The organism is Halalkalibacter oceani (genome assembly GCF_040544555.1).
Classification (GTDB): Bacteria; Bacillota; Bacilli; order Bacillales; family Bacillaceae_D; genus Halalkalibacter; species Halalkalibacter oceani.
The window spans coordinates 229,279-285,295 of sequence record NZ_JBEPKD010000002.1 but is presented as its reverse complement, the minus strand read 5'-3'; the positions used below and the strand labels follow the sequence as shown (position 1 = coordinate 285,295).

Below are 56,017 nucleotides of genomic sequence, written 5' to 3'. Positions count from 1 at the left end.
GAAAGATGAACTTTCTTTGCTTGCAAACAGCTTAAATAAAATGAAGGAAAGTCTGCATTCCTTAGTGCTGCAAACTAATAAGGCGAGCCAGCAAGTTGCCTCCGCTTCCGAGGAGTTGACGGCAGGGACGCACCAAAGCACGTTATCGATTCAGCAAATGGCTCAAGTATCGCAGGCAACAGCGGAAGGGGCTGAGAATCAGCTGTGGAAAATGAATGAAATTACTGAGTCGATCCGGCAAACGTCCGAAAGTGTGAAGCAGATTGCCTTTCACAGTGATGAGATGTCGGCCTTGTCTGATTACTCACTTGAGAGAACGGAACAAGGGCGGGACACCGTTGAGATGGTTAGTGAACAGATGCGCGCGATCTCGACTGCAACAGATTATACAGCGACATCGATTAAGCAATTATCGGCGAAATCATTGGCGATTGAAGAGATTATGAGTATGATTTCAGCGATTGCCGAGCAGACCAATTTATTAGCGTTGAATGCGGCGATTGAAGCGGCGCGGGCCGGGGAGCATGGCAAAGGATTTGCCGTTGTCGCCGATGAAGTCCGCAAGCTTGCTGAGCAGTCTCAGCAATCAAGCCAGCAAACCGTTACTCTCGTTAAGGAAATTCAGGCGGAAATTGAACAGGCGGTTCTCTCGATGGAAGAGGGGACGCAAACGGTGACGCTCGGCTTGCAAACGGCTGATGAGCTCAATCAATCGTTTGCAGAAATTGCGTTCTCGATTGAAGCGGTCCGTGACAAGGTCAACGAAGTGACCGAATCGATTCAGCAAATCACTGAACAAAGCAATCAAATCGCCCACGCGACAGAGGAAGTGAGCCAGATTACAGAAACAACGACGACGGCTATTCAGGAAACATCGGCGGCGACTGAAGAGCAGTACGCGACGCTGGAGGAGATTTCCGCTGCCTCAGAAACGCTGGCCAGGCTAGCCGAGGATTTACAAGCATCGATCGATACATTTAAAATAAAACAAACAGAGGCGGCCCGTGTCTAAAGGGTTGTTATAACAGGTGTTTTTGCCAGCTTCTATTGGAATATTGCAAGTGAGGCTGGCAAAGCTCCTTTTCATTTGACAAAGAGATGCTCTTCTACTATACTTACCAAATGTAAGTGAATTGTTAAGTAACCATTTTGCGGGGGATGCCTTTGAAATTAACATTCAAGGACTATATCAGCATTAAAATTCATAAAACGGATTTAAATTTGACAAGTTATATTAAAGCGAGACTTGATAAGTTTAATCTGGCTCCAGAGCAAAATTTGATTATGATGCTGCTTTGGGAAAGGGATGGCTTGACTCAAAATCAGCTTGCGACGTTCCTTCATAAGGATAAAACGAACATCGCGCGCATGGTTTCAAGCTTGGAACAAAAAGGATTTATCCGGAGAACGCATTGCCCGGATGATCGTCGTTCCTTCGAGCTCTACTTAACACCTTGCGGAAAAAAGCTTGGTGAAAAGGTGATGCCGATTGCGGAGGAGTTTGACAAAACCGTTTGCGAGGGACTGTCGAACGAAGAGCTGGCTGAGTTGGACCGATTGCTTTCCATTATTAACAAGAATGTTACGACTTCAAAAGAGTAGCTGTCTTCGCTTTTTAGTTGCTATGACAACATCACTAAAACAGGAGGTTGCTATAGCGACCGTTAATTACATTGAAATGATGGGGGTTTTATTCAGATGGCAAAGGTATTATTTATTAAGGCAAATTCAAGACCAATCGAGCAAGCAGTAAGCGTAAAGCTTTATCACACGTTTTTAGAAAACTATCAAGCTGCTCACCCAGAGGATGACATTACAGAACTGGATCTTTTTAAGGAAAATTTGCCTTACTATGATGCCGTTAAGATTAATGGAATGTTCAAGCTTGCAAACGGTTTGGAATTAACGAAAGAGGAAGAGGAAGCAACTGCTCTTGTGACAAAGTATCTTGATCAGTTCCTTGCGGCAGATAAAGTTGTTTTTGCTTTTCCATTGTGGAACTTCACCGTACCGGCTGTGCTGCACACCTATTTAGATTACTTGGCGCAAGCAGGAAAAACGTTCCGTTACACGGCTGAAGGTCCGGTAGGTCTTCTTCCTGACAAGAAAGTCGTGCTTCTTAATGCAAGAGGCGGCGTATACTCTGAAGGTCCTGCTCAGGCTGCGGAAATGGCTGTAACTTTCGTTCAGACGATGCTTGGCTTCTGGGGTGTCAAAGATATTAACACAGTGATCATCGAAGGACACAACCAATTCCCGGATGAAGCTGAGAACATTATTCAGGCTGGTCTTGATCAAGCAGCAGCTGTCGCGAAGGAATTTTAAAAAGCTGACTTGAGCGAGCGCAAAAAGGTTTTACCCCTTTTGCGGCATCCGAAGCAGCATCTGCGCAAAGGTTTCAAGCCGGAGGAAACGCTTTTTTCCCTCCTCCGGCCGAAGCGCAGTAGGACTTAGGATTGACGGATATTCTGCTCTTCTTTTCGCTGTGCTAGTTGCTGCTGCGGTGGAAAATAGGGGTAAGGACAATAAACAGCAACGTTTTCCGGCTTGGCGATCCAGCCGTTTTTCAATTGCATTTCTCCGAAAGCGCTTTCAATTTTCTGGCCGTCATAATGCATGATAATCCCCCTTTCATATAAGTAATGGAAATGCGTTGATGCTTTCTATTTACCCTATGCGTCAAATTATGAAACGAGACATTGAAAAAAGGAGTTATCCGTGGCCTCATGCCAGATAACTCCTTTTTTCGCTTAATTCATTTTCTGGACAGCGCGTTTAACGGCCTCCCCAAGGGCTACATGGTAAGACGGGGATTGTAGCAAAGCGAGATCCTCTTCATTTGACAGATAACCAGCTTCTATGAGAAATGCAGGGACGGTCGTGTTGCGGAGAACATAAAAGTCCGAATGATAGAGGCCGCGCAGACCGCTCCCGTTTACAGCTTGCAGTTCTTGATTCAAGATCGTCGCCAGCTCCTGTGAGCCATAATAATGGGTTTCCAGTCCTTTAATCGTCCGGTTGTAATGACTGTTTGCATGGACGCTAATAAACAGGTCGGCATTTGCCCGGCTCGCGCTCAACACCCGCTCTTCCAGACTGACAAAAGAATCCGTCGTCCTCGTCATATCGACTGTAAATCCGCCTTCCTCCAGCGCTTTCTGAATTTGTAAGGCGATTTCTAAATTAAGATCCTTTTCATAGGTTGTTCCGAGAATCGCACCCGGATCACTTCCACCATGTCCCGGATCAATCATCACTTTTTGAATCGGACCGGACGAGCGGTCTGACTCAGTTGAAGCGATCTGCAGCGCAGGAGCGTGCTGGCTGGCGAGGTAAATCTCACTGACGTACCCAATCTGTCCATTGTAGCTGATTTGCGCCCAATCGTAAGGAAGAGGCGTATAATCGACTGCTTGTCCAGCGTGCAACTGACCAATGATCGCGGCTGATCTGCCTGGCTCCGAGCGGACGAGCAAAGTGTCGGCTGTTACGGTTCCTGCCTGATTTGCCGCTGACTCCGATGAAGCGGCTTGTTCACCGTTTGAGCGTGGCTGCTCTGTACCCTCACTAATATAGTCAAGGCTGACAAATCCCATCCTGCCTTTGTATGTAATCTGCGCCCAGCCATTGGTGTGTGAGATGTACTCAATTTTTTCACCAGGATTTAATTTGCCGATAATATTTCCTTGCTGACCAGGCTGCTCTCTTACTAATAACGAAGAATCGGATGTCACGGTACCCCATTTCGCTCCTTCAGCGCCCGCAAAAGAAGGTGATAGAGCGAACATGAAAAAAAGAATCAGAATAAAAGCTGTCCTTCTATGAAACTGTGTCACATGGCTTCAATCCTTCCTAGTTTAATAGCTTTGCCGTCTGGTCGTGCCTAGTTAACATTTTACAATTGAAGCAACGTCTGGTTCAACGAAAAATATGGGTTTTATCCGAAGACAATACGAAGGTATGAGTTTGCCTTTAAACTGTAAAAATAGTAGGTAGAATCGGTTCAGCCGAAAGATTCAGCAGGCTGGAAAGTCGAAGCTACGGACTCATTCTGCTGTCATCGAGATTTTTTTGATACCAAGATGGATACAGGAGAATGATAACTCTCTCCTCATCCAGCCATTTACGCCGGTTATTTCCTGAAAAGAACCGTCATCCCAATAAACAAGGCGTAGCATCAGGCTCTGGCACAATCCGTCCACCACCGTAAATTCAGCATCATCCGCGAGCTTTCTCATATAGCGATTTTCCTGGCGTATTCTTGTATTACTTCAGCGGTGTCCTCCTTGCAAGTGTCGTCATCTTACTCCGATTATGCGCGAACGTGCATTCGTACAAAAGTCTTGAAATCGGAATGTATGTTCGTATATAATGAAAACAAACTTACTTGAGGAGAGAGCCAACATGCGTCTTAAACGGATATTGGAGCAGAGCATCGAAAAGAACGAACGCATTCAAATCATATATATGGCGGCAAATGGAGAGTTATCGCAAAGGGATGTGACTGTAAAAGCGTTTAATGAAACGCATGTCATTGGATACTGCCATTACCGCAGGCAAACACGGATGTTTAAACGGGACAATATTTTAGCAGCAGCGGGGAAGAAGGAGACGGGATAGGGGGAGGGGCCCATCGCTGGAGGCCCTGAAATCGTAACTCGAAAAGCGGCCGGTTCGCTCTGCCAAGCAAGCAGAAAAACAACACCTGCATGCTTTGGCAGACTTCTCAGGCTCAGAACAAAACAAGCTCTTATGTTTCATACATCACTTGGCCGGTAAGCGTAAGATCATAATCGCCGATCGACTGAATTTCTCTTTGAAATGTCTCTGACTGCAAAATAGCGAGAGTCTGAGCGATCAATGGCTGGTTTTCCGGCTTCTTAAGAAGAACGAGGTCATATCGTTCCTGGATAAGCGGAATGAAGCCTGTACCGACGATCTTTGCGGCTTTTTCAATCCCAACGCCGACATCGGCTCTGTTGCTGCGTACGGCCCCGGCAACGCCGAGATGGCTTGTCTCCTCCTGATCATAGCCGGTAAGATCCCTTCCCTTCACCCCGAGTAAACGCAGCTGCTCATCAAGCAGAACGCGGGCGCCGGCCCCTTTTTCCCGATTAATCAGCCGCAGACCGGGCTTTTTTAAATCATCCCACGATTGAATATTTTTCGGGTTGCCGCCCGGCACGTATAATCCGGCCTGACGTCTGATCAGATTGACGACAAGATAGTCATGGCCCGTTAAAACGCGTTTAACGTACGGAATATTATATTCTCCACTTTCTCCATCATACAAATGCACGCTGACGATATCGCATTCTTCTTTAAAAAGCGAGAACAAGCTGTTCAAGCTGCCGACATAGGAGCGCAAAGGGCGAAATTTTTCCTCGCGTCCTTCAAGGTATTTCGCCAAAATATCAAGACTCATATCCTGGCCGCTAATAATAATCGAGTTATCGGCGGTAGAAGATAGTGGAGCGCTTTGACTTTCGCCTGGCGGAGGTGGTGTCGCCTCGCGCGTTTCGCCTCTTTTCGTCCGGGATTTGAAAAGCTCTAAATCCCTGGCGTCGATTCTCATTTGCTTGCCGACGCGAAAAGCCGGCAGTTTTTCTTTTTTTATCAGATCATAAACGGTTAGCTTCGAGACTTTCAGCAAGCGAGCAACCTCTTCTGTTGTGTATGAATGATCGTCCATTTATTCCCCTCCTGCATTTGATCTCAAACAGTGGTTTTTAATCATTGTAATAGAAAAAAAGGAAAAATAAAAATTAAATTAGATATATCTATTTATAACTAATTATATCTTATGATAAGATAAATCTATCATTTTAATTAATGTAGTATAAATAAACATAGCTGGGAGTGAATGTAGTGGATTTCTTGAAGAGCAAAAAAGTTTTTACATATGGCATGATTCTTCTTATCACCATCCTGTTTGCTGGCTGCTCGTCGCCATCAAATGAAGCTGGTGAGGAAGTAGAATTGCATATCATGACAGCTGCAAGTATGACAGATGCCATGAATGAACTCAAGCAGATGTATGAAGGTGAGCATGAGCATGTCACTTTGGTGCCGAACTATGGTTCATCCGGGACTTTAAAGTCGCAAATTGCCCAAGGAGCGCCTGCAGATGTGTTCTTATCGGCTGCCGTCAGATGGATTGATGAATTGGAGGAGGAAGGGGAGATTGCGCAACGGGCTGATTTGCTGCGCAATGAACTCGTTCTTGTTACGGCGGAAGACTCAGATCTTGCAGTGACACAGTTTGAAGATCTTCTGCAGGAGGAAGTTCACCAGGTCGCGATCGGTGAGCCGGAAACGGTTCCAGCCGGGGAGTACGCCAGACAGGTGTTGGAAGAGCTCGGGATCTATGAAGAGCTTTCGGACAAACTAATACACGGAAGTGACGTCCGGCAAGTATTAACCTATGTCGAGACAGGGAATGTCGATGCAGGAATGGTTTACCAAACGGATGCTATTTTGTCTGATCAGGTGAAAATTGTCGCTGAGGCGGAAACAGCGGAACCAATTATGTATCCGGTCGGCTTGCTCGAAGGCGCAGATCACCCTGAAGAAGCAGAGCGTTTCTACCAATGGTTGCAAACTGAGGAAGCGCTAGCCATCTTTGAAAAATACGGGTTCACAGGTATCTGATATGGGAGCTGGCTTTTGGTCTCCGGTTATTGTTTCCTTGCAGGTCGTCAGTGTGGCGAGCGTCATTGCCTTTCTTCTCGCCATGTTGGCTTCCTGGTTTATGACGAGAAAATCGTTTAAAGGAAAAGTGGTTGTTGAAACGATTTTGATGCTGCCGCTCGTTCTGCCTCCTACGGTGATTGGCTTTGGCCTTCTCGTTTTACTCGGACGGCAAAGCTGGATCGGCCGCGCATTTGAATGGCTATTTTCTCAACCACTTGTCTTCTCTTATTGGGCTGCCGTCACTGCCGCGGTTGTGGTAGCCTTTCCGCTTGTCTATCAAATGCTGCAAAATGGTTTTGAAGGGGTCGACCGTGAATTAGAACAGGCTGCGCGACAAATGGGGGCGAAGGAATATCAGCTGTTCTGGTATGTGACATTACCGTTGGCATGGCGCGCGGTCGTAACCGGATTTATGCTCGGTTTTGCCCGCGGGTTGGGAGAATTCGGAGCGACATTAATGTTTGCTGGTAATATTCCTGGACGCACGCAAACGATGTCAACGGCTATATTCGTGGCCGTTGAGTCCGGTCACATGATGCTTGCTTATTATTGGGTAGGATCGATTATGGTCTTTTCCTTCTTCTTGCTACTATGTGTTCAGCGACTTAAGTAGGGAGAGAGCGAATGCTAAAAGTGCCATGACGCGACTGTTGTGGCGCTTTATCGCCATGCCCAAAAAATGAGAGCGCTTGCAATTTTGCAGAATGTAAGTAAAATAGATAGTATAGACCTTGGTTAGGGGATGGTAATCATTGAATAGTAACGTGCTCAAGGGATTTTTTTCTATGAAACTGGAAAGAAATTTGACGATTGACGAAATGAAACTGATTGAATGGATATCTAAACGCGAGGGCGAGATGAAGAAAGGGCTGAAAAAGACGTGTTAAATAGATCTCTTCTGATCAGTTCTTTTTTTAGTAATAAGAGAAAGTCTTCATTGACATTTAATTCAATCGCCCGAAAATAAGCTTCTATTATTGTTTCATTATCTAAATGTCTCAGCATAGCTCTTTCACCTCACATTTTATGTCAACTTTTTTATCACCACACAATTGTAAATTTTATAGTATTTATTTGAAATTTACTAGAACTCTATCTGTATGTAATAGAAATGTAATATATGATGTTATAACGTGTGGATCCCCGCCAAAAGCTGCTCCTGTTTTTACTGTACATAGCCAAGCGGTGTTTTTCGCGTCCTTTCTTATTTTATCTATTGGCAATTGACAATTAAGAGTGAGAGGAGTACATTTAAGAACGTAAAAAAACTAAATAACCTGAACACCTTTTTAGTCGCTGAATCTAGAGAGCGGGGGAACCAAATTCGATGGAATAGTTTTCTATCATGGGGTGAATCTTATTGATATAAGAAGGGATACTCTCAATCCCTAATCCGACAGCTAACCTCGTAAGCGTTATGTAACCGGGAGAAAGGTCCAGGTTTTCGCTGGGACCATTCTGTTCGTGATGGTCTTTTTTTGGTGTCTGGTAGAGGAAAGGAACAACAAGAATGAAAAAACAATTTGCTGTAATTGGACTAGGACGATTCGGAACGAGCGTATGCAAGGAATTATACAAATTAGGTCATGAAGTGCTGGCGATTGATCATCAGGAAGAAAAGGTGAATGATATCACCCCATATTCGACGCACAGTGTCATTGCCAATGGAACCGATGAAAAGGCCTTGCAGTCATTGGGAATACGGAATTTTGATTATGTTATTGTCGCGATTGGCGACGATATTCAATCAAGTATTCTCACGACCTTGCTGTTAAAGGAGCTCGGGGTGAAAAAGGTGTGGGTAAAAGCACAAAATTATTATCATCAGCGGGTGCTGGAGAAAATTGGCGCGGATCGGATTGTTCATCCTGAGCAGGATATGGGGATTCGCCTTGCGCAGCACATTACGTCAGAAAAAATCATCGACTACATCGAGCTGTCCGCTGATTACAGCATTGTCGAATTGCTGGCAACGGAGAAAGTGGCCGGGAAGTCATTGGTTGAGTTGAATGTCCGGGCGTTATACGGTTGCACGATCCTCGGAATCAAGCGCGGGGAAGAGATTAATATTGCGCCTGTACCGACAGATCAGGTGGAAAAAGACGATGTCCTGATCGTGATTGGCCATAAAAATGATTTGAAGCGGTTTGAAGATGAGGGATTGTAATGGCGGGGGCTTTGGCGGCATTCCCTTATCGCAGAAAAGTTATTCGTTTTAGTCCGCCGCAAACGTTAGCGTTCAGCTTCGTTATTTTTATTGGGATCGGTACTATTTTATTGAAGCTGCCCATCGCCACGACAAAGCCGATCTCCTGGCTGGATGCGCTTTTTACGGCAACGTCGGCGATGACGGTAACAGGATTGGTTGTCGTTGATACAGGTACGGCGTTTACTGTATTCGGTCAGGTGGTGCTGATGTGTCTGATTCAGCTTGGCGGCCTCGGTTTGATGACTTTTGCGATTTTAATTGTGATGATGCTTGGTAAGAAAATAGGGCTGCAGCAGCGTATCTTAATCCAGGAAGCGATGAACCAGACCTCTTTAGGCGGCTTGATTCGATTAGTAAAAATCTTGTTTCTGTTTTCCATTGTTTTGGAGCTGGCTGGTGTGATCCTGCTTGCTATCCGCTGGGTGCCGGAATTCGGCTGGGGCACGGGACTTTATCAAAGTGTTTTTCATACGATCTCTGCTTTTAACAATGCCGGCTTTTCCTTATGGTCAGACAGTTTATCAGCGTATGTAGGCGACCCTCTCGTCAACAGTGTCATCACGGGGCTATTCATTACGGGTGGAATCGGCTTTACTGTCCTGGCTGATATTTGGTACAAACGAAGCTTCAAACGCTTGTCGCTTCACTCAAAGCTGATGCTTGTTGGAACTCTCCTTCTAAATGTGATTGCTTTTTTTGTCATCTTTTTGCTCGAATATGGCAATCCTGCTACGCTTGGCGGTCTGCCGCTGAGTGAAAAAATATGGGGAGCGTACTTTCAGGCGGTTGCACCAAGAACGGCGGGATTTAATTCGCTTGCAATTGGTGAGATGAATCAAGCGTCACTTTTCTTTACGATAGTTTTAATGTTTATTGGCGGAGGCAGTGCGTCCACGGCCAGCGGGATCAAAGTGACGACCTTTCTCGTGATGTTGCTGGCGACAGCGTCGTTTTTGAAGGGTCAGGCAGAAACGGTCGTGTTTGAACGGACGATTCCGGCGCATACCATTTTACGGGCATTGGCGATTATTGTCATCAGTCTGCTGTTTATTTTTCTGACGTTATTTATCCTGACAGTGACTGAGCAGGCTCCGTTTTTGACGATTTTATTCGAGGTGATGTCTGCCTTTGGGACGGTAGGTCTTTCGATTGGATTGACAGAGAATTTATCAGCAGTGGGCAAGGAGGTAATGATCGTCCTGATGTTTATCGGACGCATCGGTCCGCTGACGTTAGCGTTCACCTTAGCTAAACCAAAGAGTTCCACCATTCGCTATCCGGGAGATGAAGTGATGACAGGATAATCGATGTATCGCTCAAGCTCCCCGCTGATGCTTTTGCACTAATTGTCGGAGCAGGGGCAGGTTCTTGCAGGGAGCTTCCACTTCATGTCGAATGGGTAAGGTAAGGGAGTGATGCTGATGAATGATGTCAAGTATGTCGCGAAGCGTTCAAAGCGCCCTGATGGCTGGTATGCCGAAGTGATTAGAGAAGTAAATGGAGTTGCGGAAAAAGTGTTTGAAAAAAAATGTCTAAATGAAGATGTAGCAGCGGGAATTGCCGGATATGAAGTGAAAAGGCGGCTGCAAAACAGGCGTCTCGTCCATTAAAAAAGCCCTTCTCGGGGGCTTTTTTATTTGCAGGCAGGGAGCGGCTGCCCTTAAATCGAATAGGTAAGAAGAAACAGATAGAGAGGAGCTGCTCCTTGATGTATATTCCTTCGCACTTTACGATTTCCGATGAAGCGGTGATCGTAAAAATGATAAGAGAGCATAGTTTTGCGACGCTTTTTTCCCAGCATAACGGAATGCCGTTTGCCACTCATTTGCCCCTGCTTCTCAATCAAGAGAACAGCCGTTTATATGGGCATTTCGCCCGCCCGAATCCCCAATGGAGAGATATTGAAGGACAGACGGTTCTGGCGGTTTTTCATGGACCTCATTGCTATATTTCCCCCTCCTGGTATGAAACGAATAAAGCTGTTCCGACATGGAATTATGTCACCGTTCATGTGTATGGAGAAGTAGAGCTTGTTGAAGAGGAAGACGAGCTGGCTGATTCATTACAAAGAATGGTTTCGACATTTGAAGCTCCTGACAGTTCTTATCGCTTACAGGATGTCGATCCCTCGTTTCTCGCGAATATGAACAAAGGCGTTCAAGGATTTACCATAAAAATAAACAAGCTGGAAGGGAAGGCGAAGCTAAGTCAAAACCATCCGATTGACCGGCAAAAACGAGTCATAACCGAATTGAAAAAAAGTTCACGGGAAGATGAGCAGCGCATCGCCTTGCTCATGCAAAAAAATTTGCCCTGATGCTTCCATTTTGCTTGGAAACCGATGTAGACAGGCTGCTGAAAAAGTGAAACGATCCCTTTTTCAGCAGCCTCTTTTTACTTTGATTTGTATTGTTTGCGGCCCCAAATGATCAGGGCAATGCAAATAAACACGAGAACCCCGACGGTGAGAATGAGGAGTACATACGGTGGAGAAGTCAGCATCAGTATCATCCTTTATAGTCATTTTGTTATGCCTAGTATGAAACGATTTTCGCAATTTATGCTCGTTTTTCTACAAAAAATTCGGGAGAAAATCTGCGTATTTTCTGTTATTTTGTAAAAATATGATATAATTTTGAATACAAAGTCGTGAACCCAAACGAGTGTATGATAGAATCTATTTAGGAGAATCATATTTTTTAGGAGGAAAAACGATGTTTAAAGGCGCAAGGGAAGCAAAGGCATTAAGAAATGAAGTCGAGCAGCTGAAAAAGCAGCTTGCGGAAGCAGAAAGAATCAACAAGGAAAAAGAAGAGCATTTTCATCAATCGGCGAAAGAACTGCACGACAACCTTTTACATATTATTGAACAGCATGAACTCGTTAACGGTCAGCACGATGTATTAGGCAATTTGGTGGAAGAGATCAAAAGAAAATTCGAACGCGTGAATGAGCTAAGTGAACAAACGAATTCAAACTCGCTCTCACTTCATGAAAAAGGCGGTATTTTGATTACTTCGACGAATGAAGTGGTAGCCGAAGCGACAGAGGGAAAGAAACGCGTGAGCGAAGTGGAGAAAGTTGTCCAAACGTTGAGTGAGCAGCTCGCAGCGACATCTTCACAGATGAATCAATTAAGCTTGCAATCTCAGGAAATTGAAAACATCGTGCAAATCATTAAAGAAATTGCCGATCAGACAAATTTGCTGGCGTTGAATGCTTCGATTGAAGCGGCAAGAGCAGGAGAGCACGGAAAGGGCTTCGCGATTGTAGCGGAGGAAGTAAGAAAGCTGGCAGAAAATACGGGGAAGAGCACGGATACGATTAATTCCCTGACGAAGACGATTCAGCACGAAATTAAAGACTCGCTCCACTCCATCACGGAAAGCACGGAACTGGTGCATGAAGGGATCGGTATGAGCACGAAAACGACCGAAAAAATCGATGCGGTCCTCTCTCATATTAAAGCCGTCCAAGCCGAGGTTCACGAAGTGTTGGAAACGATCTCCGGACAAAAAGAATATACCGGGGAGGTTATGGAAGAAATTACAGGGACGGCCCGTTTATTTGAGGATGCCAACGAGTTAATTGTTCAGCATATTGATGACGCGAAACGGGTAGACGAGAAATTAGAAAAAGGCATTGAACAGTTCCGCGAAATTGAAGAAGCATAACTAGATATGAATGAAAGCCGGGGGCTGGACAAAAGGTTGCTTTTTACCTTTTGTCCAGCCCCTTACAAGTCAGTTTTTTTGCATAGTTTTCACAAAGGGGGAAATAGTATCGATGAATTACTAATTAGGAAGGGATGATAAGCATGAAATTGAGATGGGTCACAATGGCTTTTGTGTTGCTGCTTTGTTTGACTGCTTTTGCAACAGGAGGACTGGCCGCAACGGAGGTTGCCGATTTTGAACTGGAGCTGGAACTAAAAAGCAACGCTAAATATGATATTGAGTATGAGAGCAAAGCAGGCCGGATCGAAGCGAAATACCAAGCACCGGGGGAAGCTGTCCTTACCGGCGAGGAGGCGGCGCCGAAAGCAAAAGCATTTATCGATGCGCTCGCTTTAACGCCTGACATCACTGAGCAGCAGGTGATCGATCAGGTGCTTTCGCAGTTGAACGTCAATCAAGCCGATGTGGCCGAGCTGGATATTGACGTTGAGTTTGCTGATGGAAAGAAACTCGACATTGAGGTTAAAGGCTGATTTCCTCGCAGTGTGCCTTCGACAATAAGAGAGCAAAGGCTTCTATGGAACGGATTTATTCTATAGAGGCTTTTTTAAAGATCGAATAACAAACGTACGTTCTTGCGTGGGGGAGATGGAAAGAGAGGAAGGTGATTTTCATGGTCGAATAAACAGGCTGCCGGCTGAGGAAACGGTGGCGCCGCAGAGGATATTATTTATACTATTTCCAACATTCTGTTATAATGAAAGCGAATCCAAAAGAAGGAGGACTGTGCAATGTTTGATATTGCTATTATTGGAGCAGGACCTGCCGGAGCAAGCGCTGCTATTTTTGCGGCAAAGGCGGGAAAGAAGACTTTATTAGCAGATAGTGATAAAAGCATGACGAAGCGGGCATGGGTGGAAAATCATTACGGAGTCATGGAGACGACGGGTCCTGATCTGCTTGCTGTCGGGAAAAAACAGGCTGACAAGTTCGGTGCGGAGCTGGTCACGGGTACTGTCGAAGCGATTGAGAAGCAGGAAGAGGGCTTTCTGATCAAAACGGACAGCGGCAGCTATGAAAGCAACCAGGTCATTTTCGCAACGGGGGCCTTAGTCGATCTCGCCGAAAAGATCGGAGTCGAAACGACAGAAGGAACAGAACCGCGGATCAAGAAAATTATCAAGGCAGGGCCGGACGGGAAAACCAATGTAGATGGAATTTGGGCAGCCGGGACGTGCGCCGGGGTGAGCGTACATACGATTATTACTGCCGGTGATGGAGCCAAAACCGCGATTAACGTCATCAGTGAACTAAATGGCGAGCGCTATGTGGATCACGACCTGCTTAAATAAGAAAAGTATACTGCCATTAGTAGAGGCTGGGCCAAAGGTGGTTTTTGTTTACCTTTTTCCCAGCCTTTAAAGCTAATTTTGTCTCAGGGAAATAGAAGACAAGGACTTAGCAAATCGGGTTCTTGTCTTTTTGAAGCGCTTTAAAATGGGATAAGCGCTTTTCTGCCTGGTCGTAATCGCAGTCCTTTGCTTGCAGAAAGTAAAAATACGTTCTGTCAGATGACTGTTTTTTCAACAAATTAAAAAGATGGGGTTTTTTATGGGCTATGACTGTTACAACTTCAGCGGCAGGCCAGAGCCGGCTATAGTCCGGATGATCTACTAGAATTTTCAGAAAATTTTTATAAGCAAAAAACGAATTTGCTTCATCCGGATATTCTTGTAAGAGCTTGTCAAAATATTTCAGCAATGCGCTGAGTTCCGATTCATTATGCTTCATCATTCCAATAGCTCCTTACATCTTAATGCTGCCTCAAAAAATCCTGGTTGCGAAAAAGAAAAAAGGAGTTATTGATTAAGGCAGCTGGCTGACATCGGATTTTACTCCATTAGTCCCTTTAGCTTTGCGTCCTTACTTTTCAGTAAGTTTGCCATTATCTTATGAAAAGGAAAAGTCTAGTAGTTCTTTTGATATAATAATAGAATTTATTTTCGAAAAAATCTATAGTTTCGACAAAAAAAAACAATCCCTTCTATCGAATATGAACTATTGATTGTATATATTGATAGTATTTGGCACAAAAGTGAGTCTAAATGACCTTTTTTAATCGAGTCGACAGGAAAAAACGGATGAAGAGGGCATTTGGAAAGAAAAAGGAGACCTCAGCTGGTGCTTTCGAGATCTCCCCGATAGATCGTAACGATTATCCGTTTATAATTTCCCCGCCGTTGACATGGAGCACTTGTCCGGAGACATAGGAGGAATCATCGGATGCTAAGTAGACATAGCTCGGAGCAAGCTCCGCCGGTTGTCCGGGGCGTCCCATCGGGCTGTCTGTCCCGAATGTTGTCACCTGCTTTGCTGGAAAAGAGGCCGGGATCAGCGGCGTCCAAATCGGCCCGGGAGCGACCGCATTAACGCGGATTCCTTTAGAGACGAGGTTTTCGGAGAGAGAGCGGGTCAGGGCGACGATCGCTCCTTTTGTTGCGGCATAATCCATCAGTACCGGCATGCCGCGGTAGGCGGTAATGGAAGCGGTATTGATGATTGTGCTGCCTTCTTTTAAGTGAGGCATGGCTGCTTTAATGAAATGAAAAATCGAGAAAATATTAGTCTTAAACGTACGCTCCATTTGCGCGGTGGTAATGTCTTCGATTTTTTCCTGGAAGTGCTGCTCTGCCGCGTTGTTAATCAGGCAGTCAAGCTTGCCGTATTGCTCGATTGTTTGGGTGACAGCCTGTTGGCAAAATTGTTCATCGCCGACATCTCCGGCAATGAGCAGGCAGGAGCGGCCATAGCCCTCGACGGCGGCCTTTGTTTGATTTGCATCCTCATGCTCGTCAAGATAAACAATCGCCAGATCGGCACCTTCTTTCGCACAGGCAATCGCCGCGGCCCGACCGATTCCGCTGTCTCCGCCAGTCAGGAGAATAACTTTATTCAGCAGCTTGCCGCTGCCTTTATAGTTTCGGTCGTCATAAACAGGAGCAGGTGTCATCTCATGCTCGAATCCTGGCTGCCGCTCCTGCTCCTGAGCTGGCTGCCCCTCCTTCTGCAAACTGTGAACCTTACGATAGTCCATTGTTCATCACTCCTCTTCATCATTACCCTTAGAATGTCTTATAAGAGGATAAATAACCGAAAATAAAAGAGATAAACGTAGGACTGGAACAAAAGATTGTTTTTTATCTTTTGTTCCAGTCCTTACGCAATGAGCGGAGCCGCCACGATCTTTTAAAGTCCGGGGTGAGTGGGTTTCTCACCACGGACTTGTGGCGAGTGCAGCCATTGCCAATAGGTCGAAGCTGGTCTTGTGATCAACCTCCAAAAGCCCCGTCAAGCCGTTGCCGGGTTTTAAAGGTCAGGCCGAGTGGGTTTCTCGACCTGACCGAGCAACGAGCAGAGCGGGTTAAAAGGGCGAACTTCCCTTTTTTGAGCGGCTGTTACGCTGCTGTTTGGCTGGAGTTGTTAGCCGAATGGCGGTGCGCCAAAAGGATTTTCCGGGCATACCAGCAGGCTGTTAGAAGCGTAATCGCGCCGCCGATGAGCAAGGAAAGCTGATAAGGCAAGGCAAAGCCTTCTGGGGCATAGAAGACGTATGTGGAAACGACGCAGGTCATAAAGAGAGCCGGCACGCCACAGAGCCAATGCCATTTTCCCTCCCGAAGCAAATACATCGCTCCCGTCCAAAGCATGACCGTTGCGACAAGCTGGTTCGTCGCTCCGACATAGCGCCAGAGGAAGGAGTAGTCAATTGTCGCCAGGTAGACCGTTGGGATCGCCACAGGAATTAAAGCGAGCAGGATCCCTTTTCTGCCGGTCCCCTTCATCAATTTGCCGAGCAGTTCAGCGAGCATCATTCGGGACGAACGCAAGGCGGTGTCTCCAGTTGTAATTGGCAGAATAATAACCCCGAGAATGGCCAGGATTCCGCCTAATGTACCAAGAAGGCTCGTTGAAATTTCATTGACAACCCCGCTTGGTCCACCGGCAGCCAGCGCTTCCTGCAAACCGCCGGTGTTGCCGAAGAACGTCATTCCGGCAGCCGCCCAAATTAAGGCAATCACCCCTTCGAGCACCATCGCGCCATAAAAGACTTTCCGCCCGTCTGATTCACGCTTTAAGGTCCGAGCGATAATCGGGCTCTGTGTACTGTGAAAGCCGGAAATGGCGCCACAGGAAATCGTCACCATGAGCAGAGGCCAGATCGGCAGCTCTTCGGGATGAAGATTTTGCAGCGTCAGATTCGGGATCGAATGATCAGAAAACAATAATGCAACGCCGATTGCCGCCGCCATGAACAGCAAAATCGCGCCAAGAAACGGATAAATTCTGCCAATGATTCGATTGATTGGCAAAACAGCCGCAGCGATAAAATATAAAAAAATAACAGCTAATGCGACAGAAAATGACAGTGGCGTAATCTGTGCGATCAGTTGGGCGGGTCCCGCTGTAAAGGCAGCTGCGACGAGGATCATCAGCACAATCGAGACAATATTAATGATACGGCGCATCCCGTCACCTAAATAACGGCCAACAAGCGAAGGGAATTGAGCGCCATTGTGCCGAAGGGAAAGCATCCCTGAGAAGTAATCATGCACGGCGCCGGCGAACAGGCAGCCGATGACAATCCAAATAAAAGCGACAGGGCCGTATAAAGCGCCGGAGACAGCGCCGAAAATCGGGCCCAGACCAGCGATATTTAACAGTTGAATCAGGTTTCCTTTCCACCAGCTCATCGGAGCATAGTCGATAGGATCTTGATTTGTATAAGCAGGGGTAGGGGTCTCGTCATTGATGCCAAACACACGCTCAACGACTTTAGAGTACACGAGATACCCTACCACTAATAGAATAATAGAAGCGAGAAACGTGACCATAATAGAATCCTCCAATTTTTCTGAAAAATGAACAGTAATAGTATTGTAACGATATCTGACAAACAGTGCAATGCTATTTCAGAAAAAAGAAAGAGGAACAAAAATAAAAACGCTTACAAACAAATAGAAGCGTTTTCACGAAACTAATATTATATAAATAAAGCAAAAAATGCCTGTTTTGAAGCTCTGCAGTTTTTTAGGCGGAGTGTTCATAAGTGTTAAGCCAAATAAAAAGCAGCGGTTCCATCCTGCACAACACAGCGGACAGGGGACGACTTGCTCCCTGTTCGCCAGCTATGTACAGGTGTTACTCGCTGCTTCAGGATGTGTTCAAGGAAAGAGCCTTACCACATCTCATCCGGTGTAAGCCTTATTCGTTTACTGCGTCTTTTAATTGCTTACCAGGCTTGAATGCCGGGTTCTTTGTAGCAGGGATTTCAATTTCCTGCCCAGTTTGCGGGTTGCGACCTTTACGAGCAGAACGCTCACGTACTTCAAAGCTACCGAAGCCAACAAGCTGCACTTTGCCACCTTCAACAAGTGCGTTTGTGATGCTGTCGAATACTGCGTCTACTGCTTTTGACGCATCCTTTTTAGAAAGGTCTGCCTGCTCAGAAACTGCATTAATTAGATCTGTTTTGTTCACGAAAAAAACTCCCTTTCATACCTTGTTTTGAAAAATACTCCTTATAATTTGAAGAAGTATTTATTCTTCGTTTTTTTATAGCTTACTCTTATGTAGATAAACTATAAAGCGCCGCAACTAAATTTACTCATGAAAGCCTTGTAGTGTCAAGCCTTTGAATAGAAATTAAAGCATTTTAACCCATAATTTTCACGCTTTTTGACATTTGAGGGGGTTTTTTGCGATTATTAAAGGTAGCAAACCGAAAAAAGGTTCCATATATTTCAAATTAATAGACCGCTAAATAACGATCTGACCTGATCGCTAGAAAGAATCTAGTTGTTTGTGATACATTTTAGTATGATTACCTAACCCCGTCATAGAAAGTGGAGGACAATGTGAAGAAACTGTTTTATCAAGCATGTATCGAACTGACGAATCATCGTTTATTATCAAGGATTCTACGTGCATTTTCGCGTTCTAAAATAAGTCGTCGTCTGATCCCGTCGTTTATTAAAACGTATCAGCTGAACGAGAAGGAAATGGGACGGCCGGTTTCTGAATACACCCATCTCCATGATCTGTTCATTCGGACGTTAAAGCCAGGGGCGCGGCCGGTTGATCCTGACCCTAAAAGCGTGATCAGTCCTGTCGACGGAGCGATTGCCCAGGCTGGTCAGCTGGAGGAGAACACAAGCTTTTCTGTGAAAGGACAAATGTATACGGTTGCCGAAATGCTTGGCGGCCAGGAGGAGGCGGCCCGGTATCGCGACGGGCTTTACATCATCTTATATTTAAGCCCGAAGGATTATCATCGCATTCACAGTCCTGTCGATGGGCTGGTGAGGAAGCAATGGTCGTTGGGCGGCCGGTCCTATCCTGTTAATGAAGCAGGTTTGCGTTATGGCAGGAGGCCGCTCTCAAGGAATTATCGTATGATCACAGAGCTGCAGGTCGCAGACAAGCATCTGGCCATCGTCAAGGTCGGGGCGATGAACATTAATACGATTGAATGGACCCATCGGTCAACTGAGATTAAGAAGGGGGACGAGATCGCTTATTTTTCTTTCGGCTCGACGGTCGTTCTGCTGGCTGAAAAGGGATTGCTCGATCCGGACAGCGTGGCTGACGCCGGCAGCATTCAAATGGGAGCAAGGCTGGCGATGAAGGAGGAAAGCGACCGATGAGATTGCTAACCCATGTCGCTCAACGAATCGTCAATGAAGTCAACCAAGTCCTCTCCGAAGAAGTGATTGTGATGAATCGGGAAGGGACGATCATCGCCGCAAGTGACCGGAGTCGGATCGGCTCCTTTCATCAGGGTGGAAAAGAAGTGATCATGACAGAACAGAAGCTGCTTATCACCGAAAAAGAAACCGAGCGCTTACAAGGCGTGAAGGTTGGTCTTAATTTGCCGATCCGCTTCCAGCAAAAGGTGATCGGCGCTGTTGGCATTACCGGCTCGAAATCGGGCGCGGCTTTGCACGGGGAGCTGATCCAGCGGCTGACGGAATTAATCATTGAAGAGGCCTACGCAGCGGAGAAGCTTGACTCTGAGCTGCGCGGACTAGAAACATTTGTCTATGAATGGCTGCATACAGAGACGGTGACAGCCGAGCTGCAGGATCGCGGCTATATTCTCGGTATTGAAATGAGCGAAGCGCGCTACTGTGTACTGTTGCAGCTCTGGCAGCAGCAGGAGGAAGCATTGGAGCCGGGTGTTGAAATTGATGTGCTGGAAACGATCCGCTCTGTTTTTCCGAATGAACAAAAGGATGTTCTCGTCCGCTGGGGGAGAGGGCGGTTTGCCCTGCTTGCTTCCGCCAAGCAGCATAGTCGTCACGGCCTTGCGCAGGAGCTGGTAACCTTAGCACGCAAAATAAAGGAAAAATACTATCTCGGCTTACGGGCCGGGATCAGCCGCCAGCAGCCTGACCCGCTGCAGATGAACCTCGCCTACCGTGAAGCCCAGCAGGCGCTGGCGGTCAAAAAGGCGGAAGAGCCGATTATTTTCTACGATACGTTTATTCTTGAGGTCGTGCTCGCGGAAGCGAAGCCGGAAACGAGGCAGCATATCATCGACAAAGCTCTTGGACAGCTTCAGGAGGAAACAGAATTAATTGAGACGTTACAGGCTTACTTCGCCCATCAGCTCTCCATCAAGGAAACGGCAACTGCCTTGCATATTCATATTAATACTCTTCATTACAGACTGAAACGAATTCAAGAGCTGTCTGGCTGTCAGTTAAAAGAAACGAAGGATCTCGTCGCGCTTTTTATCGCATTATGGTACTATAAAGAGCAATCAATTAGATAATAATACAATCAAATGTTTAGTAACCGCTTTATTTTTGTGTCTTTGAACATAGAAGAGGCGGTTCTTTTTCTTTATAATACAGGTATAACCATTCAAGCTGCTTTGCTTGATCAAGGGAGAGTGAAGAAATGCTGCAGGAAGAAGTGAAACAGAAGCTGATCGACATTGTCGGAGAAACGAATGTGCTCGATTCAGAAGAGGATCTTGTCGTTTATTCCTATGATGCGACGCCGAATTTTCAGGCGATGCCGGATGCGGTCGTGAAACCGAGAGATAAATATGAAATTCAGAAGATTGTGAAAGTATGCAACGAATATAAAGTGCCGATCGTACCGCGCGGATCGGGTACGAATCTTTGCGCCGGAACCTGTCCGCTTGAAGGCGGAATTGTTCTGCTATTCACTTACATGAACAATATTTTGGAAATTGACGAGGATAATTTGACGGTCACGGTTCAACCGGGTGTAATTACGCTCAATTTAATTGAGGCGGTGGAGGAGAAGGGGCTTTTTTACCCGCCGGATCCCAGCTCAATGAAAATCTCGACGATTGGGGGCAACATTAACGAAAACTCAGGCGGACTGCGAGGACTGAAATATGGCGTGACACGTGATTATGTGATGGGCTTGGAGTTTGTCCTGCCAAATGGCGAGCTGATCCGGACAGGAGGGAAGCTGGCAAAGGATGTCGCTGGCTATGACTTTACCCGTCTGATGGTCGGCGCTGAAGGCACTTTGGGAATCATCACAGAAGCGACGTTGAAGCTGATCCCGATTCCAGAGACGAAGAAGACGATGCTCGCTCAGTTTGACAGCCTGGAGGGAGCCGGGGAAGCGGTTTCGGCGATTATTTCCAATAAGATCATTCCGGCAACGCTTGAGTTTCTCGATCAGGGGACGCTGGAAGTCGTCGAGGAGTTCGCCAAGATCGGCCTGCCGACCAATGTAGGGGCGGTGCTGTTAATTGAGCAGGACGGGCCGCTGGAGGTCGTCGAGCGCGATATAGAACGAATTGTCGCGATTTGTGAGCAGTCTCATGCGCTTTCCGTGCAGGTCGCGCAAACACCGGAGGAAGGGCTGGCCCTCACGACAGCGCGGCGTTCCGCGCTATCCGCTCTTGCCCGCAAGAAGCCGACGACCATTCTTGAGGATGCGACTGTGCCGCGCTCGAAGGTGGCGGAGATGGTCAGGGCGATTAATGAGATCGCTGAGAAATATGAGGTGGAAATTTGTACGTTCGGACATGCGGGCGACGGCAACCTCCATCCAACCTGTATGACCGATGCCCGCAATGAAGAGGAGATCCATCGTGTCGAAGAAGCGTTTGCGGAAATTTTTTCCAAGGCGATTGAGCTTGGCGGGACGATTACGGGTGAACACGGAGTCGGCGTGATGAAATCTCCGTATTTGGCCTGGAAGCTCGGGGAGGAAGGCGTGGAGGCGATGAAGACGCTGAAGCTCGCTTTTGATCCGAATAATATTATGAATCCTGGAAAAATGTTCGCCAAGGAGACAAAGAAACGGGTGGTGGTGCAACGATGACGACGAAGCAGGAAGAAACGGTAAAAGCATTTCAGGAACGGATGGACTACGATGAACTGATGAATTGTATGAGATGCGGCTTTTGTTTGCCAGCGTGCCCAACGTATGGAGAAACCGATCAAAATGAAGCGGCTTCCCCGCGCGGCAGAATTGCCTTGATGAAGGCTGTTGTCGACGGCAAGAAGGCCCCTGACGAGGATTTTGAGCGTCAGCTTAATCTATGTCTCGGATGCCGCGCCTGTGAGCCTGCGTGCCCGTCAGGCGTGAAATACGGCCATCTGCTCGAAGAGGCGCGCGATATTTTAAATGAGCATAAAAAGCACAGCCTGCCCGCCAGGATGCTGCGTAAAACGGTGTTTGACGGTCTGTTTCCTCATCAAAGCCGGATGCGCTCGGTCAACAATATGCTCTGGCTCTATCAAAAAAGCGGTCTGCAAAAGGTGGTCAGAGGAACGAAGCTGTTGAACATCATGCCTGGAGAAATGGCGACAATGGAAAGGGTGCTGCCGGAGATCGCTTCACCAAAGGAGCTGAAAAATCGTCCGCGACATGTGAAACCGGCCGGAACGGTGAAAAAGAAAGTCGCATTCTTTTCCGGCTGTCTGATGGATACGATGTTTATGAAAACAAATGATTCGACGTTATATTTGCTGGAGAAAGCGGGGTGTGAGGTTGTGATCCCGCAGTCGCAAAATTGCTGCGGGGCGCTGCACGCTCATTCCGGTGAAAAGGAAACGGCGAAGGAGCTGGCCAAAAAGAATATTCGCGCATTTGAAGAAGAGCAGGTCGATTATATTATTTCCAATGCGGGCGGCTGTGGCGCGCTGTTAGTGGAATATGATCATCTTCTTGGCGATGATCCGGAGTGGAAGGAAAGAGCGCAGCATTTTGCTGGAAAGGTGAAAGATATTTCGACGGTGTTACTGGAGCTGGGGCTGCCGGCGATGAAGCTGCCAGAGCAGGTCGTCACCTACCAGGATTCCTGTCATTTGCGCAATGTGATGGGAGGAGCGGCTTCCCCGCGGACGCTGTTAAAGCAAATTGAAGGCGTCACCTTCCGGGAAATGAAGGAAGCCGACCGCTGCTGCGGCTCAGCAGGGATCTACAACATCGTCCAGCCGGAGATGTCGATGCAAATCATCGACCATAAAATGGTCCATGCCAAGGCGACAGAAGCGACGACAATCGTCACGGCCAATCCAGGGTGTCTGCTGCAAATGAAGGTCGGAATTGAGCGTGAAGGGCTGTCAGACAGCGTCAAAGCGGTTCATATTGTGGATTTGCTCGCTGCAGCGGTCCGAGAGGCGGAAAAGGAAGCAGAGCCTGTGTAGAGAGGAAAAGAAACATACTAATATTATGGCTGGGAAAAAGGTTGTTTTTTCATCATTTTCTCAGCCATAACGAATGCTTAAAGCCCACTGAAAAAGGACGATTTTCAGTGGGCTTTTTAGTAATGAGCATAGCCGTTGCCCGATTTTGAAAGAGCCTAGCTACGAGCGGGTATCTCGAAGCACGGCGCGCAACGCTAATGCCGACGATGTCAAAGCATTCTCTTCTTTATTCAGCCTCAGCGGCTGCTTTCTTTTTCTTTTCGACAACGGGCTTCAGCTCGTCCTGAACGCTATGTTCCCAAAGCTGGACACCGGAGTAGTAAGCCGATCTTGAAATCAGATGCCCTGCCACCGGAGATGTAATAAAGACAAAAAGAATACCGAGGATAAGACGGGCATCTAAGCCGTGATCCTGATAAAAATAAACTAAAGCTCCCAGTAAAATGAGCATTACCCCGAGTGTTGCACTCTTTGAAGCGGCGTGAGCGCGGGAATAAATATCGGGAAGCCGGAATAAGCCGATCGTTGTGACTAAGCTTAGGAAAGTTCCGCTGAGCACGAGAATCGCCACGATCGTATTAATGATCTCGTTTTCGTTCAAGAACAACACCCCTCTCAATAAATTTGGCAAAGGCGACTGTTCCGATAAAAGCAAGAACACCGACGAGCAGAATGACTTCAAAAAATGCCGATGTCCGAAGCAGCATGGAGAGAACCCCTACCATTGCGATCATCGTGATCCCGACCGTATCAAGAGCGATGACCCGGTCTGCCGGCGAAGGACCTTTAATAACGCGGTAAATACTGCCCAATAATGAAAGGGAAAGAAGGGATAAGGCGACAACCAGTATTGTAGTAAACACGTTAGCTGCTCACCTCCATAATCGCTTTTTCAAAGCTGTTTTTAATGGACGAAATCGCTTCGTCAATATCATCAATATTCATCGCGTGAATGTAAAGCGTGCGCTGATCGTCGGATACATCCACGACAAGAGTTCCAGGAGTAAGGGTGATCAGCGATGACAGAAGCGTGATTTCCCAATCTGCCTTCAGTTCTGTTTGCAAAGCGAAAATTCCCGGTTTAATCGACAGCTTTGGCTGAAGCACTTGTTTGATGACCGTCATATTGGACATCACAAGCTCCTTTAAAAAGATAAACATTAACTTCAGCACAGCATAAAGCTTCTGAACATAGAGCGGACCTGGGAAAAAACGTCTCACAATGATGAGAATGAGCATCCCGACGAGGAAACCGATAATAAATGTCGGCAAGTCCCACGAGCTATAAAGAAACATCCAGACAAACGTGAGTATGAGATTCAGTAAAAGTTGAAAAGCCATAATGACCTACTCCTTTAGTACAGCTTCAATGTAAATTTCAGGGTTAAGCAGGGTGAAGGTAGCATCGGCGACATATGGATAAACAAACTCTGCTCCCATTCCCATCAAGAAGGATAAGACGAGCAGGAAGACGCTCGGATAAACCAGCCCTTTAATTTGTCCGCTATTATGAGTTTCAGGCAGGCGATCCTCTCCCAAAATGACGAGAAAGAAGATTCTCATCACTGAATACAGGACGAGCAAGCTGGACAAGAGAAGGACACCGACAAAGACGTATTGCTCGGCGAGAAAGCCTCCCTGGATCAAGGCGAGCTTTCCAAAGAACCCGCTCAATGGAGGTACCCCCGCAAGCGACAAGGCTGCGACTAAAAACGACCAGCCGAGCAGCGGATAATGCTTTATAATCCCGCTTGCCTGATTCATTTTCGTTGTCTGCGTAATGGCGATAATGGCTCCAACCAGCAGGAAGAGCGCTGCTTTAATCATCATATCATGGAGCAAATAGAAAATGCCGCCGAATAATCCATCTTCATTGAAAGAAGACAGCCCTAGTAAAATGAAGCCGACTCCAGCTACAACGTTGTAGACGAGAATCTTATGGAGATCATTGTACGCGACAGCACCGATTACCCCGACGATCATTGTAATCGTTGCGAGTATCCCGATGATTTGATGAGTAATTTCAGGGTGATGATAAAAGATGATCGTAAACACCCGGTAAATCGCGTAAATCCCGACTTTTGTCAACAGCCCGGCGAATATCGCCGAAATAACCGGAGGCGGTGCAGAATACGAGCCCGGTAACCAGAAGTACAGCGGGAAAATTGCGGCCTTCATCCCAAAGACGATTAAAAAGAGCAAGGCCACGACGGTAACGAGTCCCGGTTGACCGATTTCGGCAATCCGCTGGGAAAGGTCGGCCATATTCAGCGTGCCTGTCATTGAATACAAAAAGGCGACGGCTGTGACAAACAAAGCGGAGGAAATCACGTTGACAAGCACATACTTGATGGACTCCCCGAGCTGTGTCTTCGTTCCTCCCAGGACGATCAAGGCGTAAGAGGACATAAGCAGAACCTCAAAAAAGACGAACAGATTGAAGAGGTCCCCGGTTAAAAAGGCGCCAATAATACCAGTCAGTAAAAATTGGACGAGGGGATAATAGTAGTAATTCTTGCGTTCCAAATCAAGCCCCTTGTATGTAAACAAAGTCGTCGCAACTAATATGATACTGGAAAATAATACGAGCAATACGGACAGGGAATCAGCGACGAGCACGATGCCAAAAGGAGGCTGCCAGCCGCCAAGCTGATAAGAGCCGACCCCGTTCGTTAGCACGTCGCCAAGCAGAACGCCGCTCGTCGCGATAATCGCCAATCCCGATAGCATACTGAGCACTTTTTGTGCCACGATATGCTTCCGCAAAAAGAGTAAAATAACCCCAGTAAGCAATGGTATGAGTAATGGTGCAATTATAAGATTATTCATCGGATTCCAACCCTCTCATTTGTTCCATATCATCTGTCCCATGAACGTTATAAGCCCGGTAAGCAAGGACCAGGAAGAATGATGTCACCCCGAAGCTAATAACGATCGCTGTTAAGATAAGGGCTTGCGGTAAAGGGTCAGAATAGGCAGCTGCCTCTTGACCGAGTAGAGGAGCCGCCCCCTGCTTTAAGCCGCCCATCGTTAATAACAGCAGATGGACGCCGTGGCTCAGAATGCCAGTCCCGATAATGATCCGCGTGACATTTTTTGAAAGGATAAGGTAGGTTCCTATCATAAAGAGGATACCCACAACGATGGAGATAACAATTTCCATTATTTTTGATCCTCCCCAATTGAAAATATAATCGTTAGCGTGACGCCAATGACGACGAGATAGACGCCAATATCAAACAGCAGGGCAGTAGCCAATTCCGTTTCCCCGAGCAGAGGCAGCATAAAGTAGTCGAATGTGTGCGTTAAAAAGTTCGCCCCGAACACAAAAGCGCCTACCCCCGTCAGGACCGCGATCAGCAGTCCTAATGCCGTAATCATTTTAAAATCAATCGGAATCGTTTTTTTGACGGTATCAATATCAAAAGCCAACCCGAGCAGAACAAAGGCCGCAGCTGTCATGAGCCCGCCGATGAATCCGCCGCCCGGATTATGGTGACCTGCAAGGAAAACATAAATGGAGAAAATGATGATAATAAATATGATCAGCTGAGTCGCTGTCTTCAAAATGACATCATTTGTGCGCATTAGTGATCCTCCTTTGCCAGTCTTAATTTAATCATGGAATAAATGCCGAGTGCGGCAATTCCCAATACGAGAATTTCAAACAGCGTATCAAATCCACGGAAATCGACGAGGATGACATTCACCATGTTTTTACCACCGGCCTCATCATAGCTTGCCTGGACGAAGTAATCCTTGAGCGACTCAAAGAACTTCGAGTTATGAGACGAGATCGCAAGCAATGTTATTAGTATGCCGACTCCTAAGCTGACGATAAAGTTTCCGACTTTAAACGAAGTACTTTCAAACTTTTGCTTAAAGACAGGTAAGTGGTAAAAGCACAGTAAAAACAGAACGGCCGAAACGGTTTCGATTACCATTTGAGTCAAAGCCAAATCCGGTGCCCGGAAGAAGACGAAGAACGTGGCCAGTGAATAGCCGACGGCTCCCAGCCCGACAATTGCCGTTAAACGTGTCTTGGCGAACATGACTACGAGGGCAGCCGTTACCATCACGACGCCGATTAACGTTTCAAAGAAGGTGATTGGCGCGGCTTCACCGCCAAACGCAAATCCATCCAGTTTAAAGAACATATAACCGATAAACAGCACCATGAAAGAATAGATGTAAATTAAATAGTGTCTGATGCTTCCCGTCATGTAGGTGGAAGTCAGTCGTTTTCCTCCTGTGCTAATACCGGCAAGCGCTCCGTCATACAAATAGTTAATTGGATCGCGCTCTCTTAAGTAAAATGACATCTGTGCCCATTTCTTCATCGTCAGGAAAACCAATGAACCTAAGATGATAACACCGATGGTCATAAACAGCTCAAGGTTAAAACCGTGCCAATGGTAAATATCAATTTTAAACACTTCGCCTTCCGCAAGCAATGTCGGCAGAATGGCCTCCATCGCCGGATTAATGAGCGTATAGGCGAGTAGATTTGGGAAGAAACCAAAGATCACGACAAGAGAGCCGAGCACGATTGGACTGATTAACATGCCAATTGGCGCCTCATGCACCTTCACATCATACTTCTCAGGCTTAAACGGCCCTGTGAACGTTTTGAAAAAGAGGATCGCACAGTAGGCAAAGGTAAAAATACTCGCAACCCAGGCGAGGATCGGGAATAATAAACCCCATGTCGGCATGTTGAAAATGCCCAGCTCCGTCGCATTTAGAACACCTGTAAAAAACATCTCCTTACTTAAAAACCCATTGAACGGCGGTAAACCGGCCATTGAAGCGAGACCAATTAAAGAGATTGTAAAGGTGATCGGCATGATTGTCATCAAGCCGCCGAGATTCCGGATATCGCGCGTTCCGGTTTCATGGTCGATAATCCCGGCTGTCATAAACAGGCTTCCTTTAAAGGTCGCGTGATTAATTAAATGGAAGATGGCCGCCAGGACGGCGATTGTATACATCTCCGTATTCGTCCCATCACTAAAGTATAAGGAAGCTGAACCGAGTCCGAGCAAGCACATAATCAGGCCAAGCTGACTAATCGTGGAAAAGGCTAAAATCCCTTTCAGATCTTTCTGTCTGACCGCGGAGAGAGAGCCCCAGAATAAGGTGATAATCCCGAAGCCGGACAACAGCCAAAACCATTCAGCCGCCCCGCCAAATACAGGCGTCAAACGGGCAACTAAATAAATACCGGCCTTTACCATAGTAGCAGAGTGAAGATAGGCGCTGACAGGAGTCGGAGCTTCCATCGCGTCAGGAAGCCAAATATGGAACGGAAACTGAGCCGATTTTGTGAAAGCACCAAGCAAAATCAGAAGCATTGCCGGCAGGAACAGGTTGCTGGCGGCCACGACATCAACGCTGGCAATAATTTCACGGATACTGAATGTTCCGGTAATTAAGTAGAGCAACGCGAACCCGGCGAGCATTGCAAATCCGCCAAAGACTGTAATCAGCATTGACTTCTGCGCGCCATATGTTGATTTTTTCCGGTGATACCAGTAACTGATTAATAAGGAAGAAGCCAGGCTTGTAAGCTCCCAAAAGGCATAAAGGACAATCAGGTTATCCGACAGGACAACGCCGAGCATCGCTCCCATGAACATCAGTAAATACACATAGAAGTTATTCAACTTTTCTTTCGTTTTAGATAAGTAATAAATGGAATAGAGAACAACGAGCGTTCCTATCCCGGTGATAAGCAAGGCAAACAATAAGCTCAGCCCATCAAGATAAACATTAAAATGAATGCCAAGTGAAGGCACCCAAGGAACCGTATGCTCGACCGTCCCCCCGTTAGAAGTGATCGGGAGTTGGCGAATAAAATAAACAAACAAAACAAGTGGCAAGATTAAAACAAACCACCCTGTATGTATCGATCTTGCGTACTTATACAAAAACGGAATCAAAATAGCTAACAAAAATGGAGAGATTGTAGCCCAATGTAAAACCGTCAACTGACATACCTCCTTCAACGTCGATAAATAGAATGTAATGCAAGGCTCTTTTCTCCATGACGGACTACTAGATAGAACCACCGTGAGAACTAAAACAAATTATAACCTAAATTCAATAGACATGCACCCTTCGTCTCTATTTGCTTTTCGCTGTTTTTTTGTTCAGTTAAATATGTAGAAAAAGAACGAAAAAATCCAAGATTTTTTTTCTGATAATAAAAAATGTGAAGAATTTTTTACAGTTTAGCTGGCGGGCTTCTTTGCAGCTGTATATGTATATTTTGCCATAAAAAGCGCCATCCTATGAGGAGAGCATTTACCTCTTCCAACAGGAGTGACGGACTATGAGCAATAAAAAGAAAGGCACGATTGCAGCAGGCATTTTTACGACGCTGATTGCAGCAGGATGGATAGCAAATGAATGGAACCAGCGTATAATAGATGAAAAAGGATTGGACCCGTCTGATGGAGTGATTATCCAGGGCAGGCAGGAAGGAGAGGTTCCTCAAGCAGTTCCTTTTAAACCAAGAGAATATATTCGCATCGGCCCCCGTTAGGCAGCTTCATTTATTCTTGGGCGCGCGGCGAAACAAAGAAAGGTGTCCTGAAAGCCAATGCTTTCAGGACACCTTCTTTTAAGAGGACATTTTAATTTTATCGGTAAGGGAGCGCTTTACAATTTCCTGATAAATTAACTCGATAAAGTCTTCGTTAAGTTCTAAATCAATCGCTTTGAAATATGTCTCAAGGAGCAATTCGTTTGAAAGGTTGTCCATTTTGGATCCTGCCCAGGTTAGTCAGAGCAGGTTTCACCTCCTTTAATATAGATGGTAGAAAACAGGTATATTTATTTCCGTCATTTCATATGGTAGTAAGTTGTTCAGATCCTTTGTACTTCCTATCCTACCATGAGTTGTAAAATAGAACAACTGTTCGATTTATCCACATAGAAACGTGGATAACTTGTTGATTGCTTGTACATAATTTTAAGAAAGCTTGATAGCACATACCTTTTAGCCGTGTATAAAGTTATCCACAGTGTTGATTGCCATCTGATCTTGTCGAAAAATTTTTAATGATTTGCATTAATGAGCTATAAAAATATGGATATCAATTGAAAATCTTGGACAGGACAGGTATAGTTAAAGTTTGATTAGAAGTCCGTGCAGAAAACAGTAAAGAGGTGTGTGCGTTTGTTGAACAAGCTGCTTCCAAATCAATATGAAAAAAGCATTTATAATATTGACCTGGATGCTTTGCGCAAAAAAGGCATCAAAGGAGTTATTACCGACCTTGATAATACATTAGTGGAATGGGACCGCCCTGACGCAACGCCGGAAGTACGAGCCTGGTTGAAGCAGCTGAGAGAAGCAGGAATGAAGGTGACGATTGTCTCGAATAATACGAGTAAGCGTGTAAAAGCATTTGCGGAGCCGGAGGGTATTGTATTTATTCATGCAGCACGAAAGCCGCAGCGCAGAGCGTTCCGGCAGGCTTGCCAAGCGATGGGGCTGGCAAAGGATGAAGTTGTCGTGATCGGCGATCAAATTTTTACTGATGTACTGGGAGGTAACAGGGCCGGGCTGCATACGATTCTCGTCGTCCCTGTCTCAAGTTCTGATGGATGGGCAACGAGGCTGAACAGAAGAATGGAACGGATTGTATTGAATTGGATGAAAAGACGTGGAATGATTCAGTGGGAGGATGAATAGATGGAAGAACGACAAATCATATGCTCCGGTTGCGGAGTAGCCGTACAGACGAAGGACAAAACAGGCTTGGGCTATGCGCCGCCTTCTGCCTTGGAGCGCGACGTTATTACATGCCAGCGCTGTTTTCGTCTGAAGCACTACAATGAAGTGCAGGACGTCGCCCTGACGGATGACGACTTTTTAAAAATATTAAACGGGCTTGGCAAGACGGATGCGCTGATCGTCAAGATTGTTGACATTTTTGATTTTACGGGAAGCTGGCTTCCGGGTCTGCACCGCTTTGTCGGTGGGAATCCGGTTCTCCTCGTCGGTAATAAAGTCGATTTGTTACCGAAGTCGCTAAACCAAAACCGGTTAGTGAACTGGATGAAAAAATCAGCGAAGGAGCTCGGACTAAAGCCTGTTGATGTCATGCTGATGAGCGCAGACAAGAATCAGGGTGTGGAAGAAGTGGCAGCTGCGATTGATGAACTGCGCGAAGGGAAGGATGTCTACGTTGTCGGCTGTACGAACGTCGGGAAATCGACTTTTATTAATCAGATCATTAAAGCGTTTGGCGGAGATTCCGAGCAACTGATTACGACCTCTTATTTTCCCGGAACGACCCTTGATATGATCGACATTCCGCTTGATGACGGAAGCACATTGTATGATACGCCGGGGATTATTAACCATCATCAAATGGCGCATCATGTAGATAAGCAGGAGTTGAAGATCATCACCCCGAAAAAAGAGATCAAACCGATGAATTTTCAGCTTAACGAGGGACAGACGTTATTTTTGGGCGGGCTCGCCCGCTTTGATTTTCTGAAAGGCGACCGAACGTCCTTTACATGCTATTGTTCAAATGAACTTCATATCCATCGCACGAAACAGGAAAAAGCCGATCAGCTGTATGAAGAGCATCTCGGAGACCTGTTGACGCCGCCGGGCCCGGAGACGAAGTCGGACCTGCCGCCGCTCGTTAAGCATAGTTTTCGTGTGAAGGAAGAGAAGGTTGACATCGTCTTTTCCGGCCTTGGCTGGGTAACGGTGAACGGCACACATATTGTGCTTGAAGCCTATGCGCCAAAAGGCGTTGAGGTGTCGATCCGCGAGTCACTTATCTAACATATGTCTGGAAAAAAGCGAGGGGAGAAAGATGGGGAAAGTCTTTGGGTTGCTTGGCCATCCGGTCGGACACTCGATGTCACCGCTTATTCATAATGATGCGTTTCGGTCTTTAGGGATTGACGCGAGCTATCACGCGTTTGATGTAAGCCCGGATCAGGTGAAAGAGGCGATAGAGGGAATCAGAGCTTTAGGCATTGCAGGCTGTAATGTCACCGTTCCGCACAAAGTTGCGGTCATCCCTTATTTGGATAAAATTGATGAGGAAGCCGAACAGATCGGGGCTGTAAATACGATCGTCAACGAAGACGGCTGTTTAATCGGCTATAATACGGATGGGCGCGGCTATGTTGAGTCGCTGCTGGAAGAAACGGACGCTTTAGCTGATAAGCATGTGCTGATGATCGGAGCCGGCGGAGCGGCCCGCGGGGTCGTAACTGCGTTGTTGCGCGAAGGAATCGGCAAGCTGACGATGACAAACCGGACGCTTGAGAAAACGGAGCCGCTGCTTGAGCTGGCGCGCGAGTTCGCAACAGAGGCGGAAGCGATTCATAAGCAGGAGGCGGAAGGGCGCCTGAATGAAGTTGATATTATTATTAATTCAACCTCGATCGGGATGAGTCCAAATGTCGAAGAGATTCCACTGTCGCTTGAACGAATTACGAGCGATCAGGTTGTCAGTGATTTAATTTATAATCCGCTGGAGACGAAGCTGTTAAAAGAAGCGGCAATGCGGGGAGCGAAAACGGTCAATGGTGTAGGAATGTTTGTCAATCAGGCCGCACTTTCGTTTCAGCATTGGACGAAGCAGCAGCCGGACCGGAACCGGATGAAGAACATTGTATTGGAAAAATTAGGAGGGTCATGATGTTAACCGGAAAACAAAAACGATTTTTGCGTTCAAAAGCGCATCATTTAAATCCGATTTTTCAAGTCGGAAAAGGCGGCGTCAATCAAAATATGAGCAAGCAGGTGGCGGAAGCACTTGAAGCGCGCGAGCTTCTCAAAGTGAGTATTTTACAAAACTGTGAGGATGATAAGCAGGAAGTGGCGGACGCTTTGGCGAAAACGACGGGAGCCGAAGTCGTTCAGATCATTGGTCATACGATCGTGCTGTACAAAGAATCAAAAGAACATAAAGAGCTGATTCTCCCTTCCTAAGAGGAGGTGTAACCGTGAAGAAAATAGGCTTGTTTGGCGGAACGTTTAATCCGCCGCATCTTGGCCATATGCTATTCGCGCAGGAAGCGTGTTTAGCTTATGAGCTTGATGAACTATGGTTCATCCCTGTCAATGTACCTCCTCATAAGGAAAGCGATGAATTGGCGTCAAACAAGGACCGGATTGATATGCTGAAGAAGGTGACGAAGCGGCATAAGACCTTTTCCGTTTCCACGATTGAAGTGGAGCGGGAAGGTCCTTCCTATACGGTCGATACGGTGAAGCTGTTAAAAAAGCGCTATCCGGATGTGATGTTTTATTTTTTAATCGGCGGTGATATGATCGATTATTTGCCGCACTGGCATCGGATTGATGAGCTGATGACATTGGTGACTTTTATCGGCACGAAGCGTCCCGGCTCAACGTCGGCTTCCGCTTATTCAGGAGCAGTCGAGCTATTGGACATGGTGCAGGTTGATTATTCCTCCACGCTGATCCGGCAACGGGTGGCGGAAGGGAAGCCGATTACATATATGGTTCCTGATGAGGTTGAAAAAATCATAAAGGAAAGAGGATTGTATGAAGCGAGAAGAAGCCCTTCAACGGATTAAACCGCATTTAACGGAGCACCGTTATGCGCATACATTAGGGGTGCTCGAGAGCGCGCTCCTACTCGCTGAACGCTATGGCGCGGATCAAAAAAAAGCGGAGCTGGCGGCGATTTTTCACGATTACGCTAAATTTCGTAATAAAGAGGAAATGAGAGCGCTCGTTCAGGAAAGACTATCTGATAAGAGTATACTCGACTACGGGGATGAGCTTCTCCATGCTCCATGTGGCGCCTATTATGTCGCACAGGAGGTGGGGATTACCGATGAAGAGATCCTGAATGCAATTCGTTACCACACGACCGGACGACCGGGGATGAGCCTGCTGGAAAAGATTATCTTCCTGGCCGATTACATTGAGCCGGGACGGGTATTTAAAGGAGTAGAGGAAGTACGGGAAATCGCCCAAAAGGATCTCGACAGGGCGATTGTCGCCGCGTTGGCGAACACGGTAACCTTTTTGCTGAAGCGTGGGCAGCTCGTTTATCCAAAAACGATTGACACGTATAATCACTTGATTGCCGAAGCAAAGAAAGCATAGTGCTTCAACTAATAAATCTTAAAATGAAAAAGGAGATGTGAGAGAATGAGTCATTCCCCCCTGCTATCGTTAGCAGTAAAAGCAATGGATGATAAGAAGGCGGAAAATATCGTGGCCCTGAACATGAAGGGGGTTTCCTTGATTGCCGATTATTTCGTCATTTGTCACGGGAATTCTGATAAGCAGGTGCAGGCGATTGCCCATGAAATCAAAAAGGTCATGCAGGAGCAGGATATCGATATTAAGCGTTTGGAAGGCTATGACCAGGCACGCTGGGTGCTCATCGATATCGGCGATGTTGTCGTTCACGTTTTTCATAAGGAGGAGCGTTTGTATTACAATTTGGAAAAGCTGTGGGGCGACGCGCCAATTATTGAGTTAGAAGGAGTTTTAGGATAATGGAGCTAAAGCCCGGATTTGTCGTAACATTAGAGGTCGTACGTCAGGCGAGCTTCGGCTTCTTTTTAAGCGATGGAAACATCGACGTTCTTCTTCATCAACGAGAAGCGAAAGAAGGCGTTCAGGTAGGCGATAACGTGGAGGTGTATCTCTATCACGATCATCAGGGGCGACTGTCGGCGACGATGGAAGAGCCTTTGCTCAAGGTCGGAGAGATTGCCTGGCTTGAAGCGGTTTCCGTGCGAACAGGGCATGGAGTATTTTTTCATAACGGGATCGCCCGTGATCTGTTCCTGTCAATGGATGAACTTCCGTATGACCGTGAGCGCTGGCCGCAGCCCGGTGATAAGCTGCCGCTCTCTTTAACGTGGGATAAAAAAGGTCGTTTAATGGCCCGAATCGTCCGGGGAGAACCGATTGAAAAAATGGCGAAGCCGGCGCCTGCTGAGATGCTGAAGGAGGAGGTTGGCGGGTATGCCTACCATTTCCTTGATGAAGGAGTAAGGCTATTTACCGATGAAGGCTATATCGCGTTTTTGCATCAGGACGAAATGACTTCTGAACCGCGGTACGGCGAATATGTCCAGGGGCGTGTTATTTTTGTTCGGGAAGACGGCAAGCTGAACGTCACTGCGCGACCGTTACGCTCGGAGCGTCAGCAAGAGGATTCAGAACGGATCTATGCTTATTTAGTTGAACGGGGAGGCTCGATGCCTTATTGGGATAAAACACCGCCGGAAGACATTAAGGCACGGTTTCAAATGAGCAAGGCGGCTTTTAAACGAGCATTAGGGAAGCTGATGAAAGAAAACAAAATTGAACAGCGCGATGGCTGGACGTATGCGAAGGAGCAATCATGAGTTATCAAGTATTTGCGACGTTATATGATCAATTGATGAAGGAAGCTCCCTACGATGAGTGGCTCGCATATGTCAAGCGGCAGCTTGGTGATGGGCAGCTGGCAAACAAAGCGGTGATGGACGTCGGCTGCGGCACGGGAGAGCTGCTCATCCGCCTTGCGCTTGAAGGAGCCCAGGTGACAGGCGTCGACCTTTCCGCGGAAATGCTGGCGATCGCCAATGAAAAATGTGAAAAGGCAGGAGTGCGGGCGACGTTGCTGGAGCAATCGATGACCGGACTTGTTAGTGAAGAGAGCTACGATCTGATCACGATTTTTTGTGACTCACTCAATTATCTTGAGCTGGAAAGCGATGTTCAGGCTACGTTCGAAAGCGCCTACAACCGGCTTCATACGGGGGGACTTCTCCTGTTTGATGTTCATTCCGTTCATAAGATTGAAGAAGGGTATATCGGTCAGACGTTCGCCGATGATGAAGGTGACATTGCTTACATTTGGACCGCCTTTCCTGGAGAGCATCAGGCCAGCGTCGAGCATGAGCTGACCTTTTTTATCCAGGATCAGCCTCCTTATTATATTAAAAAGGAAGAGCTGCATAAGCAACGGACGTTCGCAATCAGGCAATACGAAGCATGGCTGGCTGCAGCCGGCTTTACGGTAGAAAGCATTACGGCTGATTTCAAAGAAGCGCCACCACATGAAGGCAGCGAGCGAATCTTTTTTTGTGCAAAAAAATAAAGGGTTTTACAAGCAAATGGCGAAAAAAAGGGTAGATCAAACGGGTTACCTGCTTTCCCGTGATCTACCTCTGAGGCTGCGTGCTGTGCGAAGCTTTATTTATTGGCAAAGGCCGTTGTAAGCAGCTCCTTATCTTCGGCATATTTTTCCTGCGTTTGCTGAAACAGATGATCAAACATCTGTCCCACTTCCTCTTCCAGCACTTTGATTCCTTCTCCCGTAATGCCCCCGGGTACACACACTCTTTGCTGCAGCGATGGCAAGGTGAAATGCTCTTTCTCCAGTAATTTTCCCATACCGATCAGCATATTTGTCGCCAGAATAGTGGCATCTTCCTTCGAAATTTTTGTTTGCCGCACAGCCCCTTCAATAAACTGCTGAACCAAATAGCTGAAAAAAGCCGGGCCACAGCTGACGATATCCGAGGAAACGCGGGTGATGTCTTCCTCGATCAACAGAGGCTCCGAGATCGAACGCATAATTTGTGTGACGAGCCGGCGATCTTCATCCGTACATCTTTCGCCAAAGCTTAAAAGCGAAGAGCCGGTCAGCGCCCGGTTTAAAATACTCGGAATCGCGCGCGCGACCTTGCAGTCCACCATATGCTCCAATTCTTTTACCGCAATCGGACTTGTAATTGAAATGAGGATTTTCTCCGGTCGGCAATGGGGTGCAAGCTGCCGAAGCAGTTCGGGGAACTGTAGCGGTTTAACACAAAGAAACGTGACATCGGCCTGCTTGACGACAGCCGTCCCATCTTCGGCCACATTCAGATCCGGGAACCGAGCCTGAAGCGCTTCTGCCTTCTGCTTTGTCCGGTTCGTAATGATTACTTGTTCGGCTGCGATTTGGCCGGAGTCAATGAACGATTCGAGCAGAATGGTCCCCATGCTTCCTGTCCCTATTATCCCGATTTTCATGATGCCCCCTCCTTCAATTCATTTTCACACGAACACCGTTATGACGAAGTGTATGAAAGAACAACCGTCAATATGCCTCTTTTTTCATAGTGGCAATGGCAGCATTTGCCACAGGACTGTTGTAAAAAACCGACTCTCTCCAAGGCTACTGAAACACTTCCTTTTTCGCTCATTGCTAAGGGCTGGGCAAAAGGTAAAAAAACAACCTTTTGTCCCAGCCCCCTGAACTTATTTGCTGCGCTGAATGACGTCCTTGACCATGTCGATTGTGACGGTTTTTCTTACAGGAAAGTGAAAGCGCGTCGCAATTTGGTTCATTTCATTTGTAATCCGATTGATTTCGATTACGTTGATCGCCTGTCCCGCCTTCGCCTCAGCAAGCGCATATTCAATCGCTTGTTCGCGTTTTGCATCCAGTTCCCGGAATTGCTGTTGGGCGTGCCGGTGTTTTTTCACTTGTTCGCTGATTTGTAAATGGACTGCCATTGTTTTCTCTCCTTTGTTGCTTATTCTCACGAACGAAAATCCGATTTTAGAACAGGAGTGATCCCCGTGAAAACAGTAAAGTCTAATCGGCTACAGCTTGCTCTTGTCGGCGTCGTAGCTCTTTTAGTAAGTGTAGTCCTCTTTCAACATTTTCGCAACGCTCAAATAGATGAGGTCGCCCAGGCGGGTAATGATTTTTTATTTGAAGTTGAGAATGAGGCAGCCGCAGAGGAAGAGACGCCGGCGGAGCAGGTGATTATCGTTGATGTAAAGGGAGCGGTGCAGGCACCCGGCCTTTATGAGCTTGAGGAAGAGAGCCGGGTTTATGATGCGATCGAACGCGCCGGAGGATTTCGGGAGGATGCGGCGGAGCAACAGCTTAATTTGGCCGAACGCATCTATGATGAAATGATGATTTATGTTCCAACAGAAGGGGAAACGGAGGAGATGCCGACAAGTAACGGAGCGGATCGGGCTGGTAAAATCGCGATCAATCAGGCTGACGCCACGGAGCTCGAGCAGCTGCCGGGAATTGGCCCGGCGAAGGCGGAAGCGATTATCGCTTATCGCGAGGAACAAGGACGATTCAGCGATGTCGAGCAATTGCTTGATGTGCCGGGTATCGGGGCGAAGACGCTTGAACAGCTGCGAGAGCATATCAGTGTCAAATGAAAGCATTTCAACTAAAAGAATATTCTGATAAAATAAGCCTGTACGATTATTCCGTTTAATTGGGAGGAGAAAGAAATGACAGAAAAGAGAAGCTGGGCGATCGAGACGATCGCTGTTCATGGAGGGCAAGGAGTGGATTCAGCCACGCAGGCAAGAGCGGTGCCGATTTATCAAACGACGTCTTACGGGTTTAAAGATACAGAGCATGCCGCCGACCTGTTCGCTTTAAAAGAGTTCGGCAATATTTACACGCGAATTATGAATCCGACACAGGATGTCTTTGAAAAGCGGATGGCCGAGCTTGAAGGAGGAATTGGGGCACTGGCGACAGCGAGTGGCAGCTCGGCGATCCACCTGGCGATTTTGAACATCTGTGAAGCGGGGGATGAGATTGTCGCTTCAAGCTCGCTTTATGGAGGGACGTACAATCTATTTGTCCACACGTTTAAAAAAATTGGCATCACCGTCCGCCTTGTGGACGGAATGAAGCCGGAGGCTTTCGAGGAAGCCATCAATGAAAAAACAAAAGTAGTCTTCGCCGAAGTAATCGGCAATCCGAACGGGGATGTGCTTGACATCGCAGCCGTTGCTGAAGTCGCCCATCGTCATAATCTGCCGTTGATGGTTGACGCGACGTTTGTCACGCCGGCGCTTTGCCGGCCGATTGAACATGGGGCGGATATTGTCGTTCATTCAGCGACGAAATTTATCGGAGGGCACGGGACGTCGATCGGGGGGATCATTGTTGACAGTGGCAAGTTTGACTGGAATAATGGCAAATTCCCGGGCTTGACAGAGCCGGATCCAAGCTATCACGGTCTTGTCTATACAGAAGCGCTCGGCCCGCTCGCTTATATTATTAAAGCACGCGTTCAGCTGTTGAGGGATCTTGGTCCGGCAATCGCGCCAATGAACGCGTTCCTGATGCTGCAAGGGCTGGAGACACTGCATTTGCGGATGGAACGTCATTGCGAAAACGCGCAGAGTGTGGCAGAATATTTGGATAAGCATGAATTAGTGGAATGGGTCTCGTATGCCGGACTTTCCTCTCACCGTTCCTATCAAAGCGCGGAACGCTATCTTCCAAAAGGCAAGGGCGCGATTTTAACGTTTGGCATTAAAGGCGGCCTGGAAGAAGGCAAACAATTTATTAATGCTTTGGAGATGTTTTCACATGTAGCAAACGTCGGCGATGCAAAATCATTGGTCATTCATCCGGCGAGCACGACCCATCAGCAATTAAGTGAAGCCGACCAAAGAGCGGCAGGAGTTTCACCGGAGCTTATCCGGCTCTCGATTGGGATTGAAGGAATTCAGGATATTATCGCCGACTTGGAGCAGGCTTTGCAGAAAAGCCAGGCCTAGGCTTCCGCGGTAAAAACGGAGTTGCCCCGAGAGGTCCTTTTGGGACAACTCCTTTCAAACAGAAAGAGGAGTGTATGAAGTGGAGAGAATTTCCTGGGATCAGTATTTTATGGCGCAAAGTCATTTGCTCGCTTTGCGCAGCACATGCACGCGTTTAATGGTCGGTGCGACCATTGTGCGGGAAAAACGGATTATCGCCGGCGGCTACAATGGTTCTGTGACTGGTGGCGCGCACTGCATTGATGAAGGCTGTTATGTCGTTGATAATCATTGTATTCGCACGGTCCATGCCGAAATTAATGCGCTGCTGCAATGTGCCAAGTTTGGCGTACCGACAAACGGCGCGGAAATTTATGTGACGCATTTCCCGTGTGTTCATTGTTCGAAAGCGCTTATCCAAGCCGGGATCAAAACGGTCTATTATGCCGAAGACTACAAAAACCATCCATACGCGATCGATATGTTCGCCGAAGCGGGTGTGACCGTTGTGCAAGTTCCTTATCATAATCTTTATAATGAGCAGGAGCAGCTTCAAAAAAAAGCCTTTGCCACAGGGCTGCTTGAACGCCTGAAGCAGGCAGGAGCTGACGAAGAGGAATTGCAAAGGCTCCAAGCCGAGGCTGACAAGCTCTTTTCCTGATGAGGCAAAGGGAAGCAGGGAGGTGAGTCTTTGACGAGGTTGCTTCCTTTCTTCGCCATTGCGGCGTCATTGGGCCTTATTTTAGCTTTACGCGGTCCAAGTTTTGCATACTGCCTCTTTACAGTCGTCTTTCTTTTCTTTGTATGCCGGCAGCGAACGAGGTTTCGTCTGCTGTTCCTCAGCGTGGCGGCAGTTTTTATCTTTTATTATCTCATCGGGCTTAGTGAACTTGAACGCCACGAAACGGTTCATACGGCCGGCAATCAGACACTCCTGGCGACGATCTCCGATATTCCCGTTGTCGATGGTGACCGTTTGACGATGCGGGTAAAAGCCTCTTCTGGTGAAAAGCTTCTCGTCCAGGCCTATCTGACAAGCGAAAGCGAACAACGCTTCTTTAAACGCTTTTCTCCCGGTGATCAATGTGTGATCAACGGCACCCTCACCAGCCCCCTACCCCCAACAAATTTTGCCCAATTTGATTACCGACAATATTTGATGGAACAACAGCATATTTATTGGATTGTCCGCGCCCAACAAGGAGGAATCGACTGTCATCAGACAGGCACGACGGTCAGAACGATGCTCCAGCGCTGGCGGCAGACACAGATGGACGCGATGGAGGAAACCGTTTCTCCAGAGCTGGCCGGCATCATGGTTGCTCTTTTATTCGGCGAGCGGCTGTTAATTGATGAGGATATTCTCCATGCTTATCAGCAGCTGGGGGTTATTCATCTTTTGGCGATCTCCGGCTTGCATGTCGGTCTCATCACAGCAGCGGGCTTTTACGGATTGATTCGTTTCGGGATCACCCGTGAACGGGCCTTTGACGTGCTGTTTTGTTTCCTCCCGCTTTACATGATTGTCGCCGGTGCGGCCCCTTCTGTCATTCGGGCTTCCTGCATGACGATGATCGTTCTCGTCTGCTTGCGTTTCAAGCTCAGGATGCCTCCTTTGGCAGCGGTAGCGGCGGTTTATATGATCTATCTTCTGATCCAGCCGGCAGCCCTGTTTCAGCTTGGCTTTCAGCTGTCTTTTCTTATCACGTTTGCCCTGCTTCTATCAGCTCCCCTGATTCAGCGTCGTTATGATCATCCGCTTGCCCAGCTCCTCAGCATAACGACTTTATCACAGCTAATCGCTATGCCTCTTCTTCTTTTCCATTTTTACGAAATTTCCTGGATCAGCATACTCGTTAACTTGTTCTATGTCCCCTTTATTTCGTTTTGCGTCCTGCCGCTCGTTTTTCTTGGCTTTTTTCTCTCACTTTGGCTCCCGGCATCTATGAATATTTGCCTCGCTCTGTTGGAATGGGGAGTGAACCTCGCGCATTCCGGCTTAGTTGAATTGGCCCAGCAGCGCTGGACGATGATCATTACCGGGAAACCGTCGTTTTCGTTCGTTATCGTTTTCTACGGAGTGCTTCTCTATGGCTGTCTTGCCTGGGAGCGGGGCAAGACGGGCTGGTGGCGGATGCCGGTGTGCGTTCTTGGTATCCTGCTGGCTGTCCAAATACTTGCCCCGTATTTCGATGGCCGGGCAAAGGTGACGATGCTTGATGTCGGACAGGGAGACAGCTTTTTGCTTGAATTGCCTTATCGGAAGGAGGTGTATCTGCTTGATACGGGCGGGACGGTCACTTATTTTGATGATGAATGGTGTCGACGTCGTCGGCCATTTGATGTAGGAGCTGATATTGTCGTTCCTGAATTAAAAGCACGCGGTATTCGCCAAATCGACCGTCTCATTTTATCGCATGGTCACCTCGACCACATTGGCGGGGCCTTGGCATTGAATGAGGCGGTCAGCATCAAGGAAGTGCTTTACAGCAGTGCGGACATTGAAGAGCATGAAAGGGAGATTTTGACTGCGTTGCAGCGCCAGGCGCCGATTCGCGTTGTCGGGAAAGGAGAGAGCTGGGCGGTCGGCGAGAATCGCTTTGTCATTTTAGCGCCGGACGAACAAGCGGCTGCTGATCCGAACGTCAATGAACGGTCGATTGTGCTGTACGCGGAAATCGAGGGTGTTTCGTTTCTCTTTACCGGTGATCTTGAGGAGGGCGGGGAGCGTCGCCTGCTTGCGGCGTACCCGGAGCTGAAGGCCGATATTTTAAAAGTCGGTCATCATGGGAGCAGAACCTCGACGACGGAAGCGTTTGTCGATCAGCTTAAGCCAAAAGCGGCGTTCATTTCTGCCGGACGCAACAATCGTTTCGGCCATCCGCATCCCGAAGTGCTGACACGTTTGGCGACCCATCATGTCGGGGTATGGCAAAGTAACCAGGGAGCTGTCCGGCTCGAACTAAAGGATGGACAAATAAAGGTAACCCGGGCGCGAAAAACGCCTAAAGACCTTCCGTAGAAGCGGAGGAAGGCCAAGCGTATCGCCAAAAGCCCTGGTTGGTCTCCGTATCGTTTCTTCTCAACCATGTTTTTCAAAAAAAAGAAGCCGATTCACACATGAAGTGGAAATCAGCTCTTTTTGGCCTGGTGGCCTCACTTTGGTTTTTTTAAAATGCACTAAATACATCGACGAGATTAGCAATGATAAAAAGTAGTGCAAAGAAACCGAAAGAGGCGACAAAGGCCACACCAGAATCAATCGCATCATTACGTTTGCTTTGTACGTCTTTTTCAAAATGATTCATCTGGCACCCCTCCTTGTTCAACCTATAGTATACGGGATGAGCCTTTAAAAAGCTAGACGGAAAAGCGGAACACCGCCGGCTGTCCACGTTGATTCCTGAAAGCGGAGCTTCGCGGCAAGCGCTGTAAGGGGAAAAAGGAAAAAACAACTATTTTATGAACAATCGACTGGCTTGATTGTAAAGAGTTGTCACCTATAGTTTACGCCGGAATAGGATATCATAACAACTGAAGGCGGTTATGGTTATCGTCGAGGGCAGGCGCACCCGGGAGCTTGCTGCTTGGCGTTTATCATAAATGGGGTGTGGTTCTGAGGGACTCCACCCCTTATGTTCGCTTTCTTTCCCTTGTTTTCTGGACATAGCTTGGGTAAGCTAGAAGAACAGGAGATACTGTAAGCATACCCGAACGGCCGAAAGAAAATGCAGGAAAAAAGAGGAAGGTTCGTCATGTCATACATTAAAAGTAAAAAAAAGCTTGAGCAGGGCGGCATAGACCGTGTGTATTTTTTGCATGGCACGCAAACGTTTTTAATGGAGGATATTACCCAGCAGGTGATCGCCAAAGCGGCGGTGGAGCAGGAAAACGTCATTACATACAGCTTACTCGATACGCCGCTTGAGCTCGCGGTAGAAGAAGCCGAAACGTTCCCGTTTTTTGGCGGAAAGAAAATCGTCATTGTTCAGGATTTCTTTTTTGTGACGAGCCAGAAACCGGAAGGGAAAATCGAGCATGATCTGAGCAGATTGGAGCGCTATCTCACCTCACCTTTGCCGGAATCGATCCTCCTCCTCGTCAGTCCATATGAGAAGCTTGATGAACGAAAAAAAATCACAAAAGCGTTAAAAGAGCATGCGGCGGTCGTTGACTGTGCACCTTTCGACGCGAAAATGACCGAGGAATGGCTCGAAGATCAGGCGCGGGAAAAAGGATTTCAGTTTTCCGGCCGGGGAAAAGAGCATCTGTTAGAGCGGGTCGGCCCACAGCTTCTGCTGCTCGCCTCGGAAATCGAGAAGCTCGCTTTATATGTCGGGGAGAACGGCCAGGTCGACGAGGATGTCGTCGCGCTGCTCGTCGCCCGGTCGCTCGAGCAGGATGTCTTTGCCCTGCTTGATCTGGCGGTGAAGCAGCAAGCGCATGAAGCTCTGCTTTTATACCATGATTTGCTGAAAAAAAAGGAAGAACCGCTTAAGCTGCTTGTGCTGATCGCGCGGCAGCTCAGAATTTATTACCAGGTGAAGGAGCTGACGCGGCGCGCTTATTCGCAGAAGCAGATGGCGGCCCAGCTTAAGCTCCATCCATATGTGGTCAAGCTGGCCAGCCAACAGGCCGGGCGTTTCGAGGATCGGCAGCTGTTAACCTTGCTGAAGCAATGCGCCGATACAGATTACGCGATTAAATCCGGCAAGGTGGACAAGGTGCTCGGAGTAGAGCTGCTTCTGTTAAAGCTGGCGAGCGCTTCGATCCAGCATGCATGAAAAAGAGGGTGTTCCGAAAAGCTAACGCTTTTGGGAACACCCTCTTTTAAGAAAAAACGCCTCAGGCGTTTTTCTTATGATGCAGAAACACTGTTAAGCTGCTTTGCTAAGCGGGACTTTTGACGAGAGGCAGCATTTTTATGAATAAGTCCTTTGCTTGCTGCTTTATCAAGCTTTTTGCTAGCTTCTGAGTATAGCGCAGTTGCAGCTTCCACTTCACCTGCGGCAGCCTTTGCTTCAAAGTTTTTGATAGCTGTGCGAAGAGCAGATTTGATCGCTACATTGTGAGCGCGACGCTTATCGTTTGTTTTCACACGCTTGATCGCTGATTTAATATTTGGCATATCTTTCACCTCCTGATCGATCATCAATTCCTTCATGAGGAACGGCTTTGCTTCGTTTATACAACAAATTGCATTCTATCAAAAATGGCCCGTAATTGCAATAGAGGAAAGTGAGATGAAAGGTTTTTTCTTGACGCCATTTCCGGAAGAATGAAAAAAACAGGAGTGGAAACACTACACGTGCGAGATAATTATTCCGAAGTGAGGTGGTCAAGATGGCTGACGAATTAAATTTGGAGCGCTATCAGGTCCGGACGGATTTAGCTGTAGAAGCACGGGAAATGGTATTGGAGGAGGAACAGAAAAAGCAGGAGAGCGTCGCCGCCGAAGAAGTCAGCGGTGTAGAGATAAAGGAAGAAACGATTGAAGGGGTGACGCTTACTCACGTTCATGTTGACGAAGTAGGGGCGAAGCGGATGAACAAAAAGCCCGGTCATTATTTGACATTTGAAGCGCAGGGCATTCGAAGAAAGGATACCGATCTTCAGGAAAAAATGGAGCGGGTGTTTGCCGACGCGTTTCATTCCTTTATGACCGATATTGGCATTAAAGAAACCGATACATGTCTCGTCGTCGGACTTGGAAACTGGAATGTGACACCGGATGCCCTCGGGCCGCTGGCGGTCGAAAATCTGTTGATTACCCGGCATTTATTTGAGCTTGCTCCGGAGCAGGTGCAGGAAGGCTTCCGTCCGGTCAGCGCGATCGTTCCGGGCGTGATGGGGATTACCGGAATTGAGACGAGTGACATGATTTACGGCATTATTGAAAAGACAAAGCCGGATTTTGTGATTGCGATTGATGCGCTTGCCGCCCGCTCGATTGAACGGGTCAATACGACGATTCAAATTTCAGATACCGGCATTCATCCCGGAAGCGGGGTCGGCAATAAGCGGAAGGAATTGAGCAAGGATGCACTCGGTATTCCAGTGATCGCCGTTGGCATACCGACCGTCGTCGATGCGGTTTCCATCACGAGCGACACGATTGACTATGTGCTGAAGCATTTTGGCCGGGAAATGAAGGAAGGTAAGGCGCCTTCGCGTTCACTGACCCCGGCGGGCATGACATTTGGTGAAACGAGAAAGCTGACCGAAGAGGATTTGCCGGCAGAAGAAAAGCGCCGGACGTTAATGGGAATGGTCGGCACTTTGCCGGAGGAGGAAAAGCGTCAGCTCATTCGCGAAGTATTGGCGCCGCTTGGACACAATTTAATGGTGACACCGAAGGAAGTTGATGTCTTTATTGAAGATATGGCTAATGTCATCGCCTCAGGCCTAAATGCGGCCTTGCATCGCCAGGTCGATCAGGGAAATGTCGGCGCCTATACGCGTTAGCAGCCGCAGACAGGTCAAAAGGCGGGTCGACCGAAAAGATTGAAACAGCATACAACACTGGACTTGTCCAAAAAGGTAGAAATCAACCTTTTGGGGCAGGTCTTTTTTTTGTGAGGTTTAAAAAAAAGCCCGCTCCAAGCAGCGTTTTGTCTGTTGTCTGAGAAAAGCGATGTCTATTTTCACCTGCACTCTCATAGAAGTTAATAAAGCTCCTTTTTAAAAGTCGGAAGAAGAATCGGACAAGTATCAAATGCAGCCGCTACACCAGAGGAGAAGGAGAGAGACTATGCGAAAAAAGCAATTTCATGGAATTACTGTCACGCTGAATCGGACGAGCCTGAAACGTTATATGGCCCTCGTCATAGCTGGAATCATAATCCTGTTTCTTTTTGCCGGTATGCTCACTTCCGTGGAACCGGGATATGGGCTTGCTTCGACACAGGTTCATGAATGGGCGAGTGAATTTACCGGGGAACATTTCGTCCACGTCCTGGCAATGGAGAATCAATATTTTGCCCAGGTGCTGCCGGAGGACAGTGAACCGTTACATGTATCCAATCTCGCTTTCAGGGTTGCAACAAGTATCAATCCCGATGATCCACGGAGTTTGCTTGGAAGGGAGCTGCCCGGCTTTGCTTTATTCGATGGCAGAATTGCCGTTGCCGGAGAAGGAACGGATTACACGAATTTACCGATCGAATCAGCGCCGCCTATGGAAGTGCTGATGGCAGAGCGTGAAGCGACAGAGGAGAGCTTGGCGATGCTGGAGCAGTTGGAAGAAGATGCGAATGCGATCGAGAGCACAAACGGCAAGAAAGTGGTTCATATTATTCATTCGCACAACTATGAATCGTTCTTGCCGGAGCTGGAAACGGATGTTCCGAATGAAGCTCATCATAGCAAAATCAATATTACGCTAGTCGGCGAAAAATTCTCTCAGGAGCTAGAAAAAAGAGGAATCGGCGCCGAAGTGGAGCAGCGCGATATTCAGGCGAGCCTGACGGAGCGTGGCTGGGGGTATCCGCGCTCGTATGATGCTTCAAGAGAAATGGTTGAGGAAGCGATGGCGCAAAATCAAGATCTCCAATTTTTCTTCGATATTCACCGGGATTCATTGCCGCGTGACCGAACGACGGTAACGATAAATGGGGCCGAATATGCGCGGACGATTTTTGTTATCGGGGGCAACAACAGCAATTACAAGCATAATCTGCATATGGCGGAGGAGCTTCATAATATGCTGGAGGAAACATATCCGGGATTAAGCCGCGGTGTCATTATTAAGGAAGGAGCGACGACGAACGGCCGCTTTAATCAGGATTTATCTAATCAGTCTATTCTAATGGAAGTAGGCGGAATCGATAACACATTGGAGGAAACGTATCGTACGGCAGAGGCGGTAGCTGATGTGTTTGCCGACTATTATTGGCAGGCTGAGGCAGTAGATGCCGGTACAGAGAAAGGAGAGGAGTGATCGTGAAAAGGCTTATGATTCAAGTGAGCGTCATCGGTACGATTTTATTGCTCGGCGCCTTGGCGGGCGTCCAATATATGAATGAGCAGCTTGGAATCAGCCAGCCTGTGCCATTAAGCAGCCCGGAAATTGTGGCGCAGGAAACCGCGGTGGAAGCTCCTTCTCTTTCCCGGCAGGAGCTGACAGCCAAATATGCGCGTGTGGAAGAGGTAGGCCGCCTGAATTTCTTTTCGGAAATGGGGACATCCCTGGCTGACGGAATGAATAAGCTGAGCCGCTCGTTTTTATCACAGGTGATGGCCTTTGTCCGCCAAGGATTAAATGGCGAAGAGGCGGGGTGAAAATCTGCCGCTCTCCAAAGGAAATAACAGCGCCGGCCTGTTGTTGCTTCGGGGCTTGCTCAAAGCGTAAAAAAGTCGTTTCAGCGCTGTAGCGAGGTCACTGTTGCTTGCGCGGACAACCATTGGTATAATCAGAAATAGTGCACGTTGGACGAGAATGTAGGAGTGATCAAGTCATGAATAAAGAACAAAGGCTGGCGCGGCAGTCGAAAATCCGTAATTTTTCGATTATCGCTCATATTGACCACGGGAAATCAACTTTGGCTGACCGGATTTTAGAAAAAACGGGCGCGCTCACCGAACGGGAGATGAAGGAGCAAACCCTTGACGCCATGGACTTGGAGCGTGAACGTGGGATAACGATTAAATTGAATGCCGTTCAGCTGACATATACAGCGCAGGACGGCGAAGAATATATTTTTCATTTAATTGATACGCCTGGGCACGTCGATTTCACCTATGAGGTATCGCGGAGCCTGGCCGCCTGTGAAGGAGCGTTGCTGATCGTCGATGCCGCGCAGGGAATTGAGGCGCAGACGCTGGCGAATGTTTACTTGGCGCTTGATAATGATCTTGAAATTTTGCCGGTCATTAACAAAATTGATTTGCCGAGCGCGGAGCCGGAGAGAGTGAAGCAGGAGGTCGAGGATGTCATTGGCCTCGACACGTCAGACGCTGTGCTCGCCTCGGCGAAAAATGGAATCGGGATTGAAGAAATTCTTGAACAGGTGGTAGAGAAGGTGCCTGCGCCGACCGGTGATCCGGAAGCGCCGTTGAAGGCGCTGATTTTCGATTCGCTCTATGATTCCTACCGCGGGGTCGTCGCCTACATCCGAATTGTCGAAGGTACGGTAAAACCGGGACAAAAGATCAAAATGATGGCGACAGGCAAGGAATTTGAAGTGACAGAGCTTGGCGTCTTCACTCCAAAAGCGGAAAAGCGCGATGAATTAACCGTCGGCGATGTCGGCTTTTTGTCGGCCGCAATCAAAAATGTCGGCGATACGCGCGTCGGGGATACGATTACTGGGGCAGACAACCCCGCGCCGGAGCCTTTACCGGGCTATCGTCGAATGAATCCGATGGTTTATTGCGGGCTTTATCCGATTGATACGAATGAATACAATGATCTCCGCGAGGCGTTGGAGCGGCTTGAATTAAACGATGCTTCGCTTCAGTATGAGCCGGAAACGTCCCAGGCGCTCGGCTTCGGCTTTCGCTGCGGCTTCCTCGGCCTGTTGCATATGGAAATCATTCAGGAACGGATCGAACGGGAATTCGGCATTACGCTCATTACGACGGCGCCTAGTGTTATTTACAACGTCAAAATGACGAATGGCGACGACCTGCGCATTGATAACCCGGCGAATATGCCTGACGCGCAAAAAATTGAAGTTGTCGAGGAGCCTTATGTAAAAGCGACGATTATGGTGCCGAATGATTTTGTCGGCTCGGTGATGGAGCTTTGTCAGGGCAAGCGCGGTATCTTTATTGATATGCAGTATCTCGATGCGAACCGCGTCCAAATCATTTATGAAATTCCGTTGTCGGAAATCGTTTATGATTTCTTTGATCAATTAAAATCGAATACAAAGGGCTATGCTTCATTTGATTATGAGCTGATCGGCTACAAGCCGTCGAAGCTTGTGAAAATGGACATTCTGTTAAACGGGGAAAAGGTCGACGCCTTGTCGGTCATTGTCCACCGCGATTTCGCATACGACCGCGGCAAAATCATCGTCGAGAAGCTGAAAGAGCTTATTCCGCGGCAGCAGTTTGAAGTCCCTGTACAGGCGAGTATCGGGCAAAAAATTATCGCCCGCTCGACGATTAAAGCGATGCGTAAAAACGTTCTGGCGAAATGTTACGGCGGTGACATTTCACGAAAGCGGAAGCTGTTGGAAAAGCAAAAAGAAGGTAAAAAGCGGATGAAGGCAGTCGGAAACGTCGAAGTGCCGCAGGAAGCCTTTATGGCCGTGCTGCGCATGGACGACTAACACCCTGCCAGAGCATCTGATGAAAGAATCAATAACGAGGCAGTGGCTCCGGAGGGCGCTGCTTCGGAGATAAGACTGAAACGGAAGTCGAAGTTGAGAGGAACACGGCAGTGGTTCCGTTTTGCGCAAAGAGCTTGAGACAAAACTAGCTTTGGACCTACTGGCAATGGCTTCACACGCCACAAGCCCGTTGTGAGAAACCCACTCACAACGGGCTTTTAAAAAAAGATCGTGGCGGTTCCGCTCATTGCTTAGAGGCTGGGCAAATGGTAAAAAAACAACCTTTGTCCCAGTCTCTTTTAAAGCAGGCGCAGACTTGGCACACTGCTTCGAGCTTGAGACCAAAGGGAAAAAGCTCTCCCCTTTGTCTCAAGCTTATCTCCTTTTTCCCATAAAAGAAACGTCTCTGCGTGGCGTGCCTACGCTCATTACGAAAAAGCTGTTGAAAGGAGGAGAAAAATGAGAACTGCTGCTTATGTCCACATTCCTTTTTGTGAGCATATTTGTTACTACTGTGACTTTAATAAAGTTTTCTTGAAAAATCAGCCAGTCGATGAATATATTGAGGCGCTGCTGTTGGAAATGGAACGGACGATGGAAGCAAAACCGACCGACCGGTTGAACACGATCTACATTGGCGGAGGAACGCCGACTGCTCTTTCCGCTGAACAGCTGCAACGATTGTTAACGGGCATGCGAAAGATCTTGCCACTGGCGGGCATTGAGGAATATACGGTCGAGGTCAATCCCGACAGCCTCGATGACGAAAAGATCGCCGTATTAATGGAGGGCGGGGTTAACCGCCTCAGTCTCGGGGTACAGAGCTTTGATGAGGGACTGTTAAAAGAAATCGGAAGAACACACTCCCGCCAAAGCATCGTCAGTGCGGTGGAGCGAAGCCGCAAAGCCGGGTTAACGAATCTCTCACTCGATTTAATGTTCGGCCTGCCGACGCAAACTCCCGGGCAATTTGCCGCAACGCTTGCTGAAGCGCTGCGCCTCGATGTTCCGCATCTGTCCGCTTACTCGCTGAAAATTGAGGAGAAAACCGTTTTCTACAATCGCCAGCGTAAAGGCGGGCTGCAGCTTCCTCCAGAAGAAGATGAAGTGACGATGTATGAGCAGCTTCGCTGTGAAACGGCGCGGGCCGGTCTGCTGCAATATGAAATTAGCAATTTTGCCAAAGAAGGCTATGAAAGCAGGCATAATCTCGTCTATTGGAACAATGAAGAGTATTACGGCTTTGGCGCGGGAGCCCACGGCTATGTCGATGGCGTCCGCCATCAAAATCACGGGCCGCTGCCGAAATATTTGCAGGCGATCAGACAGAAAGAAGCGCCTGTTCTCGTGAGCCACCCGGTAACACGGGTCGAACGGATCGAAGAGGAACTGTTTATGGGGCTACGAAAACGCGACGGCATTAACCGCAGCCATTTTGAGGAAAAGTATGGCCGGACGCTGGAAGCTTTCTTCGGCCGGCAAATTCATGATCTGGTGGAGCGTGGGCTGCTGGAGTCGACGCCGGAGCGGATTGCCCTGACGGAACAAGGGCTGCTTCTCGGCAATGAAGTATTTGAGCAGTTTATTGCGGTTTTGGATGAAGACATCAATGGATGAGAAAGGTTTCGATATTGACAAATGGCGCCCGATTTGATAATTTATCATTAGATTTAGCACTCGTTTATGTTGAGTGCTAACAGAGGTGATATACGGATGTTAACTGAGAGACAATTGCTCATTTTACATGCTATTGTTGATGATTATATCCGCTCCGCCGAGCCGGTCGGCTCGAGAAGTATTTCGAAGCGCGAAGATATAACATTTAGTCCAGCTACGATACGAAATGACATGGCAGATTTGGAGGAGCTCGGCTTTTTAGAAAAGCCTCATAGTTCCGCTGGCCGTATTCCTTCTCAGAAAGGGTATCGCTATTATGTTGATCATCTTCTGCAGCCTCATCGCTTAACAGCAGATGAAAGGCTCGATATCCGTTCTATTTTCTCGGAGCGGATTCAGGAGCTGGAAGAGGTTATTCAGCATTCAGCTAGAATTTTATCCAATATGACGAGTTATATCTCGCTTGTGCTCGGTCCGGAAATGTTCGAGGCGACGCTGAAAAACATTCAAATTATCCCGCTTAGTAAAGGGTCGGCGATTTTAATCCTCGTTACGGACACAGGACATGTTGAGAACCAGACGATTTCTGTACCGGAGTCCATTGACGCGTCCGACCTTGAACGAACCGTCAATATTTTAAATGAACGGCTCGTCGGGGTTTCGCTGTATCAGCTGCGTCATAAATTAAAATCGGAAGTTGGACATGTGCTGCGCGCCCATATCCAGAACTACGAGCAAATTATCGGGATGCTTCTGCCTTCTGTCGATTTGGAAAAAACGGAAAAGATTTTCTACAGCGGGAAGACGAATTTGCTGACGCAGCCCGAATTCCGCGATATTGAAAAAGTCCGTATTCTCTTGAACATGCTCGAAGAAGATGAAAAGATGAACCAGATTTTGCGCACGCCGCATTCAGGTATTCAAGTGAAGATCGGCCAGGAAAACAAGCTTGAAGCGTTTGATAACTGTAGCTTGATTACGGCTTCATATTCAATAGGTGGCAAGCATATGGGAACGATCGGCATCCTTGGTCCGACAAGAATGGAATACCGCAGAGTGATTGGCGTACTTGATACTGTGTCGAAAGATTTAACGAAGCTCTTAACAAGGTTGTATCAACAAGGGTAGAAGTGGTAATATTGACAATTAGTTATGACAGGCTCGCTTCAACCTGAACCGGGGGTGAAGCGGCCGGCTGAGGCTCTTTCGCAGAACCGGTGCCGCTGCCTTTCAGGGGGGGCTTTTGAGATAGCCCCCGCCTGATTTTACATAAGATCTGTTAATTTTATGAGGAGGTGAACGAATTGAACGAAAAGGAATCGCAAGCTGTCGAAGAAGAAACGCTTCAGGCTGAAGAAGAGCACAAAGAAGAAGAAGTAGTTGAAGGAAATGCTGCAGAAAGCGAAGAGGAAGCTGCTGAGGACGAAGGCACGGCCGCACAGAAGGAAATCGAAGATCTGCGGAACCGTCTTTTGCGGACTCAGGCTGATTATGATAACTTCCGTCGCCGTTCTCGTGAAGAGAAAGAAGCGGCTGCAAAATATAGATCGCAGGCTGTCATCGAGGCATTGCTTCCGGTTATCGACAATTTCGAGCGAGCTTTGCTTGTAAAGCCGGAAACAGATGAAGCGAAATCGTTGCTTCAAGGAATGGAAATGGTTTACCGCCAGTTTCAGGATACGTTGAAGAACGAAGGGGTCGAAGTGATCGAAACGGTTGGGCAAACCTTTGATCCTCACCTGCACCAGGCGGTCATGCAAGTGGAAGAGCCGGAGTTTGAGTCGAATCAAATTGTGGAAGAATTACAAAAGGGCTATAAGCTAAAGGATCGCGTCCTGCGTCCGTCGATGGTCAAGGTTAACGCTTGATCCTTTACATATGTATGATAATTCGTGAAGTGGAGGAATAAACCATGAGTAAAGTTATTGGGATTGACTTAGGGACAACGAATTCTTGTGTCGCCGTAATGGAAGGCGGCGAAGCAACAGTTATTCCAAACCCGGAAGGAAACCGTACAACTCCATCTGTTGTTGCGTTTAAAGATGGTGAGCGCCTTGTCGGGGAAGTTGCGAAGCGTCAGGCGATTACAAACCCGAATACGATTATTTCGATCAAACGCCATATGGGGACAAACCATAAGGAAACAGTGGAAGGAAAAGACTATACACCACAAGAGATTTCAGCGATTATTTTACAAAAGCTCAAGTCTGATGCGGAAGCGTATCTCGGGGAAAAAGTCACAAAGGCGGTTATTACAGTACCGGCCTATTTTAATGATTCCCAGCGCCAGGCGACAAAGGATGCTGGTAAAATTGCCGGGCTTGAAGTAGAACGGATTGTCAACGAACCGACTGCCGCTGCATTGGCATACGGACTTGAAAAAGAAGAGGACCAGACGATTCTCGTCTATGACCTTGGAGGCGGAACGTTTGACGTTTCGATTCTTGAGCTTGGCGACGGCTTCTTTGAAGTAAAAGCAACATCTGGAGACAACAAGCTTGGCGGGGATGATTTCGACCAAGTGATCATCGACTATCTTGTTGAGCAATTTAAAAAGGACAATGGCATTGATCTTTCCCAGGATAAAATGGCAATGCAGCGTCTGAAGGATGCAGCGGAAAAGGCGAAAAAAGACCTTTCCGGCGTGACGCAGACGCAAATTTCTTTGCCATTCATTACGGCTGACGCGACAGGGCCGAAGCATCTCGAGCTTTCTCTAAGCCGCGCGAAATTCGAGGAGCTGTCGGCAGACCTTGTTGAACGGACACTTGGACCGACACGCAATGCGCTTTCTGACGCTGGACTTTCAGCGAGCGAAATCGATAAGGTTGTTCTCGTCGGGGGTTCAACGCGTATCCCGGCGGTACAGGAAGCAATCAAGAAGCTGACAGGCAAGGAGCCGCATAAAGGGGTAAACCCTGATGAAGTAGTGGCGCTCGGTGCTGCTGTTCAAGCCGGCGTTCTTACAGGAGATGTAAAGGATGTTGTCTTACTTGACGTCACTCCGCTTTCTTTAGGAATCGAAACAATGGGCGGCGTGTTCACAAAGTTAATTGAACGGAATACAACGATCCCGACTTCTAAATCACAGGTGTTCTCGACGGCGGCTGATAACCAGCCATCTGTTGATATTCACGTTCTTCAAGGGGAGCGCGAAATGGCCGCCTATAACAAGACGCTCGGCCGCTTCCAATTAACAGACATTCCACCGGCGCCGCGCGGTGTACCGCAAATTGAGGTCACATTTGATATCGATGCGAACGGTATCGTCAATGTTAAGGCGAAGGATCTTGGCACAAATAAAGAACAGTCAATCACGATCACATCATCTTCCGGTTTGTCTGATGAAGAAATTGAACAGATGGTGAAGGATGCCGAGGCGAACGCGGAGGAAGATAAGAAGCGCCGTGAAGAAGTTGAACTGCGCAATGAAGCGGATCAGCTTGTCTTCCAAACGGAAAAAACATTAAAGGATCTTGGCGATAATGTTGACCAGGCGGAAAAGGATAAAGCGGAAGCAGCGAAGGATAAGCTGAAAGCTGCGATTGAATCAAACAATATTGACGAAATCCGCACGGCGAAGGATGAGCTTCAGGAAATTGTGATGGCTCTCTCAACGAAAATGTACGAACAGGCTGCTCAAGCAGCACAGGCTTCCCAGCAGGCTGAAGGCGGAGCTGGAGATGCCGGCAAACAGGATGACAATGTCGTCGATGCCGATTATGAAGAAGTAAAAGAGGATGACAAGAAGTAAGATAGGATGAACAGCCTTCTTGCAGGTGATGGGTGAACGTTGCTTTTGAGACATTCCCGAAGCGGTGCACGAAGTCTGCACAAACGGGGTGAACGTGCTTTCCTGCTTGCTTGTGCAAGATCTTAGGGGTTGTCTAAAAAGGATATTCACCTTTTTAGGCAACCTTTTTTCAAGAGGCAGTCTCAAAAGCGGCCCCTTCGGCGGACTTGTCCCGATTGGGAACAAGTCCTTTTCTGCGAAAAAACGAAAGCTGAGCCTGCTTTGTACAGCTTGCAGGGAAAGACGTTATGATGGTATGATGAACGTTATGGAATAGAGTCGGGAGTGGATGACATGAGTAAACGAGATTACTATGAAGTCCTTGGTGTTGATAAGAATGCTTCAGTTGATGAGGTGAAAAAAGCGTACCGCAAATTGGCGCGCAAGTATCACCCGGATGTCAATAAGGAAGCGGATGCTGAGGATAAGTTTAAAGAGGTAAAAGAAGCCTATGACACATTGAGTGATCCTCAGAAAAAGGCCCGCTACGATCAATTTGGCCATA

General features: G+C 47.5%; 62 protein-coding genes and 2 riboswitches (2 of these 64 running past the window's edge). Of the genes, 41 read left to right on the top strand and 21 right to left on the bottom strand.

The genetic code is table 11. The annotated features are described in order from the left end of the window. The 3 genes from ABMB67_RS04925 to ABMB67_RS04915 form a co-directional block, all read left to right on the top strand. Positions 1-1,012: the 3' portion of a methyl-accepting chemotaxis protein gene (locus tag ABMB67_RS04925; protein WP_354571283.1), read on the top strand. The gene continues 695 nt to the left of window position 1, outside the view; the window shows 1,012 of its 1,707 coding nt (coding positions 696-1,707); the start codon falls outside the window, past its left edge; it ends in the stop codon at positions 1,010-1,012. Between the two features lie 146 nt (positions 1,013-1,158). Further along, a complete protein-coding gene (locus ABMB67_RS04920; RefSeq protein WP_354571282.1) occupies positions 1,159-1,602 on the top strand; it encodes a MarR family winged helix-turn-helix transcriptional regulator in 444 nt (147 codons plus the stop codon). A 96-nt stretch (positions 1,603-1,698) separates the two neighbouring features. Beyond that, positions 1,699-2,325: an FMN-dependent NADH-azoreductase gene (locus tag ABMB67_RS04915; protein WP_251221599.1), complete on the top strand. Its 627-nt coding sequence runs from the start codon at positions 1,699-1,701 to the stop codon at positions 2,323-2,325. A gap of 125 nt (positions 2,326-2,450) precedes the next feature. Here ABMB67_RS04915 and ABMB67_RS04910 read toward each other — a convergent pair whose 3' ends face one another. From ABMB67_RS04910 to ABMB67_RS04900, 3 genes are all read right to left on the bottom strand, one after another. Next, complete coding sequence (locus ABMB67_RS04910; protein WP_354571281.1) at positions 2,451-2,618, bottom strand: hypothetical protein; 168 nt, start codon at positions 2,616-2,618, stop codon at positions 2,451-2,453. A gap of 132 nt (positions 2,619-2,750) precedes the next feature. Continuing rightward, positions 2,751-3,836: an N-acetylmuramoyl-L-alanine amidase family protein gene (locus ABMB67_RS04905; protein ID WP_354571280.1), complete on the bottom strand. Its 1,086-nt coding sequence runs from the start codon at positions 3,834-3,836 to the stop codon at positions 2,751-2,753. 210 nt (positions 3,837-4,046) lie between these two features. Next, positions 4,047-4,238, bottom strand: a complete 192-nt coding sequence (locus tag ABMB67_RS04900) for a hypothetical protein (protein ID WP_354571279.1) — start codon at positions 4,236-4,238, stop codon at positions 4,047-4,049. A gap of 166 nt (positions 4,239-4,404) precedes the next feature. On the opposite strand from ABMB67_RS04900, the gene ABMB67_RS04895 reads away from it, so the two are divergent. Next, the gene (locus ABMB67_RS04895) at positions 4,405-4,620 is read left to right on the top strand and encodes a WYL domain-containing protein (protein WP_251221603.1); all 216 of its coding nucleotides are present in this window, start codon (positions 4,405-4,407) and stop codon (positions 4,618-4,620) included. A 130-nt stretch (positions 4,621-4,750) separates the two neighbouring features. On the opposite strand, the gene ABMB67_RS04890 is transcribed toward ABMB67_RS04895, so the two are convergent. Further along, a complete protein-coding gene (locus ABMB67_RS04890) occupies positions 4,751-5,692 on the bottom strand; it encodes a substrate-binding domain-containing protein (RefSeq protein WP_251221604.1) in 942 nt (313 codons plus the stop codon). A gap of 176 nt (positions 5,693-5,868) precedes the next feature. Between ABMB67_RS04890 and modA the strand changes: the two genes are divergently transcribed. Both modA and modB read left to right on the top strand, forming a co-directional pair. Continuing rightward, entirely contained in the window at positions 5,869-6,651 is a 783-nt protein-coding gene (gene modA, locus ABMB67_RS04885) for a molybdate ABC transporter substrate-binding protein (RefSeq protein ID WP_354571278.1), read from the top strand. Position 6,652: 1 nt separating this feature from the next. Next, positions 6,653-7,306, top strand: a complete 654-nt coding sequence (gene modB / locus ABMB67_RS04880; protein WP_354571324.1) for a molybdate ABC transporter permease subunit — start codon at positions 6,653-6,655, stop codon at positions 7,304-7,306. Positions 7,307-7,533: 227 nt separating this feature from the next. On the opposite strand, the gene sda is transcribed toward modB, so the two are convergent. Continuing rightward, the gene (sda, locus tag ABMB67_RS04875; protein WP_251221607.1) at positions 7,534-7,698 is read right to left on the bottom strand and encodes a sporulation histidine kinase inhibitor Sda; all 165 of its coding nucleotides are present in this window, start codon (positions 7,696-7,698) and stop codon (positions 7,534-7,536) included. A gap of 279 nt (positions 7,699-7,977) precedes the next feature. Continuing rightward, positions 7,978-8,124: riboswitch (cyclic di-AMP (ydaO/yuaA leader) on the top strand. 79 nt (positions 8,125-8,203) lie between these two features. On the opposite strand from sda, the gene ABMB67_RS04870 reads away from it, so the two are divergent. From ABMB67_RS04870 to ABMB67_RS04840, 7 genes are all read left to right on the top strand, one after another. After that, positions 8,204-8,860, top strand: a complete 657-nt coding sequence (locus ABMB67_RS04870; protein ID WP_251221608.1) for a potassium channel family protein — start codon at positions 8,204-8,206, stop codon at positions 8,858-8,860. Then, entirely contained in the window at positions 8,860-10,206 is a 1,347-nt protein-coding gene (locus tag ABMB67_RS04865; RefSeq protein WP_354571277.1) for a TrkH family potassium uptake protein, read from the top strand. The genes ABMB67_RS04870 and ABMB67_RS04865 overlap by 1 nt, the downstream gene beginning before the upstream one ends. Before the next feature lie 117 nt (positions 10,207-10,323). Continuing rightward, complete coding sequence (locus ABMB67_RS04860) at positions 10,324-10,512, top strand: hypothetical protein (RefSeq protein WP_251221609.1); 189 nt, start codon at positions 10,324-10,326, stop codon at positions 10,510-10,512. Positions 10,513-10,610: 98 nt separating this feature from the next. Further along, entirely contained in the window at positions 10,611-11,219 is a 609-nt protein-coding gene (locus ABMB67_RS04855) for an FMN-binding negative transcriptional regulator (protein WP_354571276.1), read from the top strand. Between the two features lie 397 nt (positions 11,220-11,616). After that, positions 11,617-12,576: a methyl-accepting chemotaxis protein gene (locus tag ABMB67_RS04850; RefSeq protein ID WP_285890054.1), complete on the top strand. Its 960-nt coding sequence runs from the start codon at positions 11,617-11,619 to the stop codon at positions 12,574-12,576. Positions 12,577-12,719: 143 nt separating this feature from the next. Further along, on the top strand, positions 12,720-13,112 hold the full coding sequence (locus ABMB67_RS04845; protein WP_354571275.1) for a YusW family protein: 393 nt from the start codon (positions 12,720-12,722) through the stop codon (positions 13,110-13,112). Between the two features lie 258 nt (positions 13,113-13,370). Continuing rightward, positions 13,371-13,931, top strand: coding sequence for an FAD-dependent oxidoreductase (locus tag ABMB67_RS04840; RefSeq protein WP_354571274.1), 561 nt, complete (start codon positions 13,371-13,373; stop codon positions 13,929-13,931). A gap of 106 nt (positions 13,932-14,037) precedes the next feature. On the opposite strand, the gene ABMB67_RS04835 is transcribed toward ABMB67_RS04840, so the two are convergent. The 4 genes from ABMB67_RS04835 to ABMB67_RS04820 all read right to left on the bottom strand — a co-directional run bounded on the left by ABMB67_RS04835 (position 14,038) and on the right by ABMB67_RS04820 (position 18,117). After that, the gene (locus ABMB67_RS04835) at positions 14,038-14,373 is read right to left on the bottom strand and encodes a hypothetical protein (RefSeq protein WP_354571273.1); all 336 of its coding nucleotides are present in this window, start codon (positions 14,371-14,373) and stop codon (positions 14,038-14,040) included. A 73-nt stretch (positions 14,374-14,446) separates the two neighbouring features. Further along, a riboswitch (cyclic di-GMP riboswitch) is annotated at positions 14,447-14,533 on the bottom strand. A gap of 261 nt (positions 14,534-14,794) precedes the next feature. After that, positions 14,795-15,673, bottom strand: coding sequence for an SDR family oxidoreductase (locus tag ABMB67_RS04830; RefSeq protein WP_354571272.1), 879 nt, complete (start codon positions 15,671-15,673; stop codon positions 14,795-14,797). Positions 15,674-16,034: 361 nt separating this feature from the next. Continuing rightward, positions 16,035-17,471, bottom strand: coding sequence for a carbon starvation CstA family protein (locus tag ABMB67_RS04825; protein WP_354571271.1), 1,437 nt, complete (start codon positions 17,469-17,471; stop codon positions 16,035-16,037). Between the two features lie 370 nt (positions 17,472-17,841). Then, positions 17,842-18,117 carry an HU family DNA-binding protein gene (locus ABMB67_RS04820; protein ID WP_144450545.1) on the bottom strand — a complete coding sequence of 92 codons (276 nt, stop codon included), beginning with the start codon at positions 18,115-18,117 and terminating at the stop codon, positions 17,842-17,844. Positions 18,118-18,494: 377 nt separating this feature from the next. On the opposite strand from ABMB67_RS04820, the gene ABMB67_RS04815 reads away from it, so the two are divergent. From ABMB67_RS04815 to ABMB67_RS04800, 4 genes are all read left to right on the top strand, one after another. Continuing rightward, positions 18,495-19,283, top strand: a complete 789-nt coding sequence (locus ABMB67_RS04815; RefSeq protein WP_354571270.1) for a phosphatidylserine decarboxylase — start codon at positions 18,495-18,497, stop codon at positions 19,281-19,283. Next, on the top strand, positions 19,280-20,413 hold the full coding sequence (locus tag ABMB67_RS04810) for a CdaR family transcriptional regulator (protein WP_354571269.1): 1,134 nt from the start codon (positions 19,280-19,282) through the stop codon (positions 20,411-20,413). The genes ABMB67_RS04815 and ABMB67_RS04810 overlap by 4 nt, the downstream gene beginning before the upstream one ends. 128 nt (positions 20,414-20,541) lie before the next feature. Further along, on the top strand, positions 20,542-21,954 hold the full coding sequence (gene glcD / locus ABMB67_RS04805; protein ID WP_354571268.1) for a glycolate oxidase subunit GlcD: 1,413 nt from the start codon (positions 20,542-20,544) through the stop codon (positions 21,952-21,954). Then, entirely contained in the window at positions 21,951-23,285 is a 1,335-nt protein-coding gene (locus tag ABMB67_RS04800; protein WP_354571267.1) for a (Fe-S)-binding protein, read from the top strand. Before glcD ends, ABMB67_RS04800 begins: the two co-directional genes overlap by 4 nt. A 226-nt stretch (positions 23,286-23,511) precedes the next feature. Here ABMB67_RS04800 and mnhG read toward each other — a convergent pair whose 3' ends face one another. From mnhG to ABMB67_RS04765, 7 genes are read right to left on the bottom strand one after another with little or no spacing between them, the layout of a single operon-like run. Then, on the bottom strand, positions 23,512-23,886 hold the full coding sequence (gene mnhG / locus ABMB67_RS04795) for a monovalent cation/H(+) antiporter subunit G (RefSeq protein WP_251221620.1): 375 nt from the start codon (positions 23,884-23,886) through the stop codon (positions 23,512-23,514). Then, positions 23,864-24,148: a Na(+)/H(+) antiporter subunit F1 gene (locus ABMB67_RS04790; RefSeq protein WP_251221621.1), complete on the bottom strand. Its 285-nt coding sequence runs from the start codon at positions 24,146-24,148 to the stop codon at positions 23,864-23,866. The genes mnhG and ABMB67_RS04790 overlap by 23 nt, the downstream gene beginning before the upstream one ends. A 1-nt stretch (position 24,149) precedes the next feature. Next, a complete protein-coding gene (locus tag ABMB67_RS04785; protein WP_354571266.1) occupies positions 24,150-24,626 on the bottom strand; it encodes a Na+/H+ antiporter subunit E in 477 nt (158 codons plus the stop codon). A 6-nt stretch (positions 24,627-24,632) separates the two neighbouring features. Then, complete coding sequence (locus tag ABMB67_RS04780) at positions 24,633-26,114, bottom strand: Na+/H+ antiporter subunit D (protein ID WP_251221623.1); 1,482 nt, start codon at positions 26,112-26,114, stop codon at positions 24,633-24,635. Beyond that, a complete protein-coding gene (locus ABMB67_RS04775) occupies positions 26,107-26,448 on the bottom strand; it encodes a Na(+)/H(+) antiporter subunit C (RefSeq protein WP_251221624.1) in 342 nt (113 codons plus the stop codon). The genes ABMB67_RS04780 and ABMB67_RS04775 overlap by 8 nt, the downstream gene beginning before the upstream one ends. Then, the gene (locus ABMB67_RS04770; protein ID WP_251221625.1) at positions 26,448-26,873 is read right to left on the bottom strand and encodes a Na(+)/H(+) antiporter subunit B; all 426 of its coding nucleotides are present in this window, start codon (positions 26,871-26,873) and stop codon (positions 26,448-26,450) included. Before ABMB67_RS04770 ends, ABMB67_RS04775 begins: the two co-directional genes overlap by 1 nt. Next, on the bottom strand, positions 26,873-29,275 hold the full coding sequence (locus ABMB67_RS04765) for a Na+/H+ antiporter subunit A (RefSeq protein ID WP_251221626.1): 2,403 nt from the start codon (positions 29,273-29,275) through the stop codon (positions 26,873-26,875). The genes ABMB67_RS04770 and ABMB67_RS04765 overlap by 1 nt, the downstream gene beginning before the upstream one ends. Positions 29,276-29,619: 344 nt before the next feature. On the opposite strand from ABMB67_RS04765, the gene ABMB67_RS04760 reads away from it, so the two are divergent. After that, positions 29,620-29,832, top strand: coding sequence for a hypothetical protein (locus ABMB67_RS04760; protein ID WP_354571265.1), 213 nt, complete (start codon positions 29,620-29,622; stop codon positions 29,830-29,832). Positions 29,833-29,910: 78 nt separating this feature from the next. Here ABMB67_RS04760 and ABMB67_RS04755 read toward each other — a convergent pair whose 3' ends face one another. After that, on the bottom strand, positions 29,911-30,051 hold the full coding sequence (locus ABMB67_RS04755; protein ID WP_251194263.1) for a sporulation histidine kinase inhibitor Sda: 141 nt from the start codon (positions 30,049-30,051) through the stop codon (positions 29,911-29,913). Between the two features lie 387 nt (positions 30,052-30,438). Between ABMB67_RS04755 and ABMB67_RS04750 the strand changes: the two genes are divergently transcribed. From ABMB67_RS04750 to ABMB67_RS04710, 9 genes are read left to right on the top strand one after another with little or no spacing between them, the layout of a single operon-like run. Next, positions 30,439-30,987 carry a YqeG family HAD IIIA-type phosphatase gene (locus ABMB67_RS04750; RefSeq protein WP_354571264.1) on the top strand — a complete coding sequence of 183 codons (549 nt, stop codon included), beginning with the start codon at positions 30,439-30,441 and terminating at the stop codon, positions 30,985-30,987. Further along, on the top strand, positions 30,988-32,097 hold the full coding sequence (yqeH, locus tag ABMB67_RS04745; protein WP_354571263.1) for a ribosome biogenesis GTPase YqeH: 1,110 nt from the start codon (positions 30,988-30,990) through the stop codon (positions 32,095-32,097). A 31-nt stretch (positions 32,098-32,128) separates the two neighbouring features. Next, positions 32,129-32,965: a shikimate dehydrogenase gene (aroE, locus tag ABMB67_RS04740; protein ID WP_354571262.1), complete on the top strand. Its 837-nt coding sequence runs from the start codon at positions 32,129-32,131 to the stop codon at positions 32,963-32,965. Further along, positions 32,965-33,258, top strand: a complete 294-nt coding sequence (yhbY, locus tag ABMB67_RS04735; RefSeq protein WP_251194259.1) for a ribosome assembly RNA-binding protein YhbY — start codon at positions 32,965-32,967, stop codon at positions 33,256-33,258. The genes aroE and yhbY overlap by 1 nt, the downstream gene beginning before the upstream one ends. A 14-nt stretch (positions 33,259-33,272) precedes the next feature. Beyond that, entirely contained in the window at positions 33,273-33,869 is a 597-nt protein-coding gene (locus tag ABMB67_RS04730) for a nicotinate-nucleotide adenylyltransferase (protein WP_251221631.1), read from the top strand. After that, on the top strand, positions 33,838-34,407 hold the full coding sequence (gene yqeK, locus ABMB67_RS04725; protein WP_251221632.1) for a bis(5'-nucleosyl)-tetraphosphatase (symmetrical) YqeK: 570 nt from the start codon (positions 33,838-33,840) through the stop codon (positions 34,405-34,407). Before ABMB67_RS04730 ends, yqeK begins: the two co-directional genes overlap by 32 nt. Before the next feature lie 45 nt (positions 34,408-34,452). Then, positions 34,453-34,806, top strand: a complete 354-nt coding sequence (gene rsfS, locus ABMB67_RS04720) for a ribosome silencing factor (protein ID WP_354571261.1) — start codon at positions 34,453-34,455, stop codon at positions 34,804-34,806. Next, positions 34,806-35,666, top strand: coding sequence for a CvfB family protein (locus ABMB67_RS04715; RefSeq protein ID WP_354571260.1), 861 nt, complete (start codon positions 34,806-34,808; stop codon positions 35,664-35,666). Before rsfS ends, ABMB67_RS04715 begins: the two co-directional genes overlap by 1 nt. Continuing rightward, the gene (locus ABMB67_RS04710) at positions 35,663-36,403 is read left to right on the top strand and encodes a class I SAM-dependent DNA methyltransferase (RefSeq protein WP_354571259.1); all 741 of its coding nucleotides are present in this window, start codon (positions 35,663-35,665) and stop codon (positions 36,401-36,403) included. Before ABMB67_RS04715 ends, ABMB67_RS04710 begins: the two co-directional genes overlap by 4 nt. 95 nt (positions 36,404-36,498) lie before the next feature. Here the strand turns inward: ABMB67_RS04710 and comER are convergent, their stop codons facing one another. Together comER and ABMB67_RS04700 are read right to left on the bottom strand one after the other, a co-directional pair. After that, the gene (gene comER / locus ABMB67_RS04705; protein WP_354571258.1) at positions 36,499-37,323 is read right to left on the bottom strand and encodes a late competence protein ComER; all 825 of its coding nucleotides are present in this window, start codon (positions 37,321-37,323) and stop codon (positions 36,499-36,501) included. Positions 37,324-37,551: 228 nt separating this feature from the next. Next, the gene (locus ABMB67_RS04700) at positions 37,552-37,809 is read right to left on the bottom strand and encodes a DUF2533 family protein (protein ID WP_251221637.1); all 258 of its coding nucleotides are present in this window, start codon (positions 37,807-37,809) and stop codon (positions 37,552-37,554) included. Between the two features lie 66 nt (positions 37,810-37,875). Between ABMB67_RS04700 and ABMB67_RS04695 the strand changes: the two genes are divergently transcribed. The 4 genes from ABMB67_RS04695 to ABMB67_RS04680 all read left to right on the top strand — a co-directional run bounded on the left by ABMB67_RS04695 (position 37,876) and on the right by ABMB67_RS04680 (position 42,847). Beyond that, on the top strand, positions 37,876-38,481 hold the full coding sequence (locus ABMB67_RS04695) for a helix-hairpin-helix domain-containing protein (protein ID WP_354571257.1): 606 nt from the start codon (positions 37,876-37,878) through the stop codon (positions 38,479-38,481). A gap of 75 nt (positions 38,482-38,556) precedes the next feature. Continuing rightward, positions 38,557-39,846 carry a homocysteine synthase gene (locus tag ABMB67_RS04690; protein ID WP_354571256.1) on the top strand — a complete coding sequence of 430 codons (1,290 nt, stop codon included), beginning with the start codon at positions 38,557-38,559 and terminating at the stop codon, positions 39,844-39,846. A 79-nt stretch (positions 39,847-39,925) separates the two neighbouring features. Next, positions 39,926-40,486 carry a ComE operon protein 2 gene (locus ABMB67_RS04685; RefSeq protein ID WP_251221640.1) on the top strand — a complete coding sequence of 187 codons (561 nt, stop codon included), beginning with the start codon at positions 39,926-39,928 and terminating at the stop codon, positions 40,484-40,486. Positions 40,487-40,516: 30 nt separating this feature from the next. Further along, positions 40,517-42,847: a DNA internalization-related competence protein ComEC/Rec2 gene (locus tag ABMB67_RS04680; RefSeq protein WP_354571255.1), complete on the top strand. Its 2,331-nt coding sequence runs from the start codon at positions 40,517-40,519 to the stop codon at positions 42,845-42,847. Between the two features lie 148 nt (positions 42,848-42,995). Here ABMB67_RS04680 and ABMB67_RS04675 read toward each other — a convergent pair whose 3' ends face one another. Continuing rightward, positions 42,996-43,133, bottom strand: a complete 138-nt coding sequence (locus ABMB67_RS04675) for a YqzM family protein (protein WP_251194249.1) — start codon at positions 43,131-43,133, stop codon at positions 42,996-42,998. Positions 43,134-43,580: 447 nt separating this feature from the next. On the opposite strand from ABMB67_RS04675, the gene holA reads away from it, so the two are divergent. Beyond that, the gene (gene holA, locus ABMB67_RS04670; RefSeq protein ID WP_251221642.1) at positions 43,581-44,609 is read left to right on the top strand and encodes a DNA polymerase III subunit delta; all 1,029 of its coding nucleotides are present in this window, start codon (positions 43,581-43,583) and stop codon (positions 44,607-44,609) included. Between the two features lie 74 nt (positions 44,610-44,683). On the opposite strand, the gene rpsT is transcribed toward holA, so the two are convergent. Continuing rightward, the gene (gene rpsT, locus ABMB67_RS04665) at positions 44,684-44,953 is read right to left on the bottom strand and encodes a 30S ribosomal protein S20 (RefSeq protein ID WP_251221643.1); all 270 of its coding nucleotides are present in this window, start codon (positions 44,951-44,953) and stop codon (positions 44,684-44,686) included. Between the two features lie 215 nt (positions 44,954-45,168). Between rpsT and gpr the strand changes: the two genes are divergently transcribed. The 9 genes from gpr to dnaJ form a co-directional block, all read left to right on the top strand. Further along, positions 45,169-46,290 carry a GPR endopeptidase gene (gene gpr / locus ABMB67_RS04660; RefSeq protein ID WP_251221644.1) on the top strand — a complete coding sequence of 374 codons (1,122 nt, stop codon included), beginning with the start codon at positions 45,169-45,171 and terminating at the stop codon, positions 46,288-46,290. Between the two features lie 286 nt (positions 46,291-46,576). Further along, positions 46,577-47,764 carry a stage II sporulation protein P gene (locus ABMB67_RS04655; protein ID WP_354571254.1) on the top strand — a complete coding sequence of 396 codons (1,188 nt, stop codon included), beginning with the start codon at positions 46,577-46,579 and terminating at the stop codon, positions 47,762-47,764. 2 nt (positions 47,765-47,766) lie between these two features. Next, on the top strand, positions 47,767-48,105 hold the full coding sequence (locus tag ABMB67_RS04650) for a DUF3679 domain-containing protein (RefSeq protein WP_354571253.1): 339 nt from the start codon (positions 47,767-47,769) through the stop codon (positions 48,103-48,105). 176 nt (positions 48,106-48,281) lie between these two features. After that, the gene (gene lepA / locus ABMB67_RS04645) at positions 48,282-50,102 is read left to right on the top strand and encodes a translation elongation factor 4 (RefSeq protein WP_251221647.1); all 1,821 of its coding nucleotides are present in this window, start codon (positions 48,282-48,284) and stop codon (positions 50,100-50,102) included. 459 nt (positions 50,103-50,561) lie between these two features. Further along, complete coding sequence (hemW, locus tag ABMB67_RS04640) at positions 50,562-51,719, top strand: radical SAM family heme chaperone HemW (RefSeq protein WP_354571252.1); 1,158 nt, start codon at positions 50,562-50,564, stop codon at positions 51,717-51,719. A 96-nt stretch (positions 51,720-51,815) separates the two neighbouring features. Further along, entirely contained in the window at positions 51,816-52,847 is a 1,032-nt protein-coding gene (gene hrcA, locus ABMB67_RS04635) for a heat-inducible transcriptional repressor HrcA (RefSeq protein ID WP_354571251.1), read from the top strand. Between the two features lie 176 nt (positions 52,848-53,023). Continuing rightward, a complete protein-coding gene (gene grpE / locus ABMB67_RS04630; protein WP_390189838.1) occupies positions 53,024-53,587 on the top strand; it encodes a nucleotide exchange factor GrpE in 564 nt (187 codons plus the stop codon). 44 nt (positions 53,588-53,631) lie between these two features. Next, the gene (dnaK, locus tag ABMB67_RS04625) at positions 53,632-55,473 is read left to right on the top strand and encodes a molecular chaperone DnaK (RefSeq protein WP_251221651.1); all 1,842 of its coding nucleotides are present in this window, start codon (positions 53,632-53,634) and stop codon (positions 55,471-55,473) included. 333 nt (positions 55,474-55,806) lie between these two features. After that, positions 55,807-56,017, top strand: partial view of a molecular chaperone DnaJ gene (gene dnaJ, locus ABMB67_RS04620; RefSeq protein WP_251221652.1) — the 5' portion only. The gene runs 896 nt beyond the window's last position; 211 of the gene's 1,107 nt are visible here — the first part of the coding sequence; it begins with the start codon at positions 55,807-55,809; its stop codon lies beyond the right edge, outside the window.

What these genes read in the sequence shown, in the direction of transcription:
- ABMB67_RS04920 (WP_354571282.1), top strand. Translation starts at nt 1,159, where the DNA reads ATGCCTTTGAAATTAACATTCAAGGACTATATCAGCATTAAAATTCAT.
- ABMB67_RS04915 (WP_251221599.1), top strand. Translation starts at nt 1,699, where the DNA reads ATGGCAAAGGTATTATTTATTAAGGCAAATTCAAGACCAATCGAGCAA.
- ABMB67_RS04910 (WP_354571281.1), bottom strand. Translation starts at nt 2,618, where the DNA reads ATGCATTATGACGGCCAGAAAATTGAAAGCGCTTTCGGAGAAATGCAA.
- ABMB67_RS04900 (WP_354571279.1), bottom strand. Translation starts at nt 4,238, where the DNA reads ATGAGAAAGCTCGCGGATGATGCTGAATTTACGGTGGTGGACGGATTG.
- ABMB67_RS04895 (WP_251221603.1), top strand. Translation starts at nt 4,405, where the DNA reads ATGCGTCTTAAACGGATATTGGAGCAGAGCATCGAAAAGAACGAACGC.
- ABMB67_RS04890 (WP_251221604.1), bottom strand. Translation starts at nt 5,692, where the DNA reads ATGGACGATCATTCATACACAACAGAAGAGGTTGCTCGCTTGCTGAAA.
- modB (WP_354571324.1), top strand. Translation starts at nt 6,653, where the DNA reads ATGGGAGCTGGCTTTTGGTCTCCGGTTATTGTTTCCTTGCAGGTCGTC.
- sda (WP_251221607.1), bottom strand. Translation starts at nt 7,698, where the DNA reads ATGCTGAGACATTTAGATAATGAAACAATAATAGAAGCTTATTTTCGG.
- ABMB67_RS04870 (WP_251221608.1), top strand. Translation starts at nt 8,204, where the DNA reads ATGAAAAAACAATTTGCTGTAATTGGACTAGGACGATTCGGAACGAGC.
- ABMB67_RS04865 (WP_354571277.1), top strand. Translation starts at nt 8,860, where the DNA reads ATGGCGGGGGCTTTGGCGGCATTCCCTTATCGCAGAAAAGTTATTCGT.
- ABMB67_RS04860 (WP_251221609.1), top strand. Translation starts at nt 10,324, where the DNA reads ATGAATGATGTCAAGTATGTCGCGAAGCGTTCAAAGCGCCCTGATGGC.
- ABMB67_RS04855 (WP_354571276.1), top strand. Translation starts at nt 10,611, where the DNA reads ATGTATATTCCTTCGCACTTTACGATTTCCGATGAAGCGGTGATCGTA.
- ABMB67_RS04850 (WP_285890054.1), top strand. Translation starts at nt 11,617, where the DNA reads ATGTTTAAAGGCGCAAGGGAAGCAAAGGCATTAAGAAATGAAGTCGAG.
- ABMB67_RS04845 (WP_354571275.1), top strand. Translation starts at nt 12,720, where the DNA reads ATGAAATTGAGATGGGTCACAATGGCTTTTGTGTTGCTGCTTTGTTTG.
- ABMB67_RS04840 (WP_354571274.1), top strand. Translation starts at nt 13,371, where the DNA reads ATGTTTGATATTGCTATTATTGGAGCAGGACCTGCCGGAGCAAGCGCT.
- ABMB67_RS04835 (WP_354571273.1), bottom strand. Translation starts at nt 14,373, where the DNA reads ATGATGAAGCATAATGAATCGGAACTCAGCGCATTGCTGAAATATTTT.
- ABMB67_RS04830 (WP_354571272.1), bottom strand. Translation starts at nt 15,673, where the DNA reads ATGGACTATCGTAAGGTTCACAGTTTGCAGAAGGAGGGGCAGCCAGCT.
- ABMB67_RS04825 (WP_354571271.1), bottom strand. Translation starts at nt 17,471, where the DNA reads ATGGTCACGTTTCTCGCTTCTATTATTCTATTAGTGGTAGGGTATCTC.
- ABMB67_RS04810 (WP_354571269.1), top strand. Translation starts at nt 19,280, where the DNA reads ATGAGATTGCTAACCCATGTCGCTCAACGAATCGTCAATGAAGTCAAC.
- glcD (WP_354571268.1), top strand. Translation starts at nt 20,542, where the DNA reads ATGCTGCAGGAAGAAGTGAAACAGAAGCTGATCGACATTGTCGGAGAA.
- ABMB67_RS04800 (WP_354571267.1), top strand. Translation starts at nt 21,951, where the DNA reads ATGACGACGAAGCAGGAAGAAACGGTAAAAGCATTTCAGGAACGGATG.
- ABMB67_RS04785 (WP_354571266.1), bottom strand. Translation starts at nt 24,626, where the DNA reads ATGGCTTTTCAACTTTTACTGAATCTCATACTCACGTTTGTCTGGATG.
- ABMB67_RS04780 (WP_251221623.1), bottom strand. Translation starts at nt 26,114, where the DNA reads ATGAATAATCTTATAATTGCACCATTACTCATACCATTGCTTACTGGG.
- ABMB67_RS04775 (WP_251221624.1), bottom strand. Translation starts at nt 26,448, where the DNA reads ATGGAAATTGTTATCTCCATCGTTGTGGGTATCCTCTTTATGATAGGA.
- ABMB67_RS04770 (WP_251221625.1), bottom strand. Translation starts at nt 26,873, where the DNA reads ATGCGCACAAATGATGTCATTTTGAAGACAGCGACTCAGCTGATCATA.
- ABMB67_RS04760 (WP_354571265.1), top strand. Translation starts at nt 29,620, where the DNA reads ATGAGCAATAAAAAGAAAGGCACGATTGCAGCAGGCATTTTTACGACG.
- ABMB67_RS04755 (WP_251194263.1), bottom strand. Translation starts at nt 30,051, where the DNA reads ATGGACAACCTTTCAAACGAATTGCTCCTTGAGACATATTTCAAAGCG.
- yqeH (WP_354571263.1), top strand. Translation starts at nt 30,988, where the DNA reads ATGGAAGAACGACAAATCATATGCTCCGGTTGCGGAGTAGCCGTACAG.
- aroE (WP_354571262.1), top strand. Translation starts at nt 32,129, where the DNA reads ATGGGGAAAGTCTTTGGGTTGCTTGGCCATCCGGTCGGACACTCGATG.
- yhbY (WP_251194259.1), top strand. Translation starts at nt 32,965, where the DNA reads ATGTTAACCGGAAAACAAAAACGATTTTTGCGTTCAAAAGCGCATCAT.
- yqeK (WP_251221632.1), top strand. Translation starts at nt 33,838, where the DNA reads ATGAAGCGAGAAGAAGCCCTTCAACGGATTAAACCGCATTTAACGGAG.
- rsfS (WP_354571261.1), top strand. Translation starts at nt 34,453, where the DNA reads ATGAGTCATTCCCCCCTGCTATCGTTAGCAGTAAAAGCAATGGATGAT.
- ABMB67_RS04715 (WP_354571260.1), top strand. Translation starts at nt 34,806, where the DNA reads ATGGAGCTAAAGCCCGGATTTGTCGTAACATTAGAGGTCGTACGTCAG.
- ABMB67_RS04710 (WP_354571259.1), top strand. Translation starts at nt 35,663, where the DNA reads ATGAGTTATCAAGTATTTGCGACGTTATATGATCAATTGATGAAGGAA.
- comER (WP_354571258.1), bottom strand. Translation starts at nt 37,323, where the DNA reads ATGAAAATCGGGATAATAGGGACAGGAAGCATGGGGACCATTCTGCTC.
- ABMB67_RS04700 (WP_251221637.1), bottom strand. Translation starts at nt 37,809, where the DNA reads ATGGCAGTCCATTTACAAATCAGCGAACAAGTGAAAAAACACCGGCAC.
- ABMB67_RS04690 (WP_354571256.1), top strand. Translation starts at nt 38,557, where the DNA reads ATGACAGAAAAGAGAAGCTGGGCGATCGAGACGATCGCTGTTCATGGA.
- ABMB67_RS04675 (WP_251194249.1), bottom strand. Translation starts at nt 43,133, where the DNA reads ATGAATCATTTTGAAAAAGACGTACAAAGCAAACGTAATGATGCGATT.
- holA (WP_251221642.1), top strand. Translation starts at nt 43,581, where the DNA reads ATGTCATACATTAAAAGTAAAAAAAAGCTTGAGCAGGGCGGCATAGAC.
- rpsT (WP_251221643.1), bottom strand. Translation starts at nt 44,953, where the DNA reads ATGCCAAATATTAAATCAGCGATCAAGCGTGTGAAAACAAACGATAAG.
- gpr (WP_251221644.1), top strand. Translation starts at nt 45,169, where the DNA reads ATGGCTGACGAATTAAATTTGGAGCGCTATCAGGTCCGGACGGATTTA.
- ABMB67_RS04655 (WP_354571254.1), top strand. Translation starts at nt 46,577, where the DNA reads ATGCGAAAAAAGCAATTTCATGGAATTACTGTCACGCTGAATCGGACG.
- lepA (WP_251221647.1), top strand. Translation starts at nt 48,282, where the DNA reads ATGAATAAAGAACAAAGGCTGGCGCGGCAGTCGAAAATCCGTAATTTT.
- hemW (WP_354571252.1), top strand. Translation starts at nt 50,562, where the DNA reads ATGAGAACTGCTGCTTATGTCCACATTCCTTTTTGTGAGCATATTTGT.
- hrcA (WP_354571251.1), top strand. Translation starts at nt 51,816, where the DNA reads ATGTTAACTGAGAGACAATTGCTCATTTTACATGCTATTGTTGATGAT.
- dnaK (WP_251221651.1), top strand. Translation starts at nt 53,632, where the DNA reads ATGAGTAAAGTTATTGGGATTGACTTAGGGACAACGAATTCTTGTGTC.